This window comes from Nonomuraea sp. JJY05 (assembly GCF_043496855.1).
Taxonomy (GTDB): Bacteria; Actinomycetota; Actinomycetes; order Streptosporangiales; family Streptosporangiaceae; genus Nonomuraea.
The window spans coordinates 1-53,488 of sequence record NZ_JBIEIS010000062.1; the positions used below are offsets into that span (position 1 = coordinate 1).

59 protein-coding genes and 2 pseudogenes (1 of these 61 cut by a window edge) are annotated in these 53,488 nt (G+C 69.0%); 28 read left to right on the top strand and 33 right to left on the bottom strand.

Annotation, left to right across the window (positions count from 1 at the left end; genetic code table 11):
- A pseudogene (locus tag ACFKCF_RS54920) lies at positions 1 to 921 on the bottom strand (hypothetical protein); the annotation flags it as partial.
- A gap of 378 nt (positions 922 to 1,299) precedes the next feature.
- Between ACFKCF_RS54920 and ACFKCF_RS54925 the strand changes: the two are divergent.
- Positions 1,300 to 1,632: a DUF6247 family protein gene (locus ACFKCF_RS54925; protein ID WP_394504579.1), complete on the top strand. Its 333-nt coding sequence runs from the start codon at positions 1,300 to 1,302 to the stop codon at positions 1,630 to 1,632.
- On the top strand, positions 1,633 to 1,878 hold the full coding sequence (locus ACFKCF_RS54930; protein ID WP_394504581.1) for a hypothetical protein: 246 nt from the start codon (positions 1,633 to 1,635) through the stop codon (positions 1,876 to 1,878). It abuts the gene before it with no gap.
- A 250-nt stretch (positions 1,879 to 2,128) separates the two neighbouring features.
- On the opposite strand, the gene ACFKCF_RS54935 is transcribed toward ACFKCF_RS54930, so the two are convergent.
- From ACFKCF_RS54935 to ACFKCF_RS54950, 4 genes are all read right to left on the bottom strand, one after another.
- Complete coding sequence (locus tag ACFKCF_RS54935) at positions 2,129 to 2,815, bottom strand: tyrosine-type recombinase/integrase (protein ID WP_394504583.1); 687 nt, start codon at positions 2,813 to 2,815, stop codon at positions 2,129 to 2,131.
- 579 nt (positions 2,816 to 3,394) lie between these two features.
- Positions 3,395 to 3,964 (bottom strand): GNAT family N-acetyltransferase, encoded by a 570-nt coding sequence (locus tag ACFKCF_RS54940; RefSeq protein WP_394504585.1) that lies wholly within the window; start codon positions 3,962 to 3,964, stop codon positions 3,395 to 3,397.
- Positions 3,965 to 4,436: 472 nt separating this feature from the next.
- Positions 4,437 to 4,850: a type II toxin-antitoxin system VapC family toxin gene (locus tag ACFKCF_RS54945; protein WP_394504587.1), complete on the bottom strand. Its 414-nt coding sequence runs from the start codon at positions 4,848 to 4,850 to the stop codon at positions 4,437 to 4,439.
- Positions 4,847 to 5,107, bottom strand: a complete 261-nt coding sequence (locus ACFKCF_RS54950; protein ID WP_394504588.1) for a CopG family transcriptional regulator — start codon at positions 5,105 to 5,107, stop codon at positions 4,847 to 4,849. The genes ACFKCF_RS54945 and ACFKCF_RS54950 overlap by 4 nt, the downstream gene beginning before the upstream one ends.
- Positions 5,108 to 5,696: 589 nt before the next feature.
- On the opposite strand from ACFKCF_RS54950, the gene ACFKCF_RS54955 reads away from it, so the two are divergent.
- The gene (locus ACFKCF_RS54955) at positions 5,697 to 7,202 is read left to right on the top strand and encodes a hypothetical protein (RefSeq protein WP_394504589.1); all 1,506 of its coding nucleotides are present in this window, start codon (positions 5,697 to 5,699) and stop codon (positions 7,200 to 7,202) included.
- A 335-nt stretch (positions 7,203 to 7,537) separates the two neighbouring features.
- Here ACFKCF_RS54955 and ACFKCF_RS54960 read toward each other — a convergent pair whose 3' ends face one another.
- The 8 genes from ACFKCF_RS54960 to ACFKCF_RS54995 form a co-directional block, all read right to left on the bottom strand.
- Positions 7,538 to 7,699 (bottom strand): hypothetical protein, encoded by a 162-nt coding sequence (locus tag ACFKCF_RS54960; protein ID WP_394504591.1) that lies wholly within the window; start codon positions 7,697 to 7,699, stop codon positions 7,538 to 7,540.
- Positions 7,700 to 8,067: 368 nt separating this feature from the next.
- Positions 8,068 to 9,018, bottom strand: a complete 951-nt coding sequence (locus tag ACFKCF_RS54965) for a hypothetical protein (protein ID WP_394504593.1) — start codon at positions 9,016 to 9,018, stop codon at positions 8,068 to 8,070.
- A complete protein-coding gene (locus ACFKCF_RS54970; protein WP_394504702.1) occupies positions 9,015 to 9,521 on the bottom strand; it encodes an RNA polymerase sigma factor in 507 nt (168 codons plus the stop codon). Before ACFKCF_RS54970 ends, ACFKCF_RS54965 begins: the two co-directional genes overlap by 4 nt.
- A 169-nt stretch (positions 9,522 to 9,690) precedes the next feature.
- Positions 9,691 to 10,467, bottom strand: a complete 777-nt coding sequence (locus ACFKCF_RS54975; protein WP_394504594.1) for a hypothetical protein — start codon at positions 10,465 to 10,467, stop codon at positions 9,691 to 9,693.
- Positions 10,464 to 11,108, bottom strand: a complete 645-nt coding sequence (locus ACFKCF_RS54980; protein ID WP_394504596.1) for a hypothetical protein — start codon at positions 11,106 to 11,108, stop codon at positions 10,464 to 10,466. The genes ACFKCF_RS54975 and ACFKCF_RS54980 overlap by 4 nt, the downstream gene beginning before the upstream one ends.
- Before the next feature lie 204 nt (positions 11,109 to 11,312).
- A complete protein-coding gene (locus ACFKCF_RS54985; protein WP_394504598.1) occupies positions 11,313 to 11,636 on the bottom strand; it encodes a helix-turn-helix domain-containing protein in 324 nt (107 codons plus the stop codon).
- A complete protein-coding gene (locus ACFKCF_RS54990; RefSeq protein ID WP_394504599.1) occupies positions 11,633 to 12,055 on the bottom strand; it encodes a hypothetical protein in 423 nt (140 codons plus the stop codon). The genes ACFKCF_RS54985 and ACFKCF_RS54990 overlap by 4 nt, the downstream gene beginning before the upstream one ends.
- A gap of 4 nt (positions 12,056 to 12,059) precedes the next feature.
- Positions 12,060 to 13,139, bottom strand: a complete 1,080-nt coding sequence (locus ACFKCF_RS54995; RefSeq protein ID WP_394504600.1) for a tyrosine-type recombinase/integrase — start codon at positions 13,137 to 13,139, stop codon at positions 12,060 to 12,062.
- Between the two features lie 280 nt (positions 13,140 to 13,419).
- Here ACFKCF_RS54995 and ACFKCF_RS55000 point away from each other — a divergent pair, with 280 nt between their 5' ends.
- Positions 13,420 to 13,713 carry a hypothetical protein gene (locus ACFKCF_RS55000; RefSeq protein WP_394504602.1) on the top strand — a complete coding sequence of 98 codons (294 nt, stop codon included), beginning with the start codon at positions 13,420 to 13,422 and terminating at the stop codon, positions 13,711 to 13,713.
- Positions 13,710 to 14,159, top strand: coding sequence for a hypothetical protein (locus tag ACFKCF_RS55005; protein ID WP_394504604.1), 450 nt, complete (start codon positions 13,710 to 13,712; stop codon positions 14,157 to 14,159). The genes ACFKCF_RS55000 and ACFKCF_RS55005 overlap by 4 nt, the downstream gene beginning before the upstream one ends.
- Before the next feature lie 87 nt (positions 14,160 to 14,246).
- Here the strand turns inward: ACFKCF_RS55005 and ACFKCF_RS55010 are convergent, their stop codons facing one another.
- Both ACFKCF_RS55010 and ACFKCF_RS55015 read right to left on the bottom strand, forming a co-directional pair.
- A complete protein-coding gene (locus ACFKCF_RS55010; RefSeq protein ID WP_394504606.1) occupies positions 14,247 to 14,891 on the bottom strand; it encodes a TetR/AcrR family transcriptional regulator in 645 nt (214 codons plus the stop codon).
- Between the two features lie 21 nt (positions 14,892 to 14,912).
- The gene (locus tag ACFKCF_RS55015; RefSeq protein ID WP_394504607.1) at positions 14,913 to 15,476 is read right to left on the bottom strand and encodes an NADPH-dependent FMN reductase; all 564 of its coding nucleotides are present in this window, start codon (positions 15,474 to 15,476) and stop codon (positions 14,913 to 14,915) included.
- Positions 15,477 to 15,555: 79 nt separating this feature from the next.
- Between ACFKCF_RS55015 and ACFKCF_RS55020 the strand changes: the two genes are divergently transcribed.
- From ACFKCF_RS55020 to ACFKCF_RS55040, 5 genes and pseudogenes are all read left to right on the top strand, one after another.
- On the top strand, positions 15,556 to 16,740 hold the full coding sequence (locus ACFKCF_RS55020) for an MFS transporter (RefSeq protein ID WP_394504608.1): 1,185 nt from the start codon (positions 15,556 to 15,558) through the stop codon (positions 16,738 to 16,740).
- Between the two features lie 515 nt (positions 16,741 to 17,255).
- Positions 17,256 to 18,626, top strand: a complete 1,371-nt coding sequence (locus tag ACFKCF_RS55025) for an aminopeptidase P family protein (RefSeq protein ID WP_394504609.1) — start codon at positions 17,256 to 17,258, stop codon at positions 18,624 to 18,626.
- A 42-nt stretch (positions 18,627 to 18,668) separates the two neighbouring features.
- The gene (locus ACFKCF_RS55030) at positions 18,669 to 19,847 is read left to right on the top strand and encodes an aminotransferase class V-fold PLP-dependent enzyme (RefSeq protein ID WP_394504611.1); all 1,179 of its coding nucleotides are present in this window, start codon (positions 18,669 to 18,671) and stop codon (positions 19,845 to 19,847) included.
- A gap of 84 nt (positions 19,848 to 19,931) precedes the next feature.
- Positions 19,932 to 20,033 (top strand): annotated as a pseudogene (locus tag ACFKCF_RS55035) (transposase); the annotation flags it as partial.
- Positions 20,034 to 20,054: 21 nt separating this feature from the next.
- Complete coding sequence (locus ACFKCF_RS55040) at positions 20,055 to 20,288, top strand: hypothetical protein (protein WP_394504612.1); 234 nt, start codon at positions 20,055 to 20,057, stop codon at positions 20,286 to 20,288.
- A gap of 345 nt (positions 20,289 to 20,633) precedes the next feature.
- Here the strand turns inward: ACFKCF_RS55040 and ACFKCF_RS55045 are convergent, their stop codons facing one another.
- Together ACFKCF_RS55045 and ACFKCF_RS55050 are read right to left on the bottom strand one after the other, a co-directional pair.
- Complete coding sequence (locus ACFKCF_RS55045; protein WP_394504614.1) at positions 20,634 to 21,284, bottom strand: MOSC domain-containing protein; 651 nt, start codon at positions 21,282 to 21,284, stop codon at positions 20,634 to 20,636.
- Positions 21,285 to 21,527: 243 nt separating this feature from the next.
- Positions 21,528 to 22,205: a FadR/GntR family transcriptional regulator gene (locus tag ACFKCF_RS55050; protein ID WP_394504616.1), complete on the bottom strand. Its 678-nt coding sequence runs from the start codon at positions 22,203 to 22,205 to the stop codon at positions 21,528 to 21,530.
- A 51-nt stretch (positions 22,206 to 22,256) separates the two neighbouring features.
- Between ACFKCF_RS55050 and ACFKCF_RS55055 the strand changes: the two genes are divergently transcribed.
- Entirely contained in the window at positions 22,257 to 23,288 is a 1,032-nt protein-coding gene (locus ACFKCF_RS55055) for an aldo/keto reductase family protein (RefSeq protein ID WP_394504618.1), read from the top strand.
- Positions 23,289 to 23,577: 289 nt separating this feature from the next.
- Positions 23,578 to 24,699: an MBL fold metallo-hydrolase gene (locus ACFKCF_RS55060; RefSeq protein WP_394504619.1), complete on the top strand. Its 1,122-nt coding sequence runs from the start codon at positions 23,578 to 23,580 to the stop codon at positions 24,697 to 24,699.
- 110 nt (positions 24,700 to 24,809) lie between these two features.
- Here the strand turns inward: ACFKCF_RS55060 and ACFKCF_RS55065 are convergent, their stop codons facing one another.
- A complete protein-coding gene (locus ACFKCF_RS55065) occupies positions 24,810 to 25,304 on the bottom strand; it encodes an NUDIX domain-containing protein (RefSeq protein WP_394504621.1) in 495 nt (164 codons plus the stop codon).
- Positions 25,305 to 25,432: 128 nt separating this feature from the next.
- Between ACFKCF_RS55065 and ACFKCF_RS55070 the strand changes: the two genes are divergently transcribed.
- Positions 25,433 to 25,969, top strand: coding sequence for a GNAT family N-acetyltransferase (locus tag ACFKCF_RS55070; RefSeq protein ID WP_394504623.1), 537 nt, complete (start codon positions 25,433 to 25,435; stop codon positions 25,967 to 25,969).
- A gap of 190 nt (positions 25,970 to 26,159) precedes the next feature.
- Here the strand turns inward: ACFKCF_RS55070 and ACFKCF_RS55075 are convergent, their stop codons facing one another.
- The 3 genes from ACFKCF_RS55075 to ACFKCF_RS55085 form a co-directional block, all read right to left on the bottom strand.
- On the bottom strand, positions 26,160 to 26,573 hold the full coding sequence (locus ACFKCF_RS55075; protein WP_394504625.1) for a hypothetical protein: 414 nt from the start codon (positions 26,571 to 26,573) through the stop codon (positions 26,160 to 26,162).
- A gap of 91 nt (positions 26,574 to 26,664) precedes the next feature.
- A complete protein-coding gene (locus ACFKCF_RS55080; RefSeq protein ID WP_394504626.1) occupies positions 26,665 to 27,042 on the bottom strand; it encodes a hypothetical protein in 378 nt (125 codons plus the stop codon).
- 113 nt (positions 27,043 to 27,155) lie between these two features.
- Complete coding sequence (locus ACFKCF_RS55085) at positions 27,156 to 28,547, bottom strand: MFS transporter (protein ID WP_394504629.1); 1,392 nt, start codon at positions 28,545 to 28,547, stop codon at positions 27,156 to 27,158.
- Positions 28,548 to 28,614: 67 nt separating this feature from the next.
- On the opposite strand from ACFKCF_RS55085, the gene ACFKCF_RS55090 reads away from it, so the two are divergent.
- Together ACFKCF_RS55090 and ACFKCF_RS55095 are read left to right on the top strand one after the other, a co-directional pair.
- Positions 28,615 to 30,024 (top strand): purine-cytosine permease family protein, encoded by a 1,410-nt coding sequence (locus ACFKCF_RS55090; protein WP_394504630.1) that lies wholly within the window; start codon positions 28,615 to 28,617, stop codon positions 30,022 to 30,024.
- A gap of 35 nt (positions 30,025 to 30,059) precedes the next feature.
- Entirely contained in the window at positions 30,060 to 30,524 is a 465-nt protein-coding gene (locus ACFKCF_RS55095) for a hypothetical protein (protein ID WP_394504632.1), read from the top strand.
- Positions 30,525 to 30,533: 9 nt separating this feature from the next.
- Here the strand turns inward: ACFKCF_RS55095 and ACFKCF_RS55100 are convergent, their stop codons facing one another.
- Positions 30,534 to 32,333, bottom strand: a complete 1,800-nt coding sequence (locus tag ACFKCF_RS55100) for an alkyl/aryl-sulfatase (RefSeq protein ID WP_394504633.1) — start codon at positions 32,331 to 32,333, stop codon at positions 30,534 to 30,536.
- 133 nt (positions 32,334 to 32,466) lie between these two features.
- Between ACFKCF_RS55100 and ACFKCF_RS55105 the strand changes: the two genes are divergently transcribed.
- The 3 genes from ACFKCF_RS55105 to ACFKCF_RS55115 all read left to right on the top strand — a co-directional run bounded on the left by ACFKCF_RS55105 (position 32,467) and on the right by ACFKCF_RS55115 (position 34,902).
- Positions 32,467 to 33,096, top strand: a complete 630-nt coding sequence (locus ACFKCF_RS55105; RefSeq protein WP_394504635.1) for an HAD family hydrolase — start codon at positions 32,467 to 32,469, stop codon at positions 33,094 to 33,096.
- 58 nt (positions 33,097 to 33,154) lie between these two features.
- Entirely contained in the window at positions 33,155 to 34,093 is a 939-nt protein-coding gene (locus tag ACFKCF_RS55110; RefSeq protein WP_394504637.1) for a ribose-phosphate diphosphokinase, read from the top strand.
- 80 nt (positions 34,094 to 34,173) lie between these two features.
- Positions 34,174 to 34,902 (top strand): nucleotidyltransferase domain-containing protein, encoded by a 729-nt coding sequence (locus tag ACFKCF_RS55115; protein ID WP_394504639.1) that lies wholly within the window; start codon positions 34,174 to 34,176, stop codon positions 34,900 to 34,902.
- On the opposite strand, the gene ACFKCF_RS55120 is transcribed toward ACFKCF_RS55115, so the two are convergent.
- Complete coding sequence (locus ACFKCF_RS55120) at positions 34,883 to 35,443, bottom strand: TetR/AcrR family transcriptional regulator (RefSeq protein WP_394504640.1); 561 nt, start codon at positions 35,441 to 35,443, stop codon at positions 34,883 to 34,885. The genes ACFKCF_RS55115 and ACFKCF_RS55120 overlap by 20 nt on opposite strands.
- Positions 35,444 to 35,516: 73 nt before the next feature.
- Here ACFKCF_RS55120 and ACFKCF_RS55125 point away from each other — a divergent pair, with 73 nt between their 5' ends.
- From ACFKCF_RS55125 to ACFKCF_RS55135, 3 genes are read left to right on the top strand one after another with little or no spacing between them, the layout of a single operon-like run.
- Positions 35,517 to 36,146, top strand: coding sequence for an FMN-dependent NADH-azoreductase (locus tag ACFKCF_RS55125; protein ID WP_394504641.1), 630 nt, complete (start codon positions 35,517 to 35,519; stop codon positions 36,144 to 36,146).
- On the top strand, positions 36,143 to 36,457 hold the full coding sequence (locus ACFKCF_RS55130; protein ID WP_394504643.1) for a DMT family transporter: 315 nt from the start codon (positions 36,143 to 36,145) through the stop codon (positions 36,455 to 36,457). Before ACFKCF_RS55125 ends, ACFKCF_RS55130 begins: the two co-directional genes overlap by 4 nt.
- Positions 36,458 to 36,476: 19 nt before the next feature.
- Positions 36,477 to 37,115 carry a maleylpyruvate isomerase N-terminal domain-containing protein gene (locus ACFKCF_RS55135; protein ID WP_394504645.1) on the top strand — a complete coding sequence of 213 codons (639 nt, stop codon included), beginning with the start codon at positions 36,477 to 36,479 and terminating at the stop codon, positions 37,113 to 37,115.
- A 64-nt stretch (positions 37,116 to 37,179) separates the two neighbouring features.
- Here ACFKCF_RS55135 and ACFKCF_RS55140 read toward each other — a convergent pair whose 3' ends face one another.
- The gene (locus tag ACFKCF_RS55140; RefSeq protein WP_394504647.1) at positions 37,180 to 37,746 is read right to left on the bottom strand and encodes a TetR/AcrR family transcriptional regulator; all 567 of its coding nucleotides are present in this window, start codon (positions 37,744 to 37,746) and stop codon (positions 37,180 to 37,182) included.
- A 73-nt stretch (positions 37,747 to 37,819) separates the two neighbouring features.
- Between ACFKCF_RS55140 and ACFKCF_RS55145 the strand changes: the two genes are divergently transcribed.
- Positions 37,820 to 38,998: an FAD-dependent monooxygenase gene (locus ACFKCF_RS55145; protein ID WP_394504649.1), complete on the top strand. Its 1,179-nt coding sequence runs from the start codon at positions 37,820 to 37,822 to the stop codon at positions 38,996 to 38,998.
- 60 nt (positions 38,999 to 39,058) lie between these two features.
- On the top strand, positions 39,059 to 39,883 hold the full coding sequence (locus tag ACFKCF_RS55150) for an NmrA family NAD(P)-binding protein (RefSeq protein WP_394504651.1): 825 nt from the start codon (positions 39,059 to 39,061) through the stop codon (positions 39,881 to 39,883).
- On the opposite strand, the gene ACFKCF_RS55155 is transcribed toward ACFKCF_RS55150, so the two are convergent.
- Positions 39,844 to 40,920 carry an alpha/beta hydrolase family protein gene (locus tag ACFKCF_RS55155; protein WP_394504653.1) on the bottom strand — a complete coding sequence of 359 codons (1,077 nt, stop codon included), beginning with the start codon at positions 40,918 to 40,920 and terminating at the stop codon, positions 39,844 to 39,846. The genes ACFKCF_RS55150 and ACFKCF_RS55155 overlap by 40 nt on opposite strands.
- 109 nt (positions 40,921 to 41,029) lie before the next feature.
- Here ACFKCF_RS55155 and ACFKCF_RS55160 point away from each other — a divergent pair, with 109 nt between their 5' ends.
- A complete protein-coding gene (locus tag ACFKCF_RS55160; protein WP_394504655.1) occupies positions 41,030 to 42,142 on the top strand; it encodes a sensor histidine kinase in 1,113 nt (370 codons plus the stop codon).
- Positions 42,139 to 42,786 carry a response regulator gene (locus tag ACFKCF_RS55165; RefSeq protein ID WP_394504658.1) on the top strand — a complete coding sequence of 216 codons (648 nt, stop codon included), beginning with the start codon at positions 42,139 to 42,141 and terminating at the stop codon, positions 42,784 to 42,786. The genes ACFKCF_RS55160 and ACFKCF_RS55165 overlap by 4 nt, the downstream gene beginning before the upstream one ends.
- A gap of 13 nt (positions 42,787 to 42,799) precedes the next feature.
- Here ACFKCF_RS55165 and ACFKCF_RS55170 read toward each other — a convergent pair whose 3' ends face one another.
- From ACFKCF_RS55170 to ACFKCF_RS55195, 6 genes are all read right to left on the bottom strand, one after another.
- Positions 42,800 to 43,807, bottom strand: a complete 1,008-nt coding sequence (locus ACFKCF_RS55170) for an ABC transporter ATP-binding protein (protein ID WP_394504660.1) — start codon at positions 43,805 to 43,807, stop codon at positions 42,800 to 42,802.
- Entirely contained in the window at positions 43,804 to 44,778 is a 975-nt protein-coding gene (locus tag ACFKCF_RS55175; RefSeq protein WP_394504662.1) for an ABC transporter ATP-binding protein, read from the bottom strand. The genes ACFKCF_RS55170 and ACFKCF_RS55175 overlap by 4 nt, the downstream gene beginning before the upstream one ends.
- A complete protein-coding gene (locus tag ACFKCF_RS55180) occupies positions 44,775 to 45,656 on the bottom strand; it encodes an ABC transporter permease (protein ID WP_394504664.1) in 882 nt (293 codons plus the stop codon). Before ACFKCF_RS55180 ends, ACFKCF_RS55175 begins: the two co-directional genes overlap by 4 nt.
- Entirely contained in the window at positions 45,653 to 46,705 is a 1,053-nt protein-coding gene (locus ACFKCF_RS55185; RefSeq protein ID WP_394504666.1) for an ABC transporter permease, read from the bottom strand. The genes ACFKCF_RS55180 and ACFKCF_RS55185 overlap by 4 nt, the downstream gene beginning before the upstream one ends.
- Complete coding sequence (locus tag ACFKCF_RS55190) at positions 46,702 to 48,516, bottom strand: ABC transporter substrate-binding protein (RefSeq protein ID WP_394504667.1); 1,815 nt, start codon at positions 48,514 to 48,516, stop codon at positions 46,702 to 46,704. Before ACFKCF_RS55190 ends, ACFKCF_RS55185 begins: the two co-directional genes overlap by 4 nt.
- 186 nt (positions 48,517 to 48,702) lie before the next feature.
- On the bottom strand, positions 48,703 to 48,966 hold the full coding sequence (locus ACFKCF_RS55195) for a heavy-metal-associated domain-containing protein (RefSeq protein WP_394504669.1): 264 nt from the start codon (positions 48,964 to 48,966) through the stop codon (positions 48,703 to 48,705).
- A gap of 118 nt (positions 48,967 to 49,084) precedes the next feature.
- Here ACFKCF_RS55195 and ACFKCF_RS55200 point away from each other — a divergent pair, with 118 nt between their 5' ends.
- On the top strand, positions 49,085 to 49,630 hold the full coding sequence (locus ACFKCF_RS55200; RefSeq protein ID WP_394504671.1) for a type 1 glutamine amidotransferase domain-containing protein: 546 nt from the start codon (positions 49,085 to 49,087) through the stop codon (positions 49,628 to 49,630).
- On the opposite strand, the gene ACFKCF_RS55205 is transcribed toward ACFKCF_RS55200, so the two are convergent.
- Positions 49,608 to 50,198, bottom strand: a complete 591-nt coding sequence (locus tag ACFKCF_RS55205; protein ID WP_394504674.1) for a TetR/AcrR family transcriptional regulator — start codon at positions 50,196 to 50,198, stop codon at positions 49,608 to 49,610. The genes ACFKCF_RS55200 and ACFKCF_RS55205 overlap by 23 nt on opposite strands.
- Before the next feature lie 99 nt (positions 50,199 to 50,297).
- Here ACFKCF_RS55205 and ACFKCF_RS55210 point away from each other — a divergent pair, with 99 nt between their 5' ends.
- Both ACFKCF_RS55210 and ACFKCF_RS55215 read left to right on the top strand, forming a co-directional pair.
- Positions 50,298 to 51,212, top strand: coding sequence for a zinc-binding dehydrogenase (locus ACFKCF_RS55210; protein ID WP_394504676.1), 915 nt, complete (start codon positions 50,298 to 50,300; stop codon positions 51,210 to 51,212).
- 98 nt (positions 51,213 to 51,310) lie between these two features.
- A complete protein-coding gene (locus tag ACFKCF_RS55215; RefSeq protein WP_394504677.1) occupies positions 51,311 to 52,840 on the top strand; it encodes an amino acid permease in 1,530 nt (509 codons plus the stop codon).
- Between the two features lie 40 nt (positions 52,841 to 52,880).
- On the opposite strand, the gene lipB is transcribed toward ACFKCF_RS55215, so the two are convergent.
- Positions 52,881 to 53,488, bottom strand: the 3' portion of a protein-coding gene (gene lipB, locus ACFKCF_RS55220) for a lipoyl(octanoyl) transferase LipB (protein WP_394504678.1). 28 nt of this gene lie beyond the right edge of the window; the window shows 608 of its 636 coding nt (coding positions 29-636); the start codon falls outside the window, past its right edge; its stop codon occupies positions 52,881 to 52,883.

The following is a 53,488-nucleotide window of genomic DNA, read 5'->3' on the forward strand; positions in this document are numbered from 1 at the left end:
AGCGTTAACGTAAGCCAGGCGCACGCCGACCGTACCCGCGTCGAGGTCGAGATCGGATCGGGTCAGCGCGGTGATCTCGCCCCACCTCAGGCTCGCGAACCTGGCCAGGAGCACGAAGGCCCGATAGCGGCGATCGTGCTTGCAGTCGGCCTGGCCGGTATCGATCATCCGCCACAGCGCCCGCTCTGCTTCTGCTCTGGTCGCGAAGACCTCCGGATACGTACGCATCTCGCCGTGCCGCTGGAATCGGACGCGATGCCCTTCGCCTCTCTTGAGTCCTCGGATGCTGCCCACAGGGCGGCGCCCCCCCTTTGTCCGCCAGCCCGAAGACCTGCCCCACCGAAAGCACTGGTCGCTCTTCGACGTGCTCATCGCCGGCCCCGCGGATCCAGGCGGTACGGCACGGCGGCGCGTGGCACGCTCAACACGGAAGACGGTGTCTCTGTCCTTCCACTCGGTGCCTTCATCCCACAGCACTGCAACCTGATGAGGGTCGACCGTCAGGGTATCCACGCCACTTGCCCGAGCGAACCTACGGCTCCATACCGAGCGGTGCACGAGTTCTAGGCGCTGATCGGGAAGCTGCCGATACTGGGCTACGTTGGTCGGGTGAAGCGCGGGTTCATCCCAGTCGATCGCTGTGACCTCATCCCAGTTCAACCACGTGACACCGAAGGCAGCCTCCCCCCATTCCGCCAAACCCGCTTTGGTGGTCTCCGACGCATCCTGGGGGAGCCCGCGATCGGCCGCTACCGGTCGCCAGTGACCTGAACTGCGAACCCCGAAGAGACAATCGAAGGCTTCGTAGTCTCTGCCAACCAACATCTTCAGCGAGATAGCAGCGCACCAAGCGGTCTCACCGACATCGAGTCCGGGAGTCCATGTGCGGCACTCGATGAATCCATGGATGTCGGCTCCCATGCCGAGATCTTCTTGTCCGCACAGAGGTGCTGTCCAACTCTTTATGATCACGAGGCACTCTCTGGCGGGCCGTAGGTGGCTGAGGAAGATGCCCGAGCGGAGTGCGTACGGGCCGCCAGGCCGTGCCCACTGCGTGCCCGTTCGGACGGCGATCAACGGGGAGCCGTGGGAACTCACGGTCACTCGACCGACATACGCCCAGGTCAGCGTTTCCCCTAATCAGAAGCCATGATCGCAAAAGAGTTCCCGAGCTGACAGCGCGGGTTCGATTCCCGTCACCCGTTCCACTCTCATACTGTCGCAGGACCATCTCACGTGTGTGCGTGAAGGATGTCGCCCCTCCTCTGTAGTCTCTAGAGGACAAGGAAGGGAGCGGGCATGACCGCACAACCGCAGGACTTCATCTCCGTCGGCGCGCCTCTGCCTGAGAAGAACCTGCGGGCCATCCGTGCCGCGCTGGTCGTCCCGGAAGATCGCGAAGCTTTCGACGCCGGGCTCAAGGCCGTGCTCGACGAGGTCAGGGTGAGCCTGGATCTTGGGGCGTTGAACGCTTTCGTGCACCGCTGGTGGATCTCCGCGTCTGACACCGCGAAGGACCCCGAGGGGCGCCGTCAGATGCACGTCCGCGCCCAGCAGGCTCTTGCCGGCGAACCCGTTCCTCACGGGAGGCCGTGGCGGGAGATCCTTGCTGCTCGTGGGATCGATGTCTAGGTGTTCAAGCTCATCATCGATCCGGTAGCCGAGGAACAGATCGCCGCGCTACCCGATCATGCACTGCATCCGCTCGCGGGTCTGTTCGCACTGCTGGAGACCGCTCCTTGGAGTGGAGACCCGTACAACTCCAAGAACCCCAGGGCGAACATGCTTACGCACGCGTTCGGAGAACGTGGTCTCGCCACCTATGTGGTCCTGGACCGGCAGCGCGAGGTCTATCTTGTTCGCATCGAATGGCCATAGGTTCGTGCCCGTTGCATGCCCGTTCGCAGAGCGATCAGCGGGGAGTCACGGTCACTCCACCCGCAGATGCCCAAGTCAGCGTTTCCCCTGCTCAGAGGTCTTGATCTCGAAAGATTTCCCAAGGTGACAGCGCGGGTTCGATTCCCGTCACCCGCTCTCAGACTGAAAAGCCAGGCCAGGGATGTATTCCCGAACCTGGCTTCGATCGTTTCTGGGACTCTCTTCGATCTTCCGTGCAACTAGCGTGCAATTAGCCCACGGGAGCCAGTTCACCCGCCGAGCCGTCATCGTCGCCCTCGTCGTGCTTCTTGAGCTGCTGATCGATGGCGTCTGTGATCACCTGGTCAGCGCCCCTCACCGCATGCTGGTAGATCATGGCCGCCCTGACGTTGTCGTATCCCATCCGGGCCATCAGGTCCTTCAGGCCAGCTCCCGACATCGCGGCCAGCATGTTCCCCGCGTGACGCAGATCATGGAAGTGCAGGCCGGGCAGACCCATGTCCTTGACCATCTCCACCCAGCGCGTACGGGTGTTGAATCCGCTACGCCGCATCGGCCCGCCCTTCGCGGCCGGGAACATCAGCGCCCCCGGCTCGCCCTGAACGTACGCGTCCAAGTCCTCCTTGAGGATGGGGATGATGCTCTCGGGGATGCCCACGGTCCGCCGGCCAGCCTTGGACTTGGGAGGCCCAAGGAGCCCACCCGTTGAGCGCTCCACGAAGGCGACGCGTACGCGTACCGTCTTGGCGACGAGATCCACGTCCATCCGACGCAGCGCGCTGACCTCTCCCCACCGGAGACTCGCGAAAGTGGCCAGCAGGACCATGGCACGCAACCGGCGATCTTGATCGGAATCCGCCCTACCGTCACGGGCCATCTCCCACAGCGCCCGCTCAGCTTCCGCCCTCGTCAGGAAGATCTCGGGATGCGTCCGCATCTCCCCATGACGCTGGAACCTGAGTCGGTAGACCCGTCCTTGACCTTGCGCACGTTGCCGAAAGGACGACGGCCGAGGCTGTCAGCCAGCCTGAAGACCTGAGGCACGGTCAGCACTGGACGTTCCTCGGCGTGCTCGGCGTCTGCCCCGCGGATCCGGCACGGGTTGCGAGGAATGATCCCGTCGTCCTCCGCCGCTGTCATGAGCACGGCCCGTAGCAGCCGGTACGCCTTTGCCAGCATGGTCGGTGACACGCCCTTGCCGAAGCAGGTCGGCCCGCCACCTCCGGACCATGGCGGTAGAGAGCTTCCCGAGCTGGACACTGCCGAGGTAGGGCGTGATGTGCTTGTTCAGCGTCAAGGTGACGGCGCTCCGCGCCGCCGCACGGCCCGCACGCCCACCCGCCGTCCGGGCGTGCGGCCTGGGGGCCGGTCCCGAACGGCGGCGGGAACACGGGCCGCCCGCCGCACCAAACCTCACCCGCCAACCAGGGATGCGCCGCCGCTCATCTGACTAACGCAGGTCGCACGGGTTGAGGCCTTGGGCTTCGAGGACGGCGAGGGCTGGGTGGTCGGCGGCTCACAAGTCCTGGAAGGGCTTGGCGTAGACGAACTCGCCGCGCATCTCGGGCATGTAGTTCGTGAGGGTACGGACCTGGAAGTGTGGTCCCCATGAAGCGTCCGGCGGGATGATTCCATACTCCTCGGCGGGGCGGAAACCGAAGCGCGGGTAGTAGTCGCGGTGTCCGAGGAGCACGACCAGCGGTTCGCCGAGGGCTTCGGCGGCTCCAAGGACGGCGTGCATGAGGGCGTGGCCGACGCCGCGCCGTTGGAAGGCCGGGAGTACTCCGAGCGGCCCGAGGCCGAGCACCGGATACGAGCCGGCCGACGCCCTGCTGCAGACGACGTGCCCGGAGATCGTCCCGCTGGTATCCGTCGCCACCAGGGAGAGTTCAGGGATCCACCCCTCGCACGCGCGCAGCGCGTCGACCAGTCGGGCTTCCGCGTGTCCGGGCGAGTCCGCCCCGCGGGCGAAGGCGGCGGCGTGTAGGTCGCGGATGTATGGGATATCCGCTGGAGATTCACGACGTATCAACACTTCGCCAGATTTTCCGCCCGGGATCCGGCCTGTCAATCGGATTAAAAGCATGGCTCAGGCGGGGGCCTCGGCTCCGGGATGATCGCCGTGCAGGGTGCGGGGACGAAGGTGGCCGAGGCAAAAGCCTGATCACGCCGTCTGCCATCGACCCAGGACAAGCCGAGCGGGCCAGGGCCACGGCAGACAGGATGATCAGGCGGGCAGGGGTGCGCGGGGGCGCGAGAAACACCAGGTGGTGAGCTGATCGCCGTGCAATTAGCGTGCGATTAGGCAGGGTAACAAGGGGTCAATCACGGTCACTCATGACCGGACTCGCGCCCAGCTCAGAGCCCTCACGTCCGATGATCCTTGCAGTCCCCAAGCTGACAGCGCGGGTTCGATTCCCGTCACCCGCTCCGAGTGAGGAGCCCAGGTAGCCAATGGATTCGGTGCCTGGGTTTTGTTGTTGTCCAGGGTTCCTGAGCCTTGCCTGTCGTTGATCCGGGTGATCACCTTGTTGGAACCAGCAGGCCAGGAGCACGGCTCAGACTTTGATGGCAGTAACGCGTGCGCCGCACAGGGCGGTGAGGTCCTCGGGGTCGGACGTGAGGACCGTGACGGGACCGGGAGCGGCGAGGGCGGTGGCGCTGAGCATGGCATCGATGGCGTACTTGTGCCCGTGCAGGCCGGCGTCTGACAAGAGCGTGGCGGCGTGGCGGGCGATCGGTTCGGTGACCGGCTCGATGACAAGGCGGGACAGCGTCCACTCCAGGGCCGGCCGGTTGGCGCGGGGGTGGACCACCTCGACGAGGGTGGCGGCAGAGGTGATGACGCGAAGGTCGTCGGCACGGGCGAGAGCTAGCCATGCGGTGACCGTACGGTCGCGCAGGACGGCCTTGGCCAGGCCCTCACTGTCGAGGACAAGTGTGCCGCCGGGAGCAGCGGGAGAACGGGTCACGCGGCCGCCCCACCATTGGCCTGTTCCCTCCGGGCCTGGTGGAGTTGGTCGCGCAGTGCCTGGACTTCCTCGTCGGTGATGGGGCCGTGCTCGGCCTCGGCGACCTGGATGAGTTCGTTGAGATTGTCGCGCTCGATCTGGCGGGCGACAGCTGCGGCAACGTAGGCGGACAGGCCGGAAGGGCCGCTCCGGGACCGGGCGGCCTCGGCGATGTCACGCGGCATGGTGATCGAATACTTGCCAGTAGGCTCGCTCATGCCCTCTATCCTACCTCGCATCCTCCCTCAGCGTCGCGACCACCTTGTCAGCGTCGAGAGGACCGCGGCCTGCTCCGGGTATCTGGCGTCACGCGAGAAACACAGATCGCAAATGATCGCCAGGCCATTAGCGGGCCATTAAGAGGGCGAGGAGGGGCCAGCCATGGTCACTCAGGACCGGCTCGCCGGCGAGCTCAGCGCTCCAACAGGCGGAATCGATGCAGTTCCCAAGCTGACAGCGCGGGTTCGATTCCCGTCACTCGCTCCACCTACGAAAAGGCAGGCGCTCCATCGCGGTGTGCTGGTAGATCAGCGCGGCTCGGGTGGACGCGCGGCTCATACGGGTCATGAGGTCCCGGAGGGTCGCGCCGGACCGGGCCGCGAGGGTGTTTCCGGTGTCCTAGGCGGACGGGTGTGAGGTGTGAAAAGCGCGCTATTCGTTCGTCCTCTACAAAGCATGGCCTCAAAGCTTCATCAAAGCCGGAAGTGTTACGGCCGGTCGCGATTCGGGAGCTACGCTCCCCCCTTGCCGGGCTCCTATGCGGAGGCCGGTGGACCGAGCTAGTGGCGATCAGCGATCGGAGGCATCGTGGCACAGCCGCCCTACCAGGCCGGGCCCGGTGCGTGGCAGCCGCAGGGCCAACCGCGCCATGCCAGGAGCGGGCCGCAGGGCGTATACGGTAATGCGCAGCAGCCGCAACCGCCCTACCCGTTTGGCCCGCCGTATGCGTCTGGAGGGCCACCGCCCCCGCGGCGGCGCAGGAATTCGGGGTGTACGGCGGCGCTGCTGGGCGTCTCAGGGCTGCTGATAGCCGCCGTGGTGATCGCCGTCGGCTTCGTGGCGTTGTCCAAGCTGCGAGGCGATGTCCGTCCGACCGCACGGGGAGACCGCACAGCCTCGCCGGAGCCCGGGCGGGACATCGCCGAGGGTGGCGCCAAGCTGAAGACGGTCGAGCGTGACGGCTACGACGAGCTGAAAGGGGAGGAGGCGGAGGGGATCGCCGATCCCGGGCCGCTGGTGGCGAAACCCGGCCGCTCGCCGCGCCGGTACGCCGGCTCACCGGTCATCTCAGCCTGCACTCTGCTGACGTTCGCCGATCTGAACAAGCTCGGGCTGCTTCTGCACCCCAATCCCCTGATCGGATCGTACCGGCGCTCCTACTTCGACGGGCAGGGCGATGGTCCGATCGAGAAGGGCGGGCTGTTCGTCCCGACCGACGCGCCGAACAGCTGCAAGTACGTGCTGTGGCCGAAGTCCCCGGTGGAGATCGCGGTTTTTCAGGAGAGCTACACCAGTTCCCGCGCCATGGACTATTCCTTCGATCGCTACAGCACGAGGCCGACGATCGGCGACGTGACGGTGCGAGAGCGCAAGCGCAGCTCGAGCCGAGTCAACGAGACCATCGACTACCTGCACTACGTCCTGCGGCTGAAGAACACGGTCGTGCAAGTGGAGTTGTCGCTACAGCGCGGCCCCCAGCAGGAGAAGCTCAAGCGGGCGCTGCTGGAGAGGATCGCCGGCAACCTGGTGGAGCGCTCGGCGGATCCGGTGGGCATCCCTTCCATCGCCTATGACAGCCCTCTGATCACCGCGAAGCCGGCGCCCGCGTGCGCCCTCATCGATGCCAAGGACTTCCAGACGCTGTTCCACCGGCCGGCCGCGCCGTTCGTCGGGGAGGAGTTCGGCAGCGCGGCCGGCAGGACGAACTTCAGCATCGGCACGGGCATCCCCGACCAGAACGAGTACGCCTACGTCTACACCCGGTGCGAGCGGAGCACGGGGGACAACTACCTCACCGACCGATACAAACTACAGGTAGAGGTCATCAGCTACATGGCCGATGCCGCGCCCGCGCACTCCATCGAGTTCACCAGGCCGCTCGACGGCGGGCAGCCGCTGACCCGTCCTGCGGGCGAGGAGTCGTACTGCGTGACCCGGCCCTATGCCCGATCGGCCGGCGCGCTGGTGTTCCGGAAGGGGCGATTCCTGGTGACGCTGTGGATGACTCAGCCCGATGATGTTCCGCGCTTCGATCCGCGCGAGCGCTGCGGGCGCATCGCCTCCGTGGCGCAGCGGGTGGCCGGCAGACTGTAAGGCCCCTGCCCTGGCAGGGCGCCCGGGATGTGGATTCGGCGGGGGTAGCCCGACTACTGCAGCGTGCTGAGTCCGAACGGCTCCCGCGGGGGCTCACCTGCACGTTCGTAGCCGGAGCCTCGTTGCCCTTGTAGTCCTTGCTCCCCCGAGCGCGCCTGTGTCTCGGGCGGAAGGAGGACGCCCTCCGGCAAGCGCTTGACGGGCGTCGCAGGAAGCGTGAGCTGCTCGGCGGACAGTCGTACCCGGTCAGTGGAGTAGTTCCCGCCCTGTGTGGTCACGCGGTCGGTCAAGCGGGCAAGGCGGTCGCGGGCGGTGACGAGCGCGGCATCGTAGCGTCATAGATTTTCGGCGATCCCGACCGGGGCGAGGCAGTGGCGGGGTTGCCCTGCCAGGTCATGATTGAGGACCTCGAGCAGGGTTTCGACCTCGGCCGGTGGAAGGCGCGGCTCGTGCGCGGCGTCGGCGATGGCCCAGCCGTCAGGGTAGACCGCCGGCATGGGAGGGCGGACGGCTGGGAGGCCCAGGGCTGAAGCGTTCTCGGTTCGTGGGATGCACAACGGGTCCGGCCGAGATCCGGGTAATACCGTCCATGGGCGGATCTTGAAGACGCTAGCCTGAGCAGACGGCAGCTCGCACGTACGGCTGAGAATCCGCCCGACTTCCGAGACGAGCCAATCTCGGAAGTTCCTCCTGGAGGCCACTTCCAAGATTGCGCAGTTCACGCCCTCGGGGAGGGCCGGACTCCACTTCCGGGATTCCCAGCAACTTGATCGAGGACAGCTTCTGGCCGTACGTCAGCGGGCCCGTCGTTCTGCCTCACCGAGAGAAGGCCGGCTGCGCGCCCAGGCGCTCCAGGCGCCTGGGATCAGTTCAGACCGGTGAGATCGTAGGCGACGTCGGCCACTCTGATCGCGCGGACCTGGGGGTCATCGATCAGGGCGCGGAGGTCGCCGACGCGGGCGTGCTGGGTGACGTAGGCGTACGCCATGCCGTCAGCGGCCGACTTTCGCAGCAGCTTCAGACCGAGTCCGAACTTGTCCAGGTTGACCGCGTCATGGTCGCGCAGGCCTGCGACCCAGCGACGGAACCCGGCCAGCCCGTTCCGGGGCAGTTCGCCGGGGGCGAGTTCCGGGGCGTCGCCTTGCGGCGCGTCGGGCAGTGAGGTGTCCAAGCGCCAGCTGATCGGGGTACCGCCGATCCGCCCGTCGTAGATCGCCCTCTCCGGGGGAACAGCTGTGTGCCGCTGGACGAATGCCGAGAACTCGCTTTCCCCCAACGGCTTGGCGAAATCGACCACCGCCAGGGCGTACATCGACTCGGGCAGCCGGTCCAGGATCCTCTTGGTATCCGCCTTGCTCGGCGGGGCATCCGTGCCGACCGAGTCGAGCGCCGTGAACAGGGGTGTCTCCCAGATGAAACCCGGAGGCGGCCATTCAACTCGCCCGAACTGGTTCTGACTGACGGTGAAGATGGCGCCGCCGGAGAACTGGTTCGACGAGGAGTACCCCCCGGCCCGGAGCGGGGTGAGCCGCACGGTGAAGGAGAGTGAGAACGCGGTGGTGTCGCAGCATCTCATGGCGTCGATCCTGTAGCCGGGGTTGGCGACCTGTAGGGCCGTGCCGAGCACGTCCATCATGCGGTCGTCCCGGTCGCCCCGCCGCTGGATCCACTGGGCTCCCAGGTCGAGCAGCAGCACGCCGACGAGCGATATCACGGTGGCGGTGAGGGCAGTGCGCAGCACACCCCGCCGTACGGCTCGTCTCGTCTTGCCTGGGTCGAAGTTCGGGATCGGGGGGATGTCTTCCTGCTCGGTCATCGGTGTTCTCCATAGCTTTCGGCGAAGGCTGCGCGGGCGCGCCACAGGGCGGTTTTGACCGACGAGACGGAGCGGCTGGTCATTGCGGCCACCTCCGCCAGGGAGAACCCGTCGAAGTAGACGAGCGTGAGCAGCTGTCGCTGCCGCTCCGGCATGCGGTCCAGCACGTCGCGGACCGCGATGGCGTCCGGGGTGAACTCGGGGATGCCCAGAGCGTCGGGAGAGGGCAGCGGGAGGGAGATCCGGCTGCGCCGGGCATGATCAAGCAAGACATTGCGGGCAATGGCGAGCAGCCACGCGGCCGGGGACTCGCCGCGCCAGCCGAGCATCGCACGGGTGGCCTTGACGAACGTCTCCTGAGCAAGATCTTCGGCGAGATGCGGGTCACGGGTCCGGCGCATGAGATATCCGCAGACCAGATGCCAGTGCTCGCGATAGAGCTGCTCGATACGGCTGCCGATGGCGTCCTCCGCGAACGGGATGTCGTCTTCACACCACCACAGACGAAGCCATCCGCCCCTTGGTCACACCCGAATCCGTAACGCTGCACAGGCCGGCGTCTTCAAGATCCACCCAAGGCCGGTATTACCCGTATCTCGACTGGACCCGCAGAAATCCCAGAGTTCGCGCGAACTGAAGGATCTTCAGGATGAACCCATGGGTCTTCACGTTCTATGGATGGTTTCGACCCTTGGGTTCGCTGGAACTGGCGGGGTCTTGTTCCTCGGCTGATGCGGTCAGGAGTTGCCGGGCGGAGTCGGCGTAGCGGATGGCGGTCTTGGTGTCGAGGCCGAAAACCGAGGCGAGATGCAGCGGGTCGCCGCCGCAGGCGAGGGCTTCTTCGAGGATTCGATCGATGCGCAGGCGTTCCAGGGTGGCGGCCTGTTTGTGCAGGATCAGCGAGGCGCCCTGGCCGCTGGCTGGTGCCGTGGTCGTGGCGGTGATGTGGTTGATGAGCAGGTGTGGGTTGGCGGTGTTGGGCCAGCGGGCGGCGCGATGGCGGAGCCAGTCCAGGAGTAGCCGGTGCGTGAGGTCGTCGAGTGGGCGGGCCCGCCCGGCGATGACGATGCGGCGGTTGCCGAGGTCGACGTCGTCCAGGCGCAGCGCGAGCATGTCGGCCGCGCGGGCGGCGTGGACTCCGGCAAGCGCGACCATGACCCGGGCCGCCGGAGTGGTGGCGGACTGGACGGATCGATCGATGTCATCGGCGAGCAGCGGTTGCAGAACGCCGTAGGGGTGCTGGCCGACTCTGAGGCGGCGGGTGGGGTCGCGGAAGATTGTGCCGTTCTTCTTGGCACGGGAGAACAGCGACCGCAACGCGATCAGGGCGTGGTGGCGCTGGCTGCCGTGGAGCTGGTCGAGCGCGGCCAGGACGTCGTCGCGGGTCACCTCGCGCAGGTGGTTGTAGCGGTCTGACCAGGTCAGCAGGATGGAGCGGATCCGGCTCATGTATGAGTAGATGGTCGCCGGAGCTCGTGCCTTGTTGCGTGGGCCGCCGTCGTGCAGGACCCGCAGTCATGTCTCGACATCCCGGCGATTCCGGGTGCCAGGCCGTCCAGCTTGCCGGCGAGCCAATCCTCGAACGAGGGCCGACGGTCGTCGCGGAACAGGCCCATGCGTGTGAGCACGTCAATGGTGCGGCCGACGCCGATCACCCGCTTGCGCAGGAAAGGGGACATCTCCGAGTGCAGGACAGGCTCCCCGTCAACCCGGCCGGTCAGCAGGACGGCCAAGCCGTACTCGATGTCGTCGCGGACGCCGCGCTTCCAGCCGCGGGCCTCGCCGAGGAGGTAGATGGTCCAGCGGGCCCAGGCCATAATCGGGTCGTCCAGATCGAGGCGATCACACCGGTCACGCTGCGAGTAGTCGCGGGGCAGATCGAACAGCCGCAGCGGCGTTCCTGCGGACGGCGGGCATCCTGCGGGGACGGGATCCGGCTTAGGCGGGCGTCCGATCCGTCCCCCCGGATTACGGATCCGGCTGCTTTTCTTCCGCGCACGGGCCCAGAGCGGAGTCAGGTGGGCCAGGAAGAGCTGGTGATGGCGAACCTGAGACAGGAACGGCTGGACCCCGATGGCCGCCTGGCTCATCTCCGCGTCACGACGAGCCTGACACCAGCACAACCGGCAATAGCCCTCACGTGCGGGCAGCCGCCGAGAGCATCCGGCGCAGCGACCGGCCGGGAACCGGGAGGCGAACGAAGCGCAGGCTCCGCATCGTGAGGTGAACAACATGCCCCAGGCCAGGCAGTCGGTGCAGTTCGAGGGTCGCATTGGGGTTCATCCCGGCTTGGATCACGTTGGCGGGAGCGACCGTCCGGCCTTGCGCTTGGGCGTCACCGCCGGGCCTGCGGACGAGGCCGCCGCGGGCTGCTGCCCGTCATGCTCGACCCGCTGGACCTTCTCCGGCTCGTGGATAAGGAGTTCATCGACTCCGCAGCCCAGCACGGCGCAGATGACGTCCAGATCGTCGAGCTTGATGCTGGCCGGCTCACCCGACCACAGCCCGGACATTTTCCCGGCGCTGATGACCAGCCCATGCTCGGCGAGCATGCGCTGCAGGTCGCTGGCCTTCCAGATGCCGCGGTTGGCTGCGGCCAGGCGCAGGTTCCACTTCATGCGTGCTCCCTTCCGGCCGCGGGCAGTCCGGCCGCGTGCTCGACCGCGGTCGCGGTCAAGGCCAGGTTGATCCGATCCAGGCTGATGAGCGCGTCTCTCAGGTCCAGCGGGATGCCGCCGCTCATGCCGGCGGCGATCCGCAAAACGGCGCGCTCACCACCGCTGCAGGGCAACCGCCCGGCGTCCAGGGCGGCGATCGCGGCCTCCCAGTCGATGACCGCCAACGCCGTGGCCACGCTCGCGTCGATGGTGATGAACTGCTCGACGAAGTCGGGCCGGTGCAGCCAGATATCGGTGTCGATGAGCAGCTCGACTCCGGCCTGGACGCACGGCAGCCCGGTGGCGCCGAGCGTGAGCGCGCAGGCCAGCTCGCGACGGGCCCAGTAGCCGTCGGGCAAGACAGCGGGATGAGTGGTCATGGCGTCAACTCCCTCGCAATCCCGTCAGCCGGGCGGCGGCCCGTTGCTGACCGGCGATCCAGGCGTCCTCGACGTGGGCTCCGGGGACGTGGACGTACTTCATCGTCGTGGCGATCCAGGCATGGCCGAGGACGGCCTGGATGGCCAGCAGGTCCATCCCGCCGAGATAAAGCTGAGAGGCGCAGAAATGCCGCAGGACATGAGGGGTGACGGGGTCAGGCCAGTCCGGCAGATGCCGTTCAGCGGCGATCGCGAGCGCCGATCGGAGCGTCTCGTCTCCGACCCTGGCGGCGCTGCCGTCGATGTTCTTGCGCTCCGAGAGCAGCAGTGGGACGCCAGGCCGGGTGTGGTCGTCACCGAACTGGCCCCACACGTCCTCAACGAACCACCGCAACGTCGCCGCGGCGTTGTTGATCAGCGGCACCATCCGCTCACGCGGTCCGGAGCCGCGGGCGCCCTTGCCGTGCCGGACGTGCAGCTTGCCGAAGCGGCCCAGATCCCACTTGATGTCAGGCAGATCCAGCTTGCAGGCCTCGTTGACGCGCAGCCCGACCTCGCTCATCAGCTTGGCGGCGGTGTAGTTGCGGGCGGCCGGGGCGAACTTGCGGCAGATGGTCAGCTCTTCGCGCCATCCGGCGAACAACCGGCCCACCTGATCGGCGGTGGGCGGGATGCGCAGCCGGCCCTCCTGGCGGCCGCGGGGCCGGTTCATCTCGTCAATCGGGCACTCGACGACGCGGCCGGTCATCTGGTGAATTTCGATCTTGTGGCGGAGCTCGAGAAACAGGAAGTAGGTCTTGATCGCCTGCGCTCGCGACAAGCGAGTGCCCCTGGCGGCGCCGCGCATCACCTTGCCGAAGTACGTGTCGGCGTCGGTGGGCTCCATCTCCCACAGTGGCCGCCCGAACCATGCCCGCACCTGCTCCAGATGCACCACATCTGAGGAGATCGTGCCGTCCGACAGCCCCGCCGCCGCCCGGGCCAGCACGAACCCGGCCAGCACGTCGGTCTCCAGCGCCTCCAGGTCCTCGGCGGTGGCCGGGGCCCGCACCACGCGAAGATCTTTCACTACAGCCAGCGCCAACTCCGGCCTCCTCGTCTTCGCCATCTGTGCAAGACGAACGACGAGGACGATAGACCTTCAGAATCTCTGAAGTCTCATCAATCTCGAAAGAACCAGGGATCCCAGGAGGTAAGCCCAGGTCCTGCGGCTATGGCCACGCTGAACTACTCAATGAACTCTGGGGTTATTACACACTATGCCAGCGTTTGACGCTGTAGAAGTCCCTGATCCAGGTGGCGGACGTTTAGCTGGCCGGCATCTCTGACGGCGTGAACAGGTCGCAGCCCAGACCTCCGGCACGGTGACCAAAGCCCTGGTCGATCAGGGGTTCAAGAACACGGTCGTCGACCATGGGGCCGGGCTCCGGATCGACGTGGAGACCGTCGAACGCAACCCCGCCGACCAGGGATTCGTCCCCCAGCCGAAACGATGGATCGTCGAGCAGACCTACGGCACCCTGATGCTGCACCGGCGCCTGGTCCGCGACTATGAACACCTGCCGGCCAGCTCCGAATCACGGGTGTACTGGGCGATGACCGATGTGATGTCCCGCCGGCTGACCCGCGCCCCCGCACCGTCGTGGCGGTCGACATGACCAGGCCAGATACACAGGAACCGGACCCCGGCACGTGGCTGTCGAACAAGATCGACGCCCGCGAGCAGGCCCTGACCGGCCAGCTCGAGCAGACCCAGGCCGAGATCGACGCCATGACCGCGCACCTCGGCGAACTGCACGAAGCAATCGAGCACCTGCGGATCACCCGTAAGACCCTGCTGTCCCTCGCCGACGAACCCGGACCCGAGCCGGCCCCACCGCCTCCCGTGATCCCCGACCACCCCGCCTATCGGCAGATTCTGGACGTCTTCGCCGACCTCGGCCGCCCACTACGAGCTCGTGACCTCTGCCAGGCGCTGGACCTGCCCATCGTGAAGAAGAACACCGAGAACATCCGCCCCAAGCTCAAGCGCCTGGTCAACCAGGCCATTCTCATCGAGACCGAGCCAGGATTGTTCGCTCAGCCACGCCCCCAGCCCAGCTGATAACGCCAGCCCGCCTTTCCCAAGGCTAAGGACAGAAAGGACATCAACTCGCGCAAGGCCCACTCAGGGCGTCCCTGATCTGGTGCGCTATGGGGTGGTGGGGGCGTAGCTGCGGAGGAAGGCCCGCACACCTCTGGTGACGAGCTGAGCGATCTCTTCCTGAGGCAGTGGGACGGCGCCGTAGAACGTCTGCTGATTGACGTCGGTGACGGTCAGCAGAGTGAGGTGGGCGGCGGCGCTCTCGGCGTCGTCGATCTCCAGCAGGCCACGGTCGCCGATCCGGCGCAGATAGGGCGCCAGGCGCAGGTGTCCGGTCTGCGGCCCGGCCGCGATCCATGCCTTCAGGATCGGTGGTGGGATGTGGGCGGCCTCCGCCTCGATGGCCCGTACCAGGGCGAAGTGGTCGGGGAAGGAGGTCACCGCGGCGACCCGGTCGAGAGAGAAGTCGATCAGGTCCTGCTCCAGATCCACGATCTTGTGCAGGTGTCGATCCATGATCTGTGCGATCGCGGCGGTGACCTCTTCGGCGCCTTCCAGCGCGACGGTCAGGAACAACTGCTCCTTGTCGGTGAAGTGGTTGTAGACCGTCCGTTTGGACACCCCCGCCTCGGCGCTGATCGCGTCCATGCTGGCGCGGGTGTAGCCGTCGCGGCCGAACACGCGGCGGGCGGCCTGGGTGATCGCCCGCCGCTTGTCCGGCCTGCCGTACGGCTCGGGCTGGCGGAGGGTCATCGGCGTCCCTTCGGCTGGGGTCTACTTTGCTGCAGTGTACGGGTGGATCTTGCGTGACAGGGCGTCGAGCAGTTCCCGCAGCAGGTCGGCGGTGTAGGGGTCGCTCAGCCGGCGTTCGCCGGTGAAGCGGGTATCGCAGTGGAAGACCGTCACCTCCGGTTTGACCACGACCTCGGCCCCCACCGCGGCCAGGATCTGGCGGAGGGCGAGTTGCGCGCGTACCGAGCCGAACGGCCCGGGTGAGGCTCCCACGATGGCCACCGGTTTGCCGCGCAGCAATCCTTCGGGCGCGGTGCTCGCCCAGTCAATGGCGTTCTTCAGCGCAGCCGGGACGGAGGCGTTGTGTTCCGGCGTGGCGATCAGCAGGGCGTCGGCCACGGCGATGCGGGCTCGGAACTCGGCGACCGGGACGGGCGGCGTGCCACTGTCCAGGTCCTGGTTGTAGAGCGGCAACCGGCCCAGGTCATCATCGATGTCGATGGCCGGCCCGCCGGGGATCAGCGTGCGCGCCGCATGGAGCAGCGCGGTGTTGTGGGATTGCGCCCGCAGACTGCCAGACAAGGCCAGAATGTTCAGCTCGTTCATCTCTCCCCTTCGACAGGCGAACACCATCAAAGTACACTAATCAGTGTAGAACGTAAACTATAAGGTGTACGTTGAGCGTGTGAACCATGAAACCGTGCACAAGGGAAGGATCTCCGTCCTCCCCCTCGCCCTGCTGGCGACCCCGACCTCGCTCAGCGCCAACAGCACCACCACCGTCATCCCCGGCCTAGCCCGCGCACTCGACGTATCGGTCACCGACGCCACCTGGGCCGCGACCGCCTTCGGCTGGGGTGGCGTGCTGGGCGCCCCACTCACCGCCGCGCTGCTGCGCACCCGCGGCATCCGCGCCGCCACGCTCGCCAACGCCGCCCTGGTGCTCCTCGGCACGCTCCTGGTGACGCTCGCGCCGGCGCTGCCGATGCTGCTGGCCGGACGTGCCACCCAGGCCGCCGGCGGAGGTGGCCTGGTCACCATCGCCATCACCCTGGCCGGGACGACCTCCCGGACCGGCGTCATCACCTCCGGGGTCGGCCTGGTCGGCGCGCTCGGCCCGCTGGCCGGCTCGATCCTGTCGGCGATCTCGTGGCGGACGCCGCTGCTGCTGTCTCTGCCCGCGCTGCTGGCCGTCCCCGCTGTCCTGCGGCACGTCCCCGCACACCACTCCGATCGGGACACCGCCACCTCCACCGACATCGTCGGCATCCTGCTGGTGATGGCGTTGATCAGCGCGTTCGTCCTGACACCCCGCCTGGGTCTGGCGGCACTCGCCGCCGCTGCCATCGCGGGCCTGCTCCTGACCCTGCACGTCCGCAGAAACACCGCCGGATTCGTCCCCCGGGCAGTGGTGGGCGCCCAGGCGTTCGTGACCGCCTCAGCGGCCGCGTGCGCGCTGTCCACTTCCTACTTCGCCCTGCTCTACACCGTGCCCCGGATGCTGGAGCACCACTGGCCGGCCGAACGGATCGGGCTGATGACGCTCATCATGCTGGCCACCGGCTCCGTCGCCTCGCTGCTGTTCACCCGCTGGACACCCCGGTACGGCCCCGCCCTCACCCGGACGATCCTCCTCACCACCGGCGCCGTGGCCGTCGCCCTGGCCCTGACCGCACCCTGGCCGGTGGCCATCGTGGCGGCCAACGCGTTCGCGGCGTTCGCCGCAACGGCGGCGATGGCCTGGTACGCCGCCCGCGCCGGCAAGGCCGTGCCACCCGGGTACCGGGCCACCGCAGTCGCCCTGTTCACCCTGTGCTACCAGCTCGGCGGCGCCTTCGGCCCGGCGCTGGCCACCCTCCTGATCGCGTGAGCGGACTGAACGGATTGTGGACGCCATCGATCACCGTACGGTGCGCATCCGGCTCACCGCCCACGGCCGCCAGAGCAGCGACGACCTATTCGCCCTGCATGCCGCCCATGAGGGTCCCCTGCTTCGGGTCCTCCGCCGGGACCAGGCGGACCGACGCGTTGCGCACCTTGTCGCAATCGCCCGGTAACACGCCCCTTACCCCAAGCGGAAGCGCCGGGATCATGACCCAACGTCGGCAGGCTCCTGATCGAAGTACCCAGCAGACTCGCGGTGATCCGCTCAGGCCGAGCGGCGGGCCAGTCCGGGGCGCTCCCAGACGGTCTTCGCCGCACTGCCGCAACCGCGGGCATTACGGATTTAATGCGAACTATTGGCTATTGCAAATAAAGTGCAATGCTACATACTAACGACCGAAACAATCTGGAGGATTGATGTCGGATCAAGGCGTCAGCCGGTTCTCGACGGCGCGTACGGCGTCACACGACCCGGACTTCCCGGAAAAGCTGCTGGAGTTCATGCGGACCGGCTGGCACGACCACGCGATCGAGGTGAGACCCCAATCTGCGGTGCCTCACTACATGCGCCGCCGCGCCGCGCTTTCTGCCGCCTTCCCTGGGGAAACGCTCGTCGTCCCCACCGGGCCGAGCAAGATTCGCGCCAACGACACGCTCTACCCCTTCCGCCCGGGAAGCGACTTCGCCTACCTCACCGGCGATCACGATCCCGGCAGCGTGCTGATCTTGCAGCCAAGCGGTGACGGCCACGATGCCGTCCTGTACACCCGCCAGCGCTCCTCCCGCCAGACCGACGAGTTCTTCCGCGACAGGGATGGCGAGCTGTGGGCCGGCCGCCGCCGAACCCTGGCGGAGAAGACGGCCGAACTGGGCATCGAAACAGCACCACTCGCCGACCTCGACACCACTCTGGCCCGTTGCACGCCCGGCCGCACCCGCCTGCTGCGCGGCCTGGATCCCCAGGTTGATGCGGCCCTGCCCGGCACCGGCGGCCGGGACCGTGAACTCGCAGCGGTGATCTCCGAACTGAAACTCGTCAAGGACGAATGGGAGATCGCTCAGCTGCAGGACGCGATCGACGCCACCGTCCGAGGCTTCGAGGACGTCGCCCGCGTGGTGCCGGCCGACCGCGCCGTGTCCGAGCGCCTCGTCGAAGGTGTTTTCGGCCTGCGGGCCCGCCATGACGGCAACGACGTTGGGTACGGCTCGATCGTCGGGGCCGGCCAGCACGCTGCGATCTTGTGCTGGAAGCGCAACGACGGCCTCACGGCTCCCGGCCAACTGCTGCTGATGGACATGGGCGTGGAGAACAAGCACCTCTACACCGCCGATGTGACCCGCACCCTGCCCATCTCGGGCACCTTCTCCCCTCTGCAGCGCGAGGTCTACGACATCGTCTACGCCTCCCAGCAGGCCGGTATCGACGCCATCAAACCGGGCGTGAGGTTCGCCGACCTCCACCTCACCTGCATGCGCGTGCTCGCCGAGGGCCTGGCCGAGCTCGGTGTCCTGCCGGTGAGCGTCGAGGAGGCGATGGAGCCCGACTCCATGCTTTACCGGCGCTGGACGCTGCACAGCTTCGGCCACATGCTCGGCATCGACGTGCACGATTGCGCCGCGGCCCGCCCGGACGCCTACCGCGAAGGCGAGCTCAGAGAGGGCAACGTGCTGACCGTCGAGCCGGGGTTGTACTTCCAGCCCGACGACGACCTGGTGCCGGCCGAGTTTCGCGGGGTCGGCATCCGGCTGGAGGACGACATCCTGGTCACCGCCGACGGCGCGGTCAACCTTTCCGCCGGCCTGCCGCGTCGGGCCGATGAGGTGGAAACCTGGCTCGCCGCCCAACGGGCCGCCGGCCGGCGCCTGCCCTGAGCTCCGCCGACACCTCGCCAAACGAACATCAACAGGATCGCCATGCCGACAGCCATAGACGTGGCCCGCGCCCGCCACGAAACCCCCGGGTGCGCCAACGTCGTGCATCTCAACAACGCCGGCGCGGCACTGGCGCCGGCTCCAGTGCTTGACGCCGTCATTGAGCACCTGCGCCTGGAGGCGCAAATCGGCGGGTATGAAGCCGCGGCGGCCGCGGCCGCGAAAGTCAACGCCGTCTACCAGTCGATCGCCCGCCTGATCGGCTGCCGGCCGCACGAGGTCGCCGTGGTTGAAAACGCCACCCGCGCCTGGGACATGGCCTTCTACGCCATGTGCTTCGGGCCCGGCGACCGCATCCTGACCTCCCGCGCCGAGTACGCCAGCAACGTCATCGCCTTCCTCCAGGTCGCCGACCGCACCGGCGCCCAGGTCGAAGTGATCGACAACGACGAGCACGGCCAGCTGTCCATCAAGGATCTCGAGCGGCGGCTGAACGACGACGTCAAACTCGTCGCCGTCACCCACGTGCCCACCCAAAGTGGCCTGGTCAACCCCGCCGCCGAGATCGGCCGCCTGACGCGCGCCGCCGGCGTCCCGTTCCTGCTCGACGCCTGCCAGTCCGTCGGGCAACTCCCTGTCAACGTGCAGGAGATCGGCTGCGACATGCTGTCAGCCACTGGCCGCAAGTTCCTGCGCGGGCCGCGCGGAACCGGCTTCCTCTACGTCTCCAACCGGCTCATCCAGACACTCGAACCGCCCTTCCTCGACCTGCACGCCGCCACCTGGACCGACTACCAGACGTACGAAGTCCGTCCCGACGCCCGCCGGTTCGAAAACTGGGAGTCCAACTACGCAGCCAAGATCGGCCTGGGCGCCGCCGTGAACTACGCGCTGAACTGGGGCCTCGAAGCGATCGAGGAACGGGTCACCGCCCTGGCCGCACGACTGCGGCACCAACTCGCGCAACTGCCCGCAGTGACCGTCCAGGACCAGGGCCGGCGCCTGTGCGGCATCGTCACCTTCACCGTCGACGGCGTGCCCGCCACCGACGTCCAGCGCCATCTCGCCGCAGCACGTATCAACACCAGCGTCTCAGCGGTCACCTCTGCCCGCTTCGATCTGGGCGGCCGCAGCTTGCCCGCTGTGGTTCGTGCATCGGTGCACTACTACAACACCGAGGACGAGATTGACATACTGTGCGCAACACTGAGGTCGCGCTGAACCTGAGAGGGCGGTTCGCGAGTTGCGCCTCATCCCACGCAAGTAACGAGAGGGGCATCAACTCGCGAACCGCCCTCGGAGTCGGCAGGCAAACGCAAGTCCGGGCGGCGCCGCCACGGCAACCAGCACCTGCAGCCTCTCCTGGTCGAGGCCGCCTGGTCCACGGTGCGACATGCCGGCTACCTGCGCTCGCTATACCACCGGCACGTGATGAAGAACGGTGGCCATCGCAGCGGTGTGGCCAAGAAGAAGGCTGTCGTCACCGTCGCCCACGCCGTGATCGTCATCATCTGGCACGTCCTGGCCACCGGCAGGCCGTACCACGAACTCGACGCGGAATACCTCACCACCCGCAAAGACCTCGAGAAGGAAACCCAGCAGCTCATCGCCAAACTCCAAGCCCTGGGCCACAAAGTCACCATCGAACCAGCGGCCGCCTGACCCCGCCCCCGCCGAACCCTGACCGACGATCATCGGCCAGGGTTCGCTGCCGCCTGCTTGGCTGAGGTTGATTCACGTGTCAGCGTGCCATCGGCCAGGAAGCAGAACGAGGCCGACTTCTTCAGCGTGCTGCTCGACAGGCGCCGGGATGATCAGGAGCTAGGGTGTGCCTGCCGCAAAGGTAAACGCGGGTCACCGGCTGATCACCGTGCAATCGGACAAGGTGGACGAGGGGTCAATCACGGTCACTCACGACCGGCCCAATGCCCACCTCAACCGAATTCGGTGCCTGGGCTTTGATCTAGTCAGGGCACGTTCGTCCGACGAGCCCCCGACATCGATCATCTACCTGGTCATACGCCTACGAGCCTTCTCCCTGATCTCCTGTGGCAGCGAGTCGGCGGCCAGCAACTGCGGCAGGAGATCCGGTTCGAGCGTCTCCGCACGGAAGGCGAGCGCGACGGTCACGTTGTGGGCGGGCTGGTGCACGATCTCGACTGGGTCGCCGGTACGGATGTCTCCGGGTTCGATCACGCGCAGATACGCACCCGGCAGTGCAGCCTGCGTGAACCGTTTGATCCAGCCGTCGCGCTCCAGCCACCCCTGGAACGTTGCGCACGGGATCCGCGGGCACGACACTTCCAGGACCACCTTGGATCCGATGCGCCAACGTTCGCCGATCAGAGCGCCGTTGACGTCGAGGCCAAGGGTCGTGAGGTTCTCTCCGAAGGTGCCGTTGGCAAGCGGCCTGCCCAGCTCGGCCTGCCACCCGTCGAGGTCCTCGCGAGCGTAGGCGTAGACGGCCTGGTCGGGACCGCCGTGGTGCTTCACGTCGTAGGCGCGGTCGCCCGCGAGGCCGACCGCGCCGGTGCCCTTGGGGCCGGGAGCGCTGACGGAGACCGGGCCGTCAACGGGCCGTTTGTCGATGCCTGTCGCGCCGAGGCCCTTCCAGGGGTTCGGTCGAGGCTTGCCAATGTTGACGGAGAGCAGCTTCATGCGGGGGACAGTACTGCATACAACATGCCAAAAGGACATATTTTACCGCCGAGTTCATACACGCCGCGTGCGCGCATGGGCTGGCTGGTCTCGGCAAGTATGGCGAAATCTACTGGAAGGCGGGATCCCTCTCGTGTGGCGTTCCGTCCACGGCTACCAAGATTGCTGCGCTGATCATCTGAAAGGTCTAGACCTGTAGCATTGCCTGGCCACGTCCTGCGGCCGGCTGTTCCGGCCTGTTGGTCAGGGGCTGGCCAGCCTCGCTCGCACTTGGGCGATCAGCGGAGCCAGGTGACGGCCGGCTGCCTGCGCGGCTCGCTCGCTGTCGCGATCGGCGATGGCAGCGAGCAGTTCCTCGTGCTCGCGCGTGCCAACGTCGGACAGTTGCGGGTCCGCGGTGGCCTGGCTCATCCCGGCTGTGACCACGGATGATATCGCCCGATACAGCTCGATGAGCAGCTTGTTGTGTGAAGCGTCCACAAGGGCGAGGTGGAATTCGATCGCATGCGCGACGCGGTGCTGGAGGCCGCCCTGATCGGAACCGCGGGACAGCTCTGTCAGCCGTACCAGGTCGTCCGGCGTATGCCGTTCGGCGGCCTGCCGGGCCGCCTCCACCTCGAGCCCGCGGCGTACGGTGACCACCTCCAGCAGGTCAGCCAGCTCCAACCGTCGCAACAGCACGCCCTCGGTCTCGCCCTGGGCACGCACATAGGTCCCATCTCCGTGCCGCACCTCCAGCATGCCCGCATGCGCCAGGGCGCGTACCGCCTCCCGCATCGTGTTGCGGGCCACGCCGAGCATTTCGATCAGTTGGGGCTCAGCGGGGATGCGCGCCCCTACCGGCCATTCACCCGAGACGATCGCCTCTCGTAGCTGCTGGATGGCCTGGTCTACGAGCGAGTTGCGGGTCACCGTACGCACAAGGATCTCCAGAGGTCCAATCATTGGATGTCTATGCTAGCGTGTTCTCGCATGGAATACCGCAAGCTCGGGGCCAGTGGCCTGACCGTCAGTGCGATCACCTATGGCAACTGGCTCACCCACTCCGTCGAAGCCGTCGAAATCGCACGCAAGTGTGTGACCGCGGCACTCGATGCAGGCATCACCAGCTTCGACACCGCAGACGTGTACGGGCGCCCCGACTATGGCGCCGGAGAGAGGGTGCTCGGCGAGGCACTGTCCGGTGTGCGCCGCGAGTCCATCGAGATCTTCACCAAGGTGTGCCTGCCGACCGGCCCCGGCCCCAATGACAAAGGTCTGTCCCGCAAGCACATCACCGAAAGCTGTAATGCTTCCCTCCGCAACCTCGGCACGGAGTACGTAGACCTTTACCAAGCCCACCGCTTTGACGAGGACACGCCGCTGGAGGAGACCATGACCGCTTTCGCGGACTTGGTCCGGCAGGGCAAGGTGCTCTACATCGGTGTTTCCGAATGGCGGGCCTCCCAGATCGAGGCCGCCGCCATCCTCGCGGCCGAGCTGAGGGTGCCGCTGATCTCCAACCAGGCGCAATATTCCATGCTGTGGCGCGTCATCGAGAAGGAGATAGTGCCCACCGGCTGCCGTCTGGGCCTCGGCCAGATCGCCTTCTCGCCCCTAGCGCAGGGCACCCTGACCGGCAAGTACCGGCCTGATCAGCAACCGCCCGCCGGGAGCCGGGCCAGGCACTCCCTCGGCTCTGCCTTCGTCGGCCGTTACCTCGGCGGCCCGGTGCTGTCCGCCGTGCAACGCCTGCGCCCGATCGCCGAGGAGCTCGGTCTCACCCTCGCCCAGCTCGCCGTCGCCTGGGTGCTGCAGAACCCGGCGGTTTCCAGCGCCATCATCGGAGCCTCCCATCCCGCACAGATCCACGAGAACGCCGCCGCCTCAGGCCACACGCTCGAAGCCGAGACCCTGGCCCGCATCGATGCTTCCTTGATCGACGACATTCACGGAGACCTCGCCGAACACGACCCCGCCAAGGTCGCAGCTCCGTTCGATGTGATGCCCGCCTGGAAGTCCTGACGTGTACGATCCCGGCCTGGCGTATCCGACAATGCGGTGATTCGGCCTCGACACCGAAACTCGCAGGAGCCTCCATCAATCCCGGACGGGTTCACCTTGTCGCCCACCCGGTCGATGGCGGACAACAGGCGGTGTGTCGCCGCGATCGCGGCGCGCGCCGTCGCGGTTTGCAGATTGACCACGGGGACCACCGGGCTCGGCAACCCGTCGTCGTCGGCGCCAGCTTTGCCGTCCGCTGCGGTCGGCGGGTTCGGCGGCCGCCACCGGTGCGGGAATCAAGCCCGGTTCGATGGTCACCGGCCCATTCCGCGCTCGGCCGACGGCAGGAGGAAGGCAGCCGGCCCCGGCCGGGATATCCACTGGAAATTTCGCCGCCGGACCGCGAACCTGGCCAGCAGCCATTAAGGCCAGGACGAAAAACATCTGGAAGGCGTACCCGATGACACAGACCTCCCGGCGGCAGCCCGAGCATCCGGATCTGCTGGTAAAGGGGCATCCTTTCCGGCAGTGGAAGACCTGGCGCATCCCCGGCACCGCGTTCACCCTCACCGGCTACTCGCGGGCGAACGACAAGACCTTCTTCCACATACCGGAGCTGCGCTGCGCCCTGGACGCCGGGTTGTGCGAAGGGCGGCAGCCCGAGACGGTCTTCTTGACGCACACGCACCACGACCACTCCAAGGATCTCGACTACCTCGCCTCCAGGGCCTCCGGCGCCGACATCTACCTACCGGCCGAGGCGCTGCCTTATGTGGAGGCTTTCCTGCGTGCGTCCGCCGAGCTGAATCACGCGGCGCCGTACGATCCGGCGTTGTCCCCGGCCTGTCGCCTTCACGGCGTGCGGCAGGACGACGAATTCACTTTCGGCCCCCGCGGCCACCACGTCCGCGTGGTGCGATGCGAGCACAAGGTGCCCTGCGTGGGCTACGCGTTCAGCGAGAACGTCAAGGAACTGCTGCCCGAATTCCAGGAACTGCGGGACGACCTCGTCCGGGACGGACGCGGCGCGGAATTCGGGCGGATCATGGCCCAGAAACGGCGAGAAGACGTGGAGGTCGACCGGCCGGTACGCCGCCCTCTTTTCGCCTTTCTCGGCGATACGCACGTGTCGGTGTTCGAGCGAAATCCCTGGCTGTTCACTTATCCGGTCATCATCACCGAGTGCACCTTTCTGCACGACAGCGAGCTGGCTCGCGCCGATCGGGTCGGGCACACGGTCTGGAGCCGGCTCAAGCCCGTGATCGAGGCGCACCCGGACACGCTGTTCGTCCTGACCCACTTCAGCCTGCGCCATTCCGATCAGGAGGTGGTCGATTTCTTTCGGCGGGAACGGCACGACAACGTCCTGGTGTGGGCGCATCCGGAAAGCCACCTGCCCGAGCAGCACCAGTCCGTGTCCGTCGATCAGTAGACGCCGACCGATGTCCCGCTGGCCACAAGGCCTCTGGATGAATGAGCCATATCCGGCCGATCCCCCGGGCGTCTCCTCGGCGGAAGCAGCGGCGTTCACGCTGTCCGACGTCACTTCGCCGTGAAGTACTTCGCCACGATCCGGGTGTGCAGCGGGAACGCCAGCTCCTGGGGCCGGTCGATCGCCAGCCACTCCGTCGTCTCGGCCGTGGGCGTCACCGGTGGAAGGGCGGCCGAGCTCGTACGCGGCCCCAAACCGAAGATCAGCACCGTGCCGTCGGGAGCGCTGAGCACGTCGAACAGCCGGACCTCGTCCGCCTCCACGATGATGCCCGTCTCCTCCCGGAGCTCTCGGGCGGCCGCTTGCTGCCAGGATTCGCCCAGGTCGATGAAGCCGCCGGGGAGGGCGAGCTCGCCGCGGTGCGGCTCGACGTCACGGCGGATCACCAGCAGGCCCTCGTCCACCGGCAGCACCATCACGGCGACGGGCAGCGGGTTGAGGTAGCTGGTGTTGCCGCAGCCGGCGCAGGTCCGCGGCCAGTCCTGGTCCGCGAGGTAGGCCGTGCCGCAGAAGGAGCAGTGCGAGTTTCTGGTCGTCACGATCATGAGGCTAACGCTCTGACCGGAACGGGCCGATGGCGAGTGGGACGATCTTGTCGCGGTACGCCTTCCTGGTGGCAACGGCTGAGATCACCTACCTGATCGGTATGTGTGGCTGTGGCACGCTCTGATCCATGCAATTCAGAACGGGCGCACCGCGCGACGCCGACCTCATCGCGGCGTTGCACACCGAGAGCTGGCAGACGGCCTACGCCGGGATCATGCCCGACTCCTTCCTCAACGGCCCGCTCCTGGAGGACCGCAGGGCGCTCTGGGCCGCCCGGCTCGCCTCCAGCGAGCCGGCCACCGTCGAGAACGCCTCCCACCTGCTGCTCGCCGAGCAGGACGACGCGCTGCAGGGGTTCACCTACCTGATCGCGCAGCCCGACGGCCGGATCCTGCTCGACAACCTGCACGTCCGCCCCGCCCGTAAACGCTCCGGTATCGGACGCCTGCTCATGAGCCGCGCCTTCGGCTGGGCGGCCGCCCACCACCCCGGCAGGGCGGTCTATTTGGAGGTGCTCAGGGACAACGCCCCGGCCATCGCCTTCTACGAGCGATGCGGCGGCAGCGCCACACGGGATTTCTGGGAACGCGTGCCCGGAGGAATCGAACTGCCCGTGATCGAATACGCCTGGACGCCCGAAAGCGTCAAGGCTCTGGCCAACTGACAGGGGGTCTTGCGCGATGAGCCCGAAGTCACGCGCTCAACCAGGAGAAACCCGTGTTGACCAATTGAGCGAGCGCCTGCGGTCGGGTGAGAACGAGGAACCCGATGAAATGGAATGCCGGTAGTGGCGACGGCGAGACCTGACGTCGGCGCCGGCGAAAGCCGGCCGGGGAAGCGATCGGCGAGACCCGCTAGGAAGGCGATCCGGTCGCGCGGTCGAAGGCGCTGAGCACGCGGGTGGTCGGGTCCGGTGCCCCCTCGTCTCTGAGGCGGTCGGTGAGGAGGAAATCGGTCAGCTCGAACTCGGCGGCGTGCTCGGCCTCGCTCAGGAAGAAGACCCCGCCGGCGACGTCAGGGTCCCAGCCATGCGCCAGCGCACGGTCGATGACCTCCCGTACGTCCTTGGGCGTCGGGTAGGAGTTGTCGCTCGCGCAGCCCCACGGCAGGACCGCCTTCGACAGCAGGTCCGCCTGGAGCACGCGGCTGTTCTTCCCGGCGCCCCAGACGCGCAGGCGGACGCACCTGTGGCAGTCGCGCTCGCCGGACACGTGGTGGAGCTCGCCCTTCCACACGAACTCCCGTCCGCCCGCGTAGAGCTTCCGCAACCTCGTTCGTATGGTGCCCACCCCCGCGTCGGAGCCTAGCCGACCCGGTACCGGTGAGGAGGTCCGGTTTTCGCTGATCACATGCTGAAGGTCATCCTTCGAAACGGATCGTCGCCCCCTGGTCGGTGATCGACAGCACGCGGAAGTTGAGAGTGCGCTTCTTCCCGTGCCGGAACTCCCCGCTCGCGCCCTCCCCCAGCGACGAGGTGAGGCCGGGGGCCCGCACGACGACCATGTCCTGGTTGAAGATGCCGCCCACGTACTCCTTGGAGACGCGCACCCTGCCGAGGCCGTACCGGCTGGAGACGCGGAAGCTCACGGCCCTCGTGAACGTGAACTTGCACTTCCCGTCGTAGCAGGCCCGCACATTGGGTTTGGCGGAGGCGGCGGCCGGGGTGGCGGCGAGGGTCGGTGGCGCGATCATGGCGCAGGCGAGGGTCAGGGCGGTGATGGCCTTCCGGGGGTGCATGCTCTCCCTTTCGTCGGCTGTCGCGGCCAGGTACGCCGTGCTCGCGTGGCTCGGCCGCAGGGGGTGAGGCCTTTCTACAAGGCCTGCGCCGGGAGGGATCCCGGGAGGAGGCTCTAACGCCGGCGGGCGAGGTCGTACACCGCGGCCGACAGGGCGATGAGGATGAACAGCAGGACCACCATCAGGCCGTGACGGAAGGCGGTCGCCCAGCCCGCGCCGAGCGAGCCGAAGAACGTGGAGCCGGCCGTCGCGATGCCGATCGCCGAGCCCAGCCGCTGGCCCGTCTGCAGGACCCCCGCCGCGCTCCCGCCGCCCTCGGGCGGGACCTCCGACAGGGTGATGGCCTGGTTGGGCGAGATGACCAGACCGCTGCCGACGCCCGCGACCAGCAGGGGCAGGGCGGTGGCCAGGCCCGCGCCGGGCCCCGGCACCAGTGCGGTGGCGGCGATGGTCGCCGACAGGCCGGCGACCACCGTGATCAGCCCGATGACCACCACGAGCCGCCCCGCCCGGGACACCAGCCGCCCGCCGACCACGCTGGCCGAGGCCGAGCCGAGGGCGAACGGCGTGATCGACAGGCCCGCCAGCAGGGGGCTGTAATGGAGGCCGCTCTGCAGGTACAGGGTGAAGATGAAGAAGATGCCGGTGAATCCGGCGAAGTAGAACAGCCCGATGGCCGTGCCGAGGCGGTAGGACCGTTTCCTGAACAGGGCCAGGTCCACGAGTGGCTCACGGCGGTAGAACCGCTCCCACGTCACGAAGCCGGCCAGGATCAGGAGCGAGGCGGGCAGGAGCAGCCAGTGGGCGTTCCCCTCCCACTGGTGACGCTGGATGAAGGGCAGCAGCACGCCCGCCACCCCGACGCCCAGGAGGAGCACGCCCACCGGGTCCATGCTCTCCCGCCGCCGCGGCACGTCCTGCCGCGGGCCCGGCAGGACCCGCCAGGCCAGGGGCAGCAGGGCCAGCCCGATCGGCACGTTCACCAGGAACACCCACCGCCACCCCAGCTCGGGCCCGGACAAGGTGACCAGGGCGCCGCCGATCAGCGGCCCGGCGGCCGTGGACAGGCCGATGGTGGCGCCCAGCGCGCCGAACGCCCGCCCCCGCTCGTGCCGCTCGAACATCTGCTGGATCAGCCCGGAGACCTGCGGGTTCACCATTCCGGCCGCCATGCCCTGCACGAGCCTGGCCGCGATCAGCACCTTCATGTCCCAGGCGAGGCCGCACGCCGCGCTGGCCAGCGTGAACAGCGCCACGCCCGACATGAACAGCGCCCTGCGGCTCCTGGCGTCCCCCATGCGCCCGGCCGGGACCAGCAGCAGGCCGAACGTCAGCGCGTAGCCGGAGACCGTCCACTGCAGGCCGTCCTCCGTCGCGTGCAGGCCGGCGCGGATCGACGGCAGCGCCACGTTGACGATGCTCACGTCCAGACCGGTCATGAACGCCGACACCAGGCAGACGGCCAGTGCCTGCCGCCGCCTGCCGAACTTGGTCTCCGCGCTCATGCCGTCCAGACTCTCACCGCCCTGCTGAGGCTTCTCTTACCGGGTATGGGGCGAGTAACGTCCGATCATGGACACGATGACCGTCGAGCAGAACGGCATCAACGCGGTCCCCGAGGCCGAGCGGCGCGGCCGGCCGGGGGATCTCTTCTGGCCGTGGGCCGGCTCCAACCTCTCCCTGTTCGGTGTCGCCTTCGGCGTGTACATGGTCGGTCTCGGCCTGGGCGTGATCCCGGCGATCATCACCGGGGCGATCGGGTACGCGCTGTCGTTCCTGCTGGTCGGCCTGGTCGCGGTCGCGGGGACGCGGTCGGGCGTGCCGACGATGACGCTGGGGCGGGCGCCGTTCGGGTATCAGGGCAACAAGTTGCCCGCCGTGTTCTCCTACATCTCGAACGTCGGCTGGGAGATCGTGCTCGTCACGCTCTCAGCGCAGAGCGGCGCGGCGATCCTGGCGCGCATCGCGCCCGGCGTCCCCGCCACCACGGCCACCGCCGTGTGCTTCGCCGTCGCGGCCGTCGTGGTGATCGCGGTCGGCGTGTACGGCCACGCCATGATCATGGCGGTCCAGCGGTACCTGACGTACGCGTTCGTCGTGCTGACCGTCGTCTACATGGCCCTCATGCTGCCGAAACTCGGCGGGTCGCTGAAGGGCGGCGCGGGTCCCGGCGAGTGGGTGGGCGGGGTCGTCTTCGCCATGACGCTGCTGGGCCTGGGCTGGGTCAACTGCGGCGCCGACTACTCCCGCTACCTGCCCGCGAACTCCCGGGCGAGGTCGGTGGCGCTGTGGACGACGCTGGGGGGCGCGGTGCCGCCCATGGTGCTGCTCGTGTTCGGCGTGCTGCTGGCGGGCGGCGATCCGAAGCTGGCCGAGGCCGCCGGGGCCGACCCGGTGGGGGCGCTGGCCGAGGCGCTGCCGACGTGGTTCCTGCTGCCGTACCTGCTGACCGCCATCGGCGGCTTCCTGGCCGGGGCGATCATGGACATCTACTCGTCCGGGCTGTCGATGCTGGCGCTCGGCGTGCCGGTCAGGCGGCACTACGCGGTGCTGATCGACGGCGTGCTCATGGTGCTCGGCGGGTACTACCTGCTGTTCGTGTCCAGCAGCTTCCTCGGCACCTTCCAGGCGTTCCTGGCGATCATCGGGGTGGTGATGGCGGCCTGGGTGGCGATCTTCCTGGTGGACATGTGGCTGCTGCGCGCGGGCGGCAGGTCGTACGACGAGTGGCTGCTGCGGCCGGGCGCGCCCGCGCTCAACTGGGCCGGGCTGGTGTCGCTGCTCGTGGCGTCGGTCGTGGGGCTCGGGCTGATCAAGTCGGGCGACCCCAACATCGCCAGGATCGTCGGCTTCCTGATGAGCGACGAGATGAAGGCGGGCACGTTCGCGGGGGCGAACATCGGCGTGGTCATCGCCCTCGTGCTGGCCGGGCTGCTGTACTTCCTGATCACCGCCTTCACCGCGCGGCGCCGCCAGGCGTGACGGCACCGTGGTCCTGAGGTTACTCTTGGTGAGTAATGATGGACATTCCGTCGCGGTTGCTGCGGTGGGCGGTGCACGCCACGGCCTGCGGGCTTCTCGTGCTCGCGGTGGTGAGCTCGCTGCGCGAGGACCGGGTGGCCGTGGCCGTCGGAGGGCTGGCGCTCGGTGCCGCCTATGCCGCCGGTCCGATGATGTCCGGAAGCCGGCGGGTCGGGTGGCTCGGGCTCGTGACGGCCGGATGGGTGGTGCTGGCGGTGGCGGCGCCGCCGTTCGTGTGGCTGGCGTTTCCGCTGCTGTTCGCTTACCTCGACGTGCTGCCGCTGTGGGGGGCGATGTTCGGGGTGGCGGTGCTGACCTCGGCGGCGATCCTGGCGGCGGTGTGGCACGCCGGTGAGCTGACCCTGCCGCTGGTGCTCGGGCCGGGCCTCGGGGCCGCGGTGGTCACGCTGCTGGCGCTGGCCTGCAAGGCGCTGCGCCGCGAGGTCGAACGCCCGGAGTGAACAGCCCGATCAAGCCGTGACGATGGCGAAGTCCGGGGCCGGGCGGTCGAGCACGGCGACCAGCCGCTGCAGCGCCCCCGTGTCCCCCTCGCGCTCCACCCCTCCGACGCCCTTGCCCGCCAGCAGCCCCACGAGCTGGTCCTTCGTCAGCCGGAGCGTCAGGTCCGCGCTCTCGTCCGCAGGCTCCCGCTGCTGGATGAGCGCGCCGTTCGAGAGCGTCGTACGGTAGCGCTCCCCCAGGTCGGTCAGGTACCAGTCGATCGACAGCCGCTCGTGCCAGGCCCGCGGCCCGTCCACACGGATGGCGAGCGAGTCGAAGATCTGCTCCACGGACAGCGCGGCGAGCAGGTCGAGCGAGGCGGCGTCCACGGTGGCGGGCACGATGCCGTCGGACAGCTCCAGGGCGCCCATGAGGTAGAAGTTGCGCCACACGGCGTTCTCGGCGCCGTGGCCGAGCCGGGTGTAGACCTCGGCGAGCAGGTCGCGGGCCTCCTTGTTGCCCTCGTCGGCGAAGACCGCGTGGTTGAGCAGCTGCGCGGCGAAGCGCAGGTCGTTCTCGTCGATGTAGCGCCTGGCGACCGCGACCACGGCCGAGCCGCCGCCCAGGCAGTCGACGTACCGGACGGCGCTCTCCCGCGGCGGGTGCTCCCACAGATGCGCCGGGTTGCCGTCGAACCATCCCAGGTAGCGCTGGTAGACGGCCTTGACGTTGTGGCTGACCGAGCCGTAGTAGCCGTGCGTGTGCCAGGCCCGCTCCAGCTCGGGCGGCATGTGCATGGCCTCGGCGATCTCGGGCCCGGTCAGGCCCTTGTTGAGCAGCCGCAGCGTCTGGTCGTGCAGGTACGCGTACATGTCCCGCTGCTGTTCGAGGAAGCGGACGATGCCGCCGCGGCCCCAGGTGGGCCAGTGGTGCGAGGCGAAGGCGACGTCGGCCCGGTCGGCGAACAGCGTGACGGTCTCGTTCAGGTAGCGCGCCCAGGCGCGGGCGTCGCGGACCATGGCGCCGCGCAGGGTGAGGATGTTGTGCTGGTTGTGCGTGGCGTTCTCGGCCAGGCACAGGGCGCGCCGATCGGGGAAGAGGAAGTTCATCTCGGCGGGGGCCTCGGCGCCGGGCGTGAGCTGGAAGACCATCCGGATCCCGTCGACGGTCTCCTCCTGGCCGGTACGGGTGACCTCCGTCGTGGGCGGGATGAGCGACACGGTGCCCGTCGAGGTGGTCATGCCGAGGCCGCAGCCGATCTGGCCCTCGGGCGAGCGGGGCAGGGCGGGGCCGTACATGTAGACGGCCCGGCGGGTCATGGCGGGGCCCGCGTAGACGTTCTCCGACACCGCGTGCTCCATGAACCCCTCCGGGGCCAGGATCGGCACGCCTCCCCCGGTGACGCCGCGTACGCCGCCGAAGTGGTCGACGTGCGAGTGCGTGTAGATCACGCCGGTGACCGGGCGGTCGCCGCGGTGCTCGCGGTAGAGCCGGAGCGCGGCAGCGGCGCACTCGGTGGAGATCAGCGGGTCGATCACGAGGACGCCGCGCTCGCCCTCGACCAGGGTCATGTTGGACAGGTCCAGGCCACGTACCTGGTAGACCCCCTCGGCGACCTCGTACAGACCTTGCCTGGCACACAGTTGCCCCTGCCGCCAGAGGCTGGGATGGGCCGTTGCCGGGCACTCCCCCTGGAGGAAGCCGTAGGAGTCGTTGTCCCAGATGACCCGGCCGTCCACCGTCTGGATCACTGCCGGACTCAGCTTCGCGATGAACCCGCGGTCGGCGTCCGCGAAGTCGTCCTTGTCGTGAAATGGAAGGGCTGCCATGCCTAGCCGAGTGCCCGGGAATCACTCCAGATAGCTCAACAAACACCCCTAATAGCATGAATCTCGGGCAATAGGGACAGGCCTGGCTCGGCTCCTCGGCGCCGTGTGGTTGGCTGGTCGGGTGGAAGCGTGCGTGTTCGACCTCGATGGTGTGCTGGTGGACTCCGAGCCCGTGTGGGAGGAGGTGCGCCGGGCGTTCGTCGCCGAGCACGGCGGCACCTGGCAGCCCGACACGCAGTCCAGGCTCATGGGCATGAGCACCGGCGAGTGGGCCGCGTACCTGCACTCGCTGGGGGTGTCGCTGCCTCCCGACGAGATCGCGCGGGGCGTGGTGGACCAGATGGCCGCCCGCTACCGCGACGGGGTGCCGCTGATGCCCGGAGCGGTGGAGACGGTGCGGCGGTTGTCCGACGCCGTCACGCTGGGGCTGGCCAGCTCGTCCCCGCGCAGGCTGATCGACGTGGTGCTGGACGCGGCCGGGCTCGAGGAGTGCTTCGCGGCCACGGTCTCGACCGAGGAGGTCTCCCGCGGCAAGCCGGCGCCCGACGGATATCTCGAGGCCGCCCGGCGGATCGGGGCGGACCCGCGCAAGTGCGTGGCGGTGGAGGACTCGAGCAACGGGCTGCGTTCGGCGCACGCGGCGGGCATGCGCGTGATCGCCGTGCCGCACCCGCACTACCCGCCCGCTCCCGACGCGCTGGCCCTGGCCTGGCGGGTCCTGCCCGGCCTCGACGAGCTGACCGCCGATCTGCTGCTCGTTTGACCGCGCCGCCGGGTCGCTCTCGTGGATGCCGAGGCCGGGTGGCTATGCTTACGGAATCGTGCGAGACATCACGGTTTTCAGCGGTAGCGCCCATCCTGAGCTGGCCGAAGAGATCTGCAGGCAGCTGGGTACGCCACTCCACCCGGTGCGCATCGAGCGCTTCGCCAACGACGTCCTCGAAGTGCAGCTCCAGGCCAACTGCCGTGAACGCGACGTGTTCCTCATCCAGCCGCTCGTGCCGCCCGTACAGGAGCATCTGGTCGAGCTGCTGCTGATGTTGGACGCGGCGCGGGGCGCGTCCGCGGCGCGGACCACCGTCGTGCTTCCGCATTACGCCTACGCGCGGTCGGACAAGAAAGACGCGCCGCGCATCTCTATCGGCGCGCGGCTGGTCGCCGACCTGATGGTGGCCGCGGGCGCCAGCCGGGTGCTGGCGATGACGCTGCACTCGCCGCAGGTGCACGGCTTCTTCAGCGTCCCCGTCGACCACCTGCACGCGCTGCGCGAGCTGGCCGCGCACTTCCGCCGGTACGACCTGTCGAACACGGTCGTCGTCTCCCCCGACCTCGGCAACGCCAAGGAGGCCGCCCACTTCGCGCGCCTGCTCGGCACCGGGGTCGCCATGGGCGCCAAGCAGCGCTTCAGCGACGACCGCGTGGTGATCAGCTCCGTGATCGGCGACGTCTCGGGCAAGGACGTGATCATTCTGGACGACGAGATCGCCAAGGGCAGCACGGTCATCGAACTGCTCGACCGGCTGCGCGAGCAGGGGGCCCGCTCGGTGCGGGTGGCCTGCACGCACGGGCTGTTCGCGGGCGGGGCGGTGGAGCGGCTGAGCGCGCTGCCGGAGGTCGAGGAGATCGTCTGCACCAACACCGTGCCCTCACCCAAGCCCAGCGACAAGCTCACCGTGCTGTCGATCGCGCCCGCGCTGGCCGAGGCCATGCGCCGCATCCACGACGGGGAGTCGGTGAGCGCGCTGTTCAACGCGTCCTGACGACCTGACCGGAGCCGCGGGGACCCGCTGTGATCTGCGCGGCTTTCGCACCCGGCGGGTTATCGATCATAGTGGCCAGTATGCACGCGGCGACCGAACGACTGCTGAGCGACTTTCTCCGGGGCGTCGAACCGGCCGTGCCCTTGGTCGCCTTATGGGCACACGGCTCGCTCGCCACCGATGACTACCAGCCCGGCCGCAGCGACCTGGATCTGATCGCGATCGTCGACGCGCCGGTGACGATGGAGCAGTGGCGCCGGATCAAGGCCGCCCACCGGGCGCTCGACGGGCCATTGGCCGCTCAGCTGCACTGCTCGTACCTGGCCAGGCAGGAGCTCGCCGACCCCTCGGTCGAGCACGTGACCTGGGCGCACGAGCGCATCTTCCGCCGCCCGGTCACCGCGGTCACCCGCCGCGAGCTGCACGAAGGGGCCCTGGAGCTGTACGGCCCGCCGCCCGCCGGGCTGCTGCCGCCGGTGTCGGACGAGGAGCTGACCGACTTCGTCCGCGCCGACCTGCGCGACTACTGGCTCGTCAAGACGCGGGCCCGGCGGCGCTGGCTGCGTGACATCTGGGTGGACCTGGGCCTGCTCACGGTCGCCCGGGCCACGGTCACGCTGCGGGAAGGGCGGATGATCAGCAAGCGGGAGGCCCTCGACGTGCTCGCCGAGCTGGGAGCTCCGGAGAACGTGGTGGCCGACATCCGGGCGCGGAGGTACGGCACGGCGCGGCCGGTGCTGAGCCGGTTCAGGAGGGGCAGGCTGGCCCGCGCGTTCGTCAGGTCCGCCATCAGGAAGGCCCTGACCTGAGGGTCGCCGTGAGCTTGGCCAGCGCCTGCGTGATCTGCTCCGGGGTCAGGCCGAGCACCGCGCGCTGGTAGCCGTACACCTCGGGGGCGAGGGGCGCCAGCAGGACGTCCACCAGCGCGTCCGGATCCGGGGTGCGGGCCGCCACGATGAGCGCGCGCACGTGCGCACGCCAGAAGCCGTACGCGCCCGTCTCGAAGCGCGAGCGGCCCACTTCCGAGCCGAGGACCAGGTGCCGGTGGTCCTCCAGCAGGCGCACCATCGCGGCGTAGAAGGCGGCGAGGCGCTCGCCGGGCGGCGCTCCCGGGCCGAGCGGCGGGTCGCCGCGCAGCAGCCGCTCCTGCAGCGCCCGCTCGTGCTCGTCGAGGAGCGCGACGGCGATCGACGCCCGGTCGGGATAGCGGCGGTAGAGCGTGCCCCGGCCCACCCCGGCCTTCTTCGCGATGTCGTCCATCGTCACGTCCTGCGGCAGCCGCTCCGCGAAGAGCTGCGCGGCCGCCTCCAGGATGCGCGCGCGGTTCCGCGCGGCGTCGGCTCTTTCCATGCGTCCGATTGTATGTGGACACGCCGTCCGGTTATATTGAAATGGACAGCGTGTCCACTTTCAAGGAGAGACCATGTTGCTGCATCTGGACGCGAGCGCGCGCCGGGCGTCGTCGTTCTCGCGCAGACTGTCCGCCGTCTACGCCGACACCTGGCGGGCGGCGCATCCCGATCGCCCGTACGCGTACCGGGACCTGGCCGCGCAGCCGGTGCCGCACATCGGCGAGGCGTGGACCGAGCTCTGCGACCACATCCTCGAACACGAGATAACCGACATTTCGCGATATCGGGAGGCGGTGCGGACGCCCGCCCGGCGGCAGGCGTGGGCCGTCGTGGAGCCGCTGCTCGACGAGGTGGTGGCGGCCGAGGTGATCCTGATCGGCACGCCGATGTACAACTACTCGATCCCCTCCTCGCTCAAGGCCTGGCTCGACCAGATCACGTTCCCGAAGATGTCGCTCGAAGGCCGCTCGTTCGTGGTGACGAGCGCGCGGGGCGGCGCGTACGGCCCGGGCACGCCCCGCGAGCCCTACGACCACCAGGAGCGCTACCTGCGCGACTTCTTCAAGGGGCACTTCAGGGTCGAGGACGTGACGTTCATCAACGCGGAGCTGGTCAACGCGCGGCTCGACCCGGCCCTGGCCCACCTGCGGGACAAGCACGAGGAGTCGCTGGCCGCGGCGCTCAAGGAGGCGGCCCGGTGAACTGGATCGTCCTGCTCCTCGCCGGCCTCGTCGAAGTGGCGTGGTCGCAGAGCATCAAGCCGACACAGAACTTCACCCGGCCCGTGCCCACGCTCGTGTCCCTCCTTCTGATGGCCGCCGCCGTCTGGCTGCTGTCCCAGGCGATGAACACGCTGCCCGTCGGCACCGCGTACGCCGTCTTCACGGGTATCGGCGCGGTCGGCGCGATCACCCTGGGGATCGCGGTCAACGACGACCCCGTCTCGATCGGCAGGCTGGCGGCCCTCGCCCTGATTGTCGGGGGGATAGTCTTGGCGCGAGTTACCACCTAAACCAGGGGAAGGGCGGCAAATGGGGGAAATCAGGCAGTCCTATCTGGTGGCCGCGACGTCGGCGGTCTCGCTGCTGCGCGATCCCGCCGTGGCGGCGGCCTGGGACAAGCCGAGCGCGCTGACCGAGTTCAGCGTCGCGGGACTGGCGGGGCACCTGGCCCACCAGCTCGTCCGCGTCCGTGACGTGCTCTCACCGGACGGGGTGGCCGGCGAGCCGATCGGGCTCCTGGAGCACTATTCGCGGTCGCCGTGGGTGCAGGCGGGGCTCGATCACGAGAGCAACGTGAGCGTCAGGCGCGGCGGCCAGGCCGCCGCCGCGGACGGGCCCGCGGCGCTGGTGGACCGGACGCAGGCGCTGCTCGACCTGCTGACCGCCGCCCTGGCCGCAGAGCCCGGCGACCGGGTCGTGGGCCTGCCCTGGACGGGCTGGTCGCTGCGGCTCGACGACTTCCTGCTCACGCGGCTCGTGGAGCTGGTCGTGCACTCGGACGACCTGGCGGCGAGCGTGGGCCTGGACACGCCGGAGCTGCCGGCCTCGATCATCGACCCCGTGGTCGAGCTCCTGGCCCGGCTGGCCGTCCACCGGCACGGAGCCACGGCGGTCATCCGCACGCTCAGCCGCACCGAACGCGCCCCCGCCACCATCAGCGCCTTCTGACCACCCCCGGCGCCGCGCCGCCAGGCAAGGGCGCGCGTCGGCGGGACGCGGGCGCTGGGCGGCGTCAGGAGGCGAATGAGCGCAGGGCCGTGACGACCTCGCGGCCCGACAGGGCGCTGTCCGGGTCGAGGAGCCACTGCGACAGGAAGCCCGTCAGCAACGCCTGGTAGAGCGTCCCCGCCAGCCGCTCGCGCTCCGGATCGCTGCCCAGCTCCACCCCCTCGAACAGCTCGGCCAGCCCCAGCCGCGCCTCCCCGGTGGCCCGCACCAGTTGCTCGCGCACCTCCGGCAGGTGGTCGATCTGCCCCAGCAACTCGAACTGCGTCAGCCACAGCGGCCGCAGCCGGGTGAACGACTCCACCACCCGGTCCCAGGCCGCCTCGAACCGCTCCAGCGGCGTGGCGTCCGGTTTGACGTCGGCGGTCAGGGTCGCCGCCAGGTCGTCCCCCCACTCCCGCATCGCCTCGAAGAGCGCCTCGTTCATCAGCGCCTCTTTCGACTTGAAGTGGTAGCCGATGCCCGCCAGGCTCACCCCGGACGCGTTGGCGATGTCGCGCGCCGTCGTACGCGAATAGCCCTTCTCGATCAAGCATCGCTTGGCCCCGGCCAGCAGATCTTCCCTGTTTCCCATACTCACAGACTAGCACAACTGTCTGGAAAATTCGTCCTAGACAAGTGTCTGAGACAGATGTACCGTCATGGACATGACGAAGAGCATCCTCATCTCAGGCGCGAGCATCGCCGGCACCGCGACCGCCTACTGGCTCAGGCGGCACGGCTTCCACGTGACCGTGGTCGAGCGGGCCCCCGCGATCCGCGAGGGCGGCTACAAGGTGGACATCCGGGGCGCGGCCCTCCAGGTCGTCGAGCGCATGGGGCTCATGGAGGCGGTCCGCGCGGCGAGCACGGACATGCGGATCGCCACCCACTACGACGCCAGGGGCAGGAAGGTCGCGACCATGGACGCCGACCTGTTCGGCGGGCGCACGGGCGACGACGCCGAGATCATGCGCGGCGACCTCAACGAGCTCCTGTACGACCTCACCCGCCACGACGTCGAGTACGTCTTCGGCGACTCCGTCACGGGCATCGCGCAGGACGGCACGGTGACGTTCGAGCGCTCGGCGCCCCGCAGGTTCGACCTGGTCGTCGGTGCCGACGGCGCGCACTCCAACACCCGGAGGATCGCCTTCGGCGAGGAGTCCCGGTACGCCCGCCACCTCGGCCACTACATCTCCATCTGCACCGTCCCCAACACCCTGGGCCTGGACCGCGAGGAGGCCGTGCACGCGGCCCCCGGCAGGACCGCGAACGTCTACAGCACCCGCCAGGACACCCGCGCCAAGGCCCTGTTCATGTGGTCGTCCGAGCCGCTGGCCTACGACCACCGCGACACAGACGGCCAGAAGGAGCTGCTGGTGAAGGCCATGGCGGGGGTCGGCTGGGAGGTGCCCGCGCTGCTGGAGTCCGTCCGCGACGCCAAGGACTTCTACTTCGACTCGGTCGCCCAGATCCACATGGACAGCTGGTCCAAGGACCGCGTCGTGCTGGTGGGCGACGCGGCGTACTGCGCCTCGCCGGCCTCGGGGCAGGGCACGAGCCTGGCGCTCGTGGGCGCGTACGTGCTGGCGGGCGAGCTGGCCGAGGGCGGCGGGGCGGAGGGCTACGAGCGCGAGATGCGCGAGTTCGTCGAGGCCAACCAGGCGCTCGGGCCGGCCAACGTCAAGGGCATGGTGATCGGCTCGCCCGTGGCCATCTGGTTCCAGACCAGGATGATCAGGCTGCTCCCGCACCTGCCCGGCCGCGACCGGATGATCGACAGGATCGCCGGGCCCATCCACCGAGCCGCGAACGCCATCTCGCTCAAGAACTATATGGAATGAAGCATTCCGTTCTGCTATAGTAAGAGCAGAACATTCCGTTCCGAACAAAAGGGGTTCGCCATGACCATCCTCGTCACCGGAGCAACCGGGACCGTCGGCCGTCTCGTCGTCGAGGAGCTCCTCGCGGCCGGGCAGCACGTACGCGCCCTGAGCAGGAACCCCGAGAAGGCCGGACTCCCCGAGAGCGTCGAGGTCGTCGCCGGAGACCTCGCCCGGCCCGAGTCGCTGAAGGACGCCTTCGAGGGCGTCACCGGCGCGCACTTCATCAACTTCGCGGGCGACGACTACGCGCCCCTGCCGGACGGCGCCGCGATCGTGGAGCTGGCCGTCAAGGCGGGCGTGCGGCGGGTCACCGTGCTGGGCGGCCGCGAGGACGGCCCGCTCGAGCAGGCGCTGGCCGCGACCGACCTGGAGTGGACGCTGCTCCACCCGGTCGAGTTCATGTCCAACACGCTGCGCTGGTGGGCGCAGACGGTGAAGACGGAAGGCGTCATCAAGGAGCCGTTCGGCGACCGGCTGAGCGCCCTCGTGCACGAGCGCGACATCGCCGCCGTGGCCGCGACGGTGCTGGCCGAGGGCGGCCACGGCGGCCGGACGTACGTGCTGACGGGTCCCGAGGCGATCACGCTCAGGCAGAAGGTCGAGATCCTCGGGGCGTCGATTGGCCGCCACGTCGAGTACGTGGAGCTGACCGTGGACGAGGCGCGGGCCAAGTGGGCCGCCGACGGCATGGGTGAGCAGACCATCGAGTTCCTCGTCCATGCTCTGGGCGACACCCCGGAGGTCGGCTACACGGTGGTCCCGACCGTGCGCGAGGTCACCGGCCGGGACGCGCTCAGCTTCGCTCAGTGGGCCTCGGAGAACGCCGACGCGTTCCGGGTGTGATCGGTGACCTCGGGATAGTCCTCGACCGGGGTCCCCTTACCGAGCAGGTGCCGGTCGAGGAAGCCGACCAGGTGAGCGCGGGTGATCCGCAGCGCCCGCGCGCCATCCAGCTCCTGCGCGGGGAGGCCGAGGGCCGGCCTGAGCACGGCGTAGTCGACGAACGCCGAGTGGTCGGTCCCCGCCACGGTGATCCAGCGCTTCCAGCCCTTCAGATTGGCCCAGGCCTGGTCCCAGGAGCCGTAGCCGGGCGCGTGCCCCGGCGCCCCGACCAGCATGAACGGCCGGTCGAGCGGCTCGTCCAGCGCGAACGTGCCGTCCAGGTTGACGCCGGCCCTGATCCTGGTGTCGGCCAGCATGGTCTGGGCGGTGGCGTACCCGCCCATGGAGTGGCCGGCCATGGCGATCCTCGACCGGTCGATCACCTTGCCCCACCGGCCCTTGACCAGCTCGCCGAGCACGAACCGCACGTCCTTGACCCGGCTCGCGGCCACCTTGACGTTGTCCTGGCCCTTCACGCAAGCCAGGCACGTGGTGGTCCGGCCGTCGGGGAACGTGGTCGCGACCGACTCGTACGTGTGCTCCACCGCCGCCACCAGGTATCCCCTGCTCGCCAGCTCCTCGGCCAGCGAGGTCAGGGTGGCGCGCGGGAAGGAGAAGCCCGGCGACATGACGACCAGGGGCAGCCTGCCCCCTCTCACGGGGGCGTCGAGCCTGGCGTACGTCCTGGTCTTCGTGAGCGCGTCCGGGGAGACGTCCGGGAAGCCCTTCAGGATGGCGGCCGACTCCTGGGGCGTCACGTACGGCGCGGGCCGCCCCACGGCCTTCCTGGCCGGATACCAGAGCGAGACCATCAGCTCCCGCCGGGACGCCTCGGGGTTCCAGGGGTCGGGGCGGCTCGAGTCCACCAGGTGCAGGCTGGTCGTGCCGACCGGCCGCGGTCCGGTCGGCTTCGGAAGAGCCAGGTCGGCCGCCTGCGCCGGAGCGGCTCCGGCGAGGACGGTCACGGACATCACGACTGTCGCAAGTGTTTTACGCATGGGCCCAGGCTGGTGCCGGAGACCGCCGGCCCGGACGCCCCGATCGTCGATCGGCTCTTACTACTTTCGTCGTAATGTCCCTTTGCGGGCGGCCCATACGCTGTGAGGCATGCGGTTCGTGCTGCTCGGCGGAGGGGTGTTCGCGGCCTCGCTGTTCGTGGTGATGGGGCAGGCCGGGGTGCCGTCGAACCTGCCGCTCCCGGTGCTCGTCGGGGTCGCCGCGCTCGCGGGCCTGGCCGCCTGGCAGGCGCGGCGGTCCTGGTGGCCGCTGGCCGCGGTGGGCGCCGCCGGCTACGTGTGGCTCGTGATGTGGCCGCCGCTGCTGGTGGCCTCCTACTTCGCGGGCCTGACCCTGAGCGGGCGGCGCCTGGCCGCCTACCTCGGCGGCTGCCTGGCCGGGTGCGGGGTCGCCGCGCTGGTGGGCGCGCAACGAAGCGGCCCGTACGAGCTGATGACCGCCACCACGGGCAACGCGCTGTTCCTGGCGCTGGCCGTGATGGGGCTGCCGCTGGCGCTTGGACTCCTGGTACGCGCCCGACGGGACGCGGCCGGGGAGCGCGCGAAGCGCCGCGAGCACGAGCAGGTCATGCGGGCCGAGCAGGCCAGGGCGCAGGAGCGGGCCAGGATCGCCAGGGAGATGCACGACGTGGTGGCGCACCGGGTCTCGCTCATGGTGCTGCACGCGGGGGCGCTGGAGATGCGGGCGCCCGACGAGGAGACGGAGCGGGCCGCCGCCCTGATCGGCGGGATCGGGCGGGAGGCGCTGGCGAACCTGCGCGAGGTGCTGGGCGTCCTGCGCACCCCCGAAAGCTTTCCCGAAAAGGACGGCGCGTTGCGGCCGCCGCCCACCCTGGGCGACCTCGACCGGCTGCTCGACCAGTCCCGCGCCCTGGGCATCGCGGTGACCAGGCACGACGAGGGCGAGGCGCGGCCGGTCGAGCCGGCCGTGGAGCGGACCGCGTACCGGGTGGTCCAGGAGGCGCTCACCAACGTGCACAAGCACGCGGGCGACGCCGTCACGGACGTGCGCATCCGCTACGGACCCGAAGAGCTGGAGGTGGAGGTGCGCAACCAGGCGCCGGGGTCGCCGCCCGGGGAGCTGCCCGGCGCGGGCTGGGGCCTGGTGGGGCTGCGGGAACGGGTGGAGCTGCTCGGCGGCACGCTCCGTACCAGTGCCCAGGACGGCGGCGGCTTCCTCGTGAGCGCCAGGATCCCGGCATGATCAGGGTGCTCGTGGTGGACGACGAGGAGCTCGTCCGTTCGGGGCTGCGGCTGATCCTGGAGGCGGCGGGCGACATCGCGATCGCCGGCGAGGCCCGCGACGGCGCCGAGGCCGTCTCCGCCGTGCGGCGGCTGCGGCCCGAGGTCGTGCTGATGGACGTCCGCATGCCGGGCATGGACGGCCTGACCGCCGCCGCTCGGCTCCTGTCGGAGCCGGACGCGCCCAAGCTCATCATGCTGACCACGTTCGACCTGGACGAGTACGTGCACGAGGCGCTGCGGCTGGGCGCGGTCGGGTTCCTGCTCAAGGACACCCCGCCGAGAGAGCTGGCCGCCGCCGTCCGCACGGTCGCCGGCGGCCAGGCCATGCTCTCGCCCTCGGTCACCAAGCGCCTGATCGCCTCCTACGCCAACCGCGTGCCGTCCCGCGCCGAGGTGGCGCGCAGGCAGCTCGACCGGCTCACCGGGCGGGAGGAGGACGTGATCAGAGCCCTCGCCCGCGGCCTGTCCAACGCCGAGATCGGCCGCGAGCTCCACCTGACGGAGGCGACGGTGAAGGCGCACGTCAGCCGCGTGCTGGCCAAGCTGGGCCTGGCCAACCGCGTCCAGGCCGCCATCCTCGTCCACGACGCCGGCCTGGCCTGACCGCCGGCCTGGGTCAACCGCTGACGGTGTCCGCGTAGTAGCAGGCCGCCTGCGCCTCGGGCACGGCCGGCAGGATGTCCAGCAGCTCCGAGCGGCACCTGGCGTCCACCCCCGCCTCGGCCGCCTTCCCGGAGGCGAGCACCTGGCAGCGGGCGTGGAAGCGGCACCCGCCGGGGATCCTGGTCGGGTCCGGCGGCTCGCCGGTCAGCACCACCCGTTCGGGAGACTCCGGCAGCACCGACATCAGGGCCTGCGTGTACGGGTGCCGCGGTGCGGTCAGCACCTGCTCCACCGGCCCCGACTCGACGATCCTGCCCAGGTACATGACCGCCACCCGGTCGGCGATGTTCCAGGCCAGGCCCAGGTCGTGGGTGACGACCAGCGCCGACAGCCCCAGCTCGTCGCGCAGCCGCAGCATCAGGGCCAGGATCTCACCGCGTACGGAGGCGTCCAGCGAGGCCACCGGCTCGTCGGCGACCAGCACCTTCGGGTTCAGCGCCAGCGCCCCGGCGATCACCACGCGCTGCCGCTGCCCTCCGGACAGCTCGTGCGGGTAGCGCAGGAAGAACCGGTCGGGCGGCCGCAGTCCCGCCCTGGACAGGGCCTCGGCCACGATCTCCCGCTCGCCCGGCAGGCCGTGGATGCGCGGCCCCTCGGCGACCGCCTCGTACACGGTGTGCCTGGGGTTGAGCGAGCCGGTCGGGTCCTGCAGGACGAGCTGCACCTGCCTGCGGTACGCCTTGAGCGCCTTGGAGCCGTAGTCCAGGGCGGCGCCGTCGTAGCGGACCTCGCCCGAGGTGGGGCGTTCGAGGCCGAGCAGCGTGCGCGCCAGCGTGGTCTTGCCGCAGCCCGACTCGCCGACCAGGGCCACGATCTCGCCCTCGCCGATGGCCAGGTTCACGCCGTCCACGGCCTTGGCGCGGCGGCCGCGTGAGGGGAACTCCACGCGCAGGTCGCGGGCCTCCAGCAGGCTCGGCCGGGCCGTCGAGACCGCCTCGGCGGTGGTCTGCGTCTCGGTCATGAGGCCCCCTCCTTCTCGCGTACGTGCACGCAAGCGGCGGTACGGCGCTCACCCGCGGGCCACAGCTCCACGTCCAGCGTGGCGCATTCGTCCAGCGCGACCGGGCAGCGCGGGTGGAACGAGCAGCCGCCCGGGAGCTGCATCGGGTCGGGCGGGTCTCCCCCGAGGCCCTTCGGCGCCAGCCGCGAGGCCGGGTCGCCCACCGTGGGGAACGCCGCCGCCAGCGCCCGGCTGTAGGGGTGCTTGGCGTCGTGGAACACCTCGGCGGAGGGCCCGTACTCGACGACGCGGCCCGCGTACATGACCGCGAGCTGGCCGCACACGTCCGCCAGCACCGACAGGTCGTGCGAGATCATGATCAGCGAGATGTCGTGCTCGGCGACCAGCTCCTTGATCAGCGTCAGGACCTGCGCCTGCACCATCACGTCGAGCGCGGTGGTCGGCTCGTCGGCGATGATCAGCCGGGGCGAGCAGGCCAGCGCCATCGCGATCATCACGCGCTGCCGCTGCCCGCCGGACAGCTCGTGCGGGTAGCTGCGGGCCCGCCAGGTGGGCAGGCCGACCTGTTCGAGCAGCTCGGCCACGCGCTTGCGGGCCGCCTCCGGCTTGGCCAGGCCGTGGACGAGCAGCGGCTCGGCGATCTGGTCGCCGATCCTGCGCACGGGGTTGAGCCCGTGCTGCGCGCCCTGGAACACGATCGAGGCCTCGGCCCACCGTACGGCGCGCATGCGGCCCCACTTCATGGTGAGCATGTCCTCGCCGTCGAGCAGGATCCGGCCTTCGACGCGCGCGTCACGGGGCAGAAGCCGCAACAGCGCCATGGCCAGCGTCGATTTGCCGGATCCCGACTCGCCGGCGACTCCGAGTGCCGCTCCGGAGTCGAGCTTCAGCGACACACCGCGTACGGCGGGCACCTCGCCCGAGGCGATGCGGTACGTCACCGACACATCGTCAAGTTCAAGCAAGCTCACGCCGCCCTCCTGAGCCGCGGGTTCAGCACGGCCTCCAGTGCCCGCCCGACCAAGGTGAACGCCATGACGACGACGAGGATGGCGAGACCGGGGATGAGGATGTACCACCACGCGCCGTGCGTGGCCGCGCCGTAGTCGTAGGAGGAGCGCAGCATGGTCCCCCATGACGTCTTGTTCGCGCTGGCGCCCAGGAAGGCCAGCGTGGACTCGGTGACGATCGCACTGGCCACCTCCAGCGTGGTGCTGGCCAGCAGCAGCGGCGCCACGTTGGGGAGCACGTGCCGGGTGGTGATGTGCCAGTGCCCGCCACCGAGCGCCTTCGACCGCTCGATGTACGGCCGGGCCTCGACGGCGAGCGTCTGCGCCCTGATCAGGCGGGCGGTGGACGGCCAGGAGGTGACCGCGATCGCCATGATCACCGTGAACGTGGTGCCGCCGAGGATGGCCGCCAGCACCAGCGCGGTCACCAGCGAGGGCAGCACCAGGAACCAGTCCGTGACCCGCATGAGCGCGCCGCCCACCCATCCGCGGAAGTGTCCCGCGGCGATGCCGATGACCGTGCCGATCACGATGCTGAGCAGGGCGGCGAGGAAGCCGATGAGCAGCGACGTGCGCGAGCCCCACCAGAGCATCAGCAGGATCGAGCGGCCGGACTCGTCGGTCCCGAAGGGGAAGTCCAGGCTCGGCGCGCCGAATTCGTCCCCGGGGGCGTCGACGACGCTGGTCACGCCCTCGTCGATGAACACCGGCGCGATCAGTGCGAGGACCACGGCGACGAGCAGGACCACCATCCCGGCGACGCCTGCCTTGTGAGCGCGGAACTCGGTCCAGAACCGGCTCAGGGCGAGCCGCCGGCGGGCGGCTGCGACGCTGGTCATGCCGACCTCACTCTCGGGTCGAGCATGTGGTAGACCACGTCCGCCAGCGTGTTCATGAGGATCACGGCCACGGTGATCAGCAGGAACGTCCCTTGCATGAGGGTGAAGTCGGGCACCTTGATCGCGCGGTAGAACAGCTGTCCCAGGCCGGGCCAGGTGTAGATCGTCTCCACGGTGACCGCGCCGCCGACCACGAAGCCGATGCGCATGAACACCAGCGTCACCGTGGGCAGCAGCGCGTTGGGCACGGCGTGGCGCCGCCGGACCTCGTCGTCCCGGAGCCCCTTGGCCCTGGCCACGGTCACGTAGTCCTGGTTGACCTCCTCGAGCAGCGACGAGCGCATGATCAGCAGGTACTGGGCGTAGACCACGCCCACCAGGGTCAGGCACGGCAGGACCATGTGCGAGGCCACGTCCAGCACGTACGCGAAGCCGTCCGGGGCGTCGACGCTCTCGATGCCCCTGAACGGGAAGAGCCCGGGAATGGGCCCGATGCCGACGCCGAGCACCATCATCAGCAGCAGCCCCAGCCAGAACGTGGGCACCGACCAGAGCACCAGCGACACGCTGGTGGAGAAGCGGTCGAACTTGGTGCCCGGCCGCCATCCGGACCGCGTGCCCTGCCAGATCCCGAGGCTGACGGCGATGACCAGACCCGTGCCCGCGAGGAGCAGCGTCGGGCCGATGCGCTCGCCGATCAGGTCCAGGACCGGGCGCTTGTACTCGTAGGAGGTGCCCAGGTCGAGCCTGAGGGTGTTGCCCACGAAGTCGAAGAACTGCTGGAGCACCGGCTTGTCCAGGCCGAGCCGGTGGCGTTCGAGGTTGAGCTGCTCCGGCGTCATGTTGCGGCCCTGCGCCAGGTTGCGCACCGGGTCGCCGGGCAGCAGCCGGAAGACGAAGAACGTCCCGACGATCACCATGGCGATGCTGAACAGCGCCCCACCGGCCTTGGACAGCGCGTACTGCAGCGTGCCGCGGTGGGTGGAGCGCTCGTCACCAGGGCCCGCCGCCTGGACGGCGGGCTCTGCTGCTTCTAGCGGAGTGGTCATTCGCGCTCGTCGGCGACGCTCTTACGCCGCCTGCTCAGGAGGAAGCCCGCCAGTCCGATGACCACGACGCCGCCCACGATGCCGGCGATGAGGCCGGTGTTGGAGCCGCCGCCGCTGCTGCCGCCGCTCGCCGCCGCGGCCTTGACGTCCACGGTGTAGAACGGCCAGTAGCCGCTGCCGCCGTACAGGAGGCCCTTGTCCTCAGGGATCGGGGTGATGCTGGTGATCCGGTCCTTGCGGTAGCCCTCGAGGTCGTTCGGGTAGTAGATCGCGATGACCGGGGCCTCGGTGTAGAGCCGCTCCTCCATCTTCTTGATGGTCTCGGCGCGCTTGGGCCGGTCGAGCTCCTTCAGCTGCTCCTGGTAGAGCTTCTCGAAGGTCTCGTCGCAGAAGAACGACTCGGTGCCGCCGCCCTCGCCGCCCGGGGCCGGCCTGCGGCTGCACAGGTGCGTGGCCAGGACCTCCTCGGGGTCGGGGTTGACCGACCAGCCGCTGATCGCGATGTCGAAGAGACCGGTGACGCCCGTCTCCTCGGTGAACTTGCTGGAGTCGAGCTTCTTGGTGGTCAGCGTGATGCCGATCTCCTTGAAGAAGCCCGTCAGGTACTCGGCGAGCTTGTCCTCGACCGGGGTGTCGGTGTGGATGCTGAAGCGCAGCTCCAGCTTGCGCTTGCCGTCGGGCATCGTGCGGACGCCGTCGGAGCCCTTCTTGTAGCCGGCGTCGTCGAGGATCTTGTTGGCCTTGGCGGGGTCGTAGGTGACCTTCGCGTCGCCCGTGGCCTCCCAGAAGAAGTCCTTGTACATCGGCGGCACGATCGAGCCGTCGGCGGGCTTGGCCAGGCCGTTCTGGACCTCGGCGACCAGCTTCTGCTTGTCGATGGCGTAGTGCAGCGCCTGGCGGACCTTGACGTCCTTCAGGGCCGGGTGGCCGTCACCGACGGGCTTGTTGTCGGTGGTGGTGGCGCCGTGGTTGATCTGCAGGTACGCCGCGCGGCGGCCCTGGGTGTTCCACGCCTCGATGTTCGCGTCGTTCTGGATGGCCTCGAACTCGGCCGGGGCCATGCGGCCGAGCAGGTCGATGTCGCCGTTCTTGAGGCCGGCGACGGCGGCCTGCGGGTTGTCGTAGAAGATGACCTGCAGCTCGTCGATCTTGGGCTTGCCCCGCCAGTAGTTGGGGTTGGCCTGCAGCTTGACGTACTGGTCCTTCTTGTGCTCGATCGCGATGTACGGGCCGCTGGTGACGGTCGGGTACTTCTCGGCGTCGTAGTTGGCCATGTCGGTGACCGACTCCCAGACATGCTTGGGCATGATCGGGATCGGGTTGTCCAGCATGGACGCCTGCGGCGACTTGAGCTTGATCGTCAGGTCCTGGCCGCTGGCGGTGACGCTCTCGAAGTTCTCGACCGCCGGGCCGTTGGCCGTCTTGGCGGCCTCGTCCGTCATGATCTTGTTGAACGTCCAGGCCGCGTCATCGGCCGTGATCGGCTTGCCGTCCGACCACTTGGCCGCACGGATCTTGAACACCCACGTGAGCCCGTCGGGCGACGTGGTCCACGACTCGGCGAGGTCCGCGCTGGGCTGCAGCGTCTTGGAGTCCGGCACCGTGAGGAAGCCGTACATCCAGCGATGGATCGACGTCGAGACCAGGCGGACCGCCAGGAACGGGTTCATCGAGTCCATCGACTGCGTGGCCCCGACGCGCAGTGTCTTCTTCCCCGCCGCGGGCTCCTGGGCATGGGCCGCTGTCGCGCCCTGACCCGCCACTAACAGCGCGACACCGAGCGCTGCCAGGCGCGCGATCCATTTCCTCATATGTGCCTCACCTTCAGGCGGGGGTTTTCCTGTGTAGAGAAAGGCACACCATAGGGAGTCCGCGTGTCAACGCGCTGCGGAAAATTGTTTCATTCTCGTTTCCTTTCGCGGTGTAAATTTTCAGTCCCCTTGGGGCTGCCGTGATGCGGCACCCCCAGGGGGACGATGAGGCATCCTACGGGGCGGTCAGCGGCAGCCGCCGGAGCCGCAGCACGAACCCCCCGCCTGCGGCAGCAGCTCGATCTCGCCGGCCGGCTCGTAGCCGGCCTCCACCACCGCCGCGTCGATCAACGCGCGGTCGATCGGCGCCTCGCTCGTGACGGTCACGGCCTTGGCCGCCAGGTCCACCTGGACCCCGCTCACGCCCGCGACCTTGCCGACCTCCTGGGTCACGGCGCTCACGCAGTGGCCGCACGTCATGCCCTCAACCTGGTACGTCGCGACGGTCATGCCTCGCTCCTTCACTCCTTGATCCGTGGCCGCCACTATACCCCCTAGGGGTAAAGGTGCATACTACGGGCACGCCCGGAAAGGGGAGAAGGGAAGCACTCAACCCAAGGGAGGTCACATGTTGGACGGCAAGACCATCGCGTTCCTCGTCGCGCCCGAGGGAGTGGAGCAGGTGGAGCTCACGGAGCCGTGGAAGGCGGTCAAGCAGGCGGGCGGCACGCCCAAGCTGGTCTCCACCAAGCAGGGCCAGATCCAGGCGTTCCACCACCTGGACAAGGGCGACCGGTTCGCCGTGGACGCCACGGTGGAGGACGCCGACCCGGCCGCGTTCGACGGTCTCGTGCTCCCCGGCGGCGTCGCGAACCCCGACTTCCTGCGGATGGACCCGCAGGCCGTCCGGTTCGCCCGCGCCTTCTTCGACCTGGGCAAGCCCGTGGCCGCCATCTGCCACGCGCCCTGGACGCTGATCGAGGCGGACGTCGTGCGCGGCCGTACCGTCACGTCCTGGCCGAGCCTGCAGACCGACCTGCGCAACGCGGGGGCGACCTGGACGGACCAGGAGGTCGTGATCTGCGAGGCAGGGCCGAACACCCTGGTCAGCAGCCGCAAACCGGACGACCTCAAGGCCTTCTGCCAGGCCGCTACCGACGCGTTCGCGGAGTAGCCGCACTCTGGAGCAGGGTCTCGGCCAGGCCCCTGACCGCGGACTTGAGCCGCGCCACCCCGCCGTCCGCCATGACGTGCCGGGCCAGGTCGGCGTCGAAGGAGCCCAGCAGCGCGTGGGCGGCGAACTCCGCGTCCAGGCCGCCGTCGCCTACCGACCGGGCCTCGGCGACCAGGGCGGTCACGTGCGCGTGCCAGCGCAGGTAGGTCGGATCGCGGTACTTGTCCTCGGCGCAGGCCCGCTCGTGCGCGGCGAAGAGCGCCAGGTTCCGCTCGGCCAGCTCGGACAGCTCGTCCAGGAAGGCCAGCAGCCGGTCCACGGGCGGCGCGCCGGGCCCGAGCGCGGAGCCGGGGGTCTCGATGGCCAGCGCCAGCGCGGCGGCGCGCTCGGCGAGCAGCTCCTGGAACAGCCCGGTACGGCTGCCGAAGCGGCGGAACAGCGTGCCCTTCCCGACCCCCGCCGCCGCGGCCACCCGGTCGAGGGAGATGTGCTCGGCGCCGTGGGCGGCGAGCAGCTCCTCCGTGGCCCGCAGGATCGCCTCCCGATTACGGGTCGCGTCTGAGCGCACCGGCCTTACCTCCCCTTGCAAGCGGACCGTCGGTCCTCATACTATCCCTGCCATCGAAGCGGACCAACAGTCCGCATCCTGATGTCAGGGAGGATGAGCATGCGCGCTTTGGTCGTGGGCCCAGGAGCCGAGGGACGCTTCGCGGAGGTGCCCGAGCCCTCGCCGGGGCCCGGGCAGGCGCTCGTCGAGGTCCGCCACGCGTCCGTCAACTTCAGCGACCTGCGGCACATGGGCCGCCTGCCGGAGGGCACCGTGCTCGGCTACGACGCCGCCGGGGTCGTCCTGCGCGCCGCCGAGGACGGCACGGGACCGCGCGAGGGGGCGAGGGTGGCGGCGTTCGGGGCGGGCGCGTGGGCCGAGCGGGCGGCGTTCGACACCGGCTCGATCGCGGTGGTGCCCGACGGGGTGGACCTCGTACGGGCCGCCGCGCTCCCGATGGCCGGCCTCACGGCACTGCGTTCCCTGCGGGCCGCCGGACCCGCCGCCGGTTCGCGCGTCCTGGTGACCGGGGCGTCGGGGGCCGTGGGCCGGCTGGCCGTGCAGTTGGCCGGGCGCGCGGGCGCCCACGTCATCGCCTCCGTCAGCAGGCCGGAACGGGCGGCGCGACTCGCGGCCGGCCTCGACGCTCCCGTCGAGATCGCGGTGGGCCTGGACGGCGTCGAACCGGTCGACGTCGTGATCGAGACGGTCGGCGGTCCGGCGCTCGTCGCCGCCTGGGCCCTGCTGAAGCCCGGCGGCAACCTCCAGAGCGTCGGGTGGGCCTCCGGGCAGCCCGCCGTCTTCCCCCCGAACTCGACCTTCTCCCTGGGCCCGGCCAGGTCGCTCAACTCCTTCGGCGACGTGACGGCCCCCGCCGACGACCTCGCCCACCTGCTCGACCTCGTGGCCGCGGGCGACCTTTTCCTCGAAATCGGCCTGGCCGGCTCGTGGGAGGACCTGGATGGCGCGAAGGCCGCCCAGCTCGGCGGTTCCGTCACCGGGAAGATCGTCCTGCGGGTTGGCCGAACACCCTGACGAGCCCGAAACCCATCTGTAACGCCTTGTCCTGACGAAGGAAATGGTCTAGATGTAGTCCAAATGGAGCGTCCTCCGCGCCCCCCAGGGAGACCTCAATGACCACTGAAGAGGATTCCAGGCGACTCGCCGAGCTCGGCTACAAGCAGGAGCTGGCCCGCACCTGGAGCGGTTTCTCCAACTTCGCCATCTCCTTCTCGATCATCTCCATCCTCGCCGGCTGCTTCACCACCTTCGGACAGGCCTGGAACTATGGCGGCCCGATCGCCATCTCCTGGGGCTGGCCGCTGATCTCCGCGTTCATCCTGATCATCGGTTTCTGCATGTCGGAGCTGGTGTCGGCGTACCCGACGGCGGGCGGCATCTACTGGTGGGCCGCCACGCTGGGCAAGCCGATCCACGGCTGGTTCACCGGCTGGCTCAACCTGATCGGCCTCATCGCCGTCACCGCGTCGGTCGACTACGGCTGCGCCACGTTCCTCAACACCACGATCAAGCTGCTCACCGACGGCGCGTGGGAAGCCACGCTGTCACAGGCGTTCCTGCTGTTCGTGATCATCCTCGTGGCCCACGCGCTGATCAACATCTACAGCCACAAGCTCATCTCGCTGCTGCAGAACGTCTCGGTCTGGTGGCACGTCGCGGGCGCCGCGATCGTGGTCGGGATCCTGATCTTCGCGCCCGACCATCACCAGTCGCTCGGCTTCGTCTTCGGCGGCACGAACAACAACTCCGGCTTCGGCTCCGGCTCCGACGGGCTGCCGTTCTGGTTCTACGTGCTGCCGCTCGGCTTCCTGCTCACCCAGTACACGATCACCGGCTTCGACGCCTGCGCGCACGTGTCGGAGGAGACTCAGGGCGCGGCCAGGACCGCCGCGCGCGGGCTGTGGCAGTCGATCTTCTACTCGGCGATCGGCGGCTGGATCCTGCTGCTGTCGTTCCTGTTCGCGGCCACGAACGTCGACGAGATCAACAAGCAAGGCGGCTTCGTCGGCGCCATCTTCGAGACCGCGCTCTCCGCCCCGCTGGCCACGGCGGTGTTCGCGATCTCCACGATCGGCCAGTTCTTCTGCGGGATGAGCTGCGTGACCTCGATGTCGCGCATGACGTACGCCTTCTCCCGCGACCGCGGCGTGCCCGGCTGGCGGCTGTGGTCGAAGGTGGACCGCAACCGCACCCCGGTCAACGCGATCATCGGAGGCTGCGTCGTCGCCGCCCTGATCACCCTGCCCGCCCTCTACGCGCCTCCCGGGCTGACCACGCCGGTCGCGTTCCTGGCCGTCGTGTCGATCGCGGTCGTCGGCCTCTACCTGGCCTTCCTCATCCCGATCTGGCTCCGGCTCCGCGCGGGCGACGCCTTCAAGCCGGGCCCGTGGACGCTCGGCCGCAAGTACAAGGTCCTCTGCTGGATCGCCTGCGTCGAGATCGTCATCGTCTCGATCTACTTCATCCTGCCGATCTCGCCGGCCGGGGTCCCCGGCGACAAGACCTTCACCTGGACCTCGGTCAACTACGCCCCGATCGCGGTCGGGGTGGTGCTGATCGGCATCGCCCTGTGGTGGACGCTGTCGGCCAAGCACTGGTTCACCGGCCCCCGCCGCACGGTCGACGAGGTCCCGATCTCCTGACCCGGCACGCGGGTACGGCCGGCGCGGCCGTACCCGCCGCTCAGGAGGCTTCGAAGGCGGCGGCCACGACCGTGCGGACCTCGTCCATCGTGGCCGTGCCCAGCTCGCGCTTGAGCGAGGTCATGTCCACGTCGGGCATCCCGCAGGCGACCGCCCAGTTCCACGGCTCCAGGTCGCCGTCCACGTTGAGCGCGAACCCGTGGCTCGTGACGCCCCGGCTCTGCCGCATCCCGATCGAGATGATCTTGCGGCCGGTCTCGGTGGTCCAGACGCCCGTCAGCAGCTCCGAGCCCGGCGGCGTGTCACGGCGTTCGGCGGGCAGGCCCAGCTTGCCCAGCGCCTCCACCAGCCGCAGCTCCACCTCGCGCACGTAGTCGACGATGCCCTGGTCCTCGGCGAGCTTGACGATCAGGTAGCCGACGAGCTGGCCCGGCCCGTGATAGGTGAGCTGGCCGCCGCGCCCCGTCTCCATGACGGGGATGCCCCGATCGGGGGCGGGCAGGTGGGACATCGGCGTACGGCGCCCGATCGTGTAGACCGACGGGTGGCTGAGCAGCCACAGCGTGTCCGGCCGCTCGTCCCGCTGGCGCTGCCCGACGAGGTCGGTCATGCGCTCCATCGCGGCGTCGTAGTCGACGAGATCGTCCT

Excerpts from the sequence above, each read along its gene's own strand:
- ACFKCF_RS54925 (WP_394504579.1), top strand. The coding sequence starts at position 1,300 with ATGACCGCACAACCGCAGGACTTCATCTCCGTCGGCGCGCCTCTGCCT.
- ACFKCF_RS54935 (WP_394504583.1), bottom strand. The coding sequence starts at position 2,815 with ATGCGGACGCATCCCGAGATCTTCCTGACGAGGGCGGAAGCTGAGCGG.
- ACFKCF_RS54940 (WP_394504585.1), bottom strand. The coding sequence starts at position 3,964 with ATGCTTTTAATCCGATTGACAGGCCGGATCCCGGGCGGAAAATCTGGC.
- ACFKCF_RS54950 (WP_394504588.1), bottom strand. The coding sequence starts at position 5,107 with ATGAGCGAGCCTACTGGCAAGTATTCGATCACCATGCCGCGTGACATC.
- ACFKCF_RS54960 (WP_394504591.1), bottom strand. The coding sequence starts at position 7,699 with ATGCCGGCGGTCTACCCTGACGGCTGGGCCATCGCCGACGCCGCGCAC.
- ACFKCF_RS54965 (WP_394504593.1), bottom strand. The coding sequence starts at position 9,018 with ATGACCGAGCAGGAAGACATCCCCCCGATCCCGAACTTCGACCCAGGC.
- ACFKCF_RS54975 (WP_394504594.1), bottom strand. The coding sequence starts at position 10,467 with ATGAGCCGGATCCGCTCCATCCTGCTGACCTGGTCAGACCGCTACAAC.
- ACFKCF_RS54980 (WP_394504596.1), bottom strand. The coding sequence starts at position 11,108 with ATGAGCCAGGCGGCCATCGGGGTCCAGCCGTTCCTGTCTCAGGTTCGC.
- ACFKCF_RS54985 (WP_394504598.1), bottom strand. The coding sequence starts at position 11,636 with ATGAAGTGGAACCTGCGCCTGGCCGCAGCCAACCGCGGCATCTGGAAG.
- ACFKCF_RS54990 (WP_394504599.1), bottom strand. The coding sequence starts at position 12,055 with ATGACCACTCATCCCGCTGTCTTGCCCGACGGCTACTGGGCCCGTCGC.
- ACFKCF_RS55005 (WP_394504604.1), top strand. The coding sequence starts at position 13,710 with ATGACCAGGCCAGATACACAGGAACCGGACCCCGGCACGTGGCTGTCG.
- ACFKCF_RS55010 (WP_394504606.1), bottom strand. The coding sequence starts at position 14,891 with ATGACCCTCCGCCAGCCCGAGCCGTACGGCAGGCCGGACAAGCGGCGG.
- ACFKCF_RS55015 (WP_394504607.1), bottom strand. The coding sequence starts at position 15,476 with ATGAACGAGCTGAACATTCTGGCCTTGTCTGGCAGTCTGCGGGCGCAA.
- ACFKCF_RS55025 (WP_394504609.1), top strand. The coding sequence starts at position 17,256 with ATGCGGACCGGCTGGCACGACCACGCGATCGAGGTGAGACCCCAATCT.
- ACFKCF_RS55030 (WP_394504611.1), top strand. The coding sequence starts at position 18,669 with ATGCCGACAGCCATAGACGTGGCCCGCGCCCGCCACGAAACCCCCGGG.
- ACFKCF_RS55045 (WP_394504614.1), bottom strand. The coding sequence starts at position 21,284 with ATGAAGCTGCTCTCCGTCAACATTGGCAAGCCTCGACCGAACCCCTGG.
- ACFKCF_RS55055 (WP_394504618.1), top strand. The coding sequence starts at position 22,257 with ATGGAATACCGCAAGCTCGGGGCCAGTGGCCTGACCGTCAGTGCGATC.
- ACFKCF_RS55060 (WP_394504619.1), top strand. The coding sequence starts at position 23,578 with ATGGTCACCGGCCCATTCCGCGCTCGGCCGACGGCAGGAGGAAGGCAG.
- ACFKCF_RS55065 (WP_394504621.1), bottom strand. The coding sequence starts at position 25,304 with ATGATCGTGACGACCAGAAACTCGCACTGCTCCTTCTGCGGCACGGCC.
- ACFKCF_RS55070 (WP_394504623.1), top strand. The coding sequence starts at position 25,433 with ATGCAATTCAGAACGGGCGCACCGCGCGACGCCGACCTCATCGCGGCG.
- ACFKCF_RS55080 (WP_394504626.1), bottom strand. The coding sequence starts at position 27,042 with ATGCACCCCCGGAAGGCCATCACCGCCCTGACCCTCGCCTGCGCCATG.
- ACFKCF_RS55085 (WP_394504629.1), bottom strand. The coding sequence starts at position 28,547 with ATGAGCGCGGAGACCAAGTTCGGCAGGCGGCGGCAGGCACTGGCCGTC.
- ACFKCF_RS55090 (WP_394504630.1), top strand. The coding sequence starts at position 28,615 with ATGGACACGATGACCGTCGAGCAGAACGGCATCAACGCGGTCCCCGAG.
- ACFKCF_RS55095 (WP_394504632.1), top strand. The coding sequence starts at position 30,060 with ATGATGGACATTCCGTCGCGGTTGCTGCGGTGGGCGGTGCACGCCACG.
- ACFKCF_RS55100 (WP_394504633.1), bottom strand. The coding sequence starts at position 32,333 with ATGGCAGCCCTTCCATTTCACGACAAGGACGACTTCGCGGACGCCGAC.
- ACFKCF_RS55115 (WP_394504639.1), top strand. The coding sequence starts at position 34,174 with ATGCACGCGGCGACCGAACGACTGCTGAGCGACTTTCTCCGGGGCGTC.
- ACFKCF_RS55120 (WP_394504640.1), bottom strand. The coding sequence starts at position 35,443 with ATGGAAAGAGCCGACGCCGCGCGGAACCGCGCGCGCATCCTGGAGGCG.
- ACFKCF_RS55125 (WP_394504641.1), top strand. The coding sequence starts at position 35,517 with ATGTTGCTGCATCTGGACGCGAGCGCGCGCCGGGCGTCGTCGTTCTCG.
- ACFKCF_RS55135 (WP_394504645.1), top strand. The coding sequence starts at position 36,477 with ATGGGGGAAATCAGGCAGTCCTATCTGGTGGCCGCGACGTCGGCGGTC.
- ACFKCF_RS55140 (WP_394504647.1), bottom strand. The coding sequence starts at position 37,746 with ATGGGAAACAGGGAAGATCTGCTGGCCGGGGCCAAGCGATGCTTGATC.
- ACFKCF_RS55145 (WP_394504649.1), top strand. The coding sequence starts at position 37,820 with ATGACGAAGAGCATCCTCATCTCAGGCGCGAGCATCGCCGGCACCGCG.
- ACFKCF_RS55150 (WP_394504651.1), top strand. The coding sequence starts at position 39,059 with ATGACCATCCTCGTCACCGGAGCAACCGGGACCGTCGGCCGTCTCGTC.
- ACFKCF_RS55155 (WP_394504653.1), bottom strand. The coding sequence starts at position 40,920 with ATGCGTAAAACACTTGCGACAGTCGTGATGTCCGTGACCGTCCTCGCC.
- ACFKCF_RS55160 (WP_394504655.1), top strand. The coding sequence starts at position 41,030 with ATGCGGTTCGTGCTGCTCGGCGGAGGGGTGTTCGCGGCCTCGCTGTTC.
- ACFKCF_RS55165 (WP_394504658.1), top strand. The coding sequence starts at position 42,139 with ATGATCAGGGTGCTCGTGGTGGACGACGAGGAGCTCGTCCGTTCGGGG.
- ACFKCF_RS55170 (WP_394504660.1), bottom strand. The coding sequence starts at position 43,807 with ATGACCGAGACGCAGACCACCGCCGAGGCGGTCTCGACGGCCCGGCCG.
- ACFKCF_RS55180 (WP_394504664.1), bottom strand. The coding sequence starts at position 45,656 with ATGACCAGCGTCGCAGCCGCCCGCCGGCGGCTCGCCCTGAGCCGGTTC.
- ACFKCF_RS55185 (WP_394504666.1), bottom strand. The coding sequence starts at position 46,705 with ATGACCACTCCGCTAGAAGCAGCAGAGCCCGCCGTCCAGGCGGCGGGC.
- ACFKCF_RS55190 (WP_394504667.1), bottom strand. The coding sequence starts at position 48,516 with ATGAGGAAATGGATCGCGCGCCTGGCAGCGCTCGGTGTCGCGCTGTTA.
- ACFKCF_RS55195 (WP_394504669.1), bottom strand. The coding sequence starts at position 48,966 with ATGACCGTCGCGACGTACCAGGTTGAGGGCATGACGTGCGGCCACTGC.
- ACFKCF_RS55200 (WP_394504671.1), top strand. The coding sequence starts at position 49,085 with ATGTTGGACGGCAAGACCATCGCGTTCCTCGTCGCGCCCGAGGGAGTG.
- ACFKCF_RS55210 (WP_394504676.1), top strand. The coding sequence starts at position 50,298 with ATGCGCGCTTTGGTCGTGGGCCCAGGAGCCGAGGGACGCTTCGCGGAG.
- ACFKCF_RS55215 (WP_394504677.1), top strand. The coding sequence starts at position 51,311 with ATGACCACTGAAGAGGATTCCAGGCGACTCGCCGAGCTCGGCTACAAG.